48 protein-coding genes (1 of these 48 running past the window's edge) are annotated in these 57671 nt (G+C 72.7%); 17 read left to right on the top strand and 31 right to left on the bottom strand.

The features are described 5' to 3' along the window. Together ACWEN6_RS10045 and ACWEN6_RS10040 are read left to right on the top strand one after the other, a co-directional pair. A protein-coding gene (locus tag ACWEN6_RS10045; RefSeq protein ID WP_452569865.1) for an outer membrane protein assembly factor BamB family protein crosses the window boundary here: on the top strand, positions 1-928 show its final stretch. The gene continues 1532 nt to the left of window position 1, outside the view; 928 of the gene's 2460 nt are visible here — the last part of the coding sequence; its start codon lies off the left edge, out of view; the stop codon is at positions 926-928. A 5-nt stretch (positions 929-933) separates the two neighbouring features. Beyond that, complete coding sequence (locus ACWEN6_RS10040) at positions 934-1470, top strand: hypothetical protein (protein WP_452569864.1); 537 nt, start codon at positions 934-936, stop codon at positions 1468-1470. Between the two features lie 140 nt (positions 1471-1610). Here the strand turns inward: ACWEN6_RS10040 and ACWEN6_RS10035 are convergent, their stop codons facing one another. Then, positions 1611-2261, bottom strand: a complete 651-nt coding sequence (locus ACWEN6_RS10035) for a response regulator (protein ID WP_452569863.1) — start codon at positions 2259-2261, stop codon at positions 1611-1613. Then, on the bottom strand, positions 2243-3448 hold the full coding sequence (locus ACWEN6_RS10030) for a sensor histidine kinase (protein ID WP_452569862.1): 1206 nt from the start codon (positions 3446-3448) through the stop codon (positions 2243-2245). Before ACWEN6_RS10030 ends, ACWEN6_RS10035 begins: the two co-directional genes overlap by 19 nt. Before the next feature lie 199 nt (positions 3449-3647). Between ACWEN6_RS10030 and ACWEN6_RS10025 the strand changes: the two genes are divergently transcribed. Together ACWEN6_RS10025 and ACWEN6_RS10020 are read left to right on the top strand one after the other, a co-directional pair. Beyond that, positions 3648-4406: an ABC transporter ATP-binding protein gene (locus tag ACWEN6_RS10025; RefSeq protein ID WP_452569861.1), complete on the top strand. Its 759-nt coding sequence runs from the start codon at positions 3648-3650 to the stop codon at positions 4404-4406. Positions 4407-4477: 71 nt separating this feature from the next. Further along, positions 4478-6988: an FtsX-like permease family protein gene (locus tag ACWEN6_RS10020; RefSeq protein ID WP_452569860.1), complete on the top strand. Its 2511-nt coding sequence runs from the start codon at positions 4478-4480 to the stop codon at positions 6986-6988. Positions 6989-7062: 74 nt separating this feature from the next. Here the strand turns inward: ACWEN6_RS10020 and ACWEN6_RS10015 are convergent, their stop codons facing one another. The 4 genes from ACWEN6_RS10015 to ACWEN6_RS10000 all read right to left on the bottom strand — a co-directional run bounded on the left by ACWEN6_RS10015 (position 7063) and on the right by ACWEN6_RS10000 (position 12483). Continuing rightward, a complete protein-coding gene (locus ACWEN6_RS10015) occupies positions 7063-7929 on the bottom strand; it encodes an AraC family transcriptional regulator (RefSeq protein ID WP_452569859.1) in 867 nt (288 codons plus the stop codon). A 205-nt stretch (positions 7930-8134) separates the two neighbouring features. After that, positions 8135-8947, bottom strand: a complete 813-nt coding sequence (locus ACWEN6_RS10010; RefSeq protein WP_452569858.1) for a phytanoyl-CoA dioxygenase family protein — start codon at positions 8945-8947, stop codon at positions 8135-8137. Between the two features lie 237 nt (positions 8948-9184). Continuing rightward, positions 9185-11884 (bottom strand): LuxR C-terminal-related transcriptional regulator, encoded by a 2700-nt coding sequence (locus ACWEN6_RS10005; protein WP_452569857.1) that lies wholly within the window; start codon positions 11882-11884, stop codon positions 9185-9187. Continuing rightward, a complete protein-coding gene (locus ACWEN6_RS10000) occupies positions 11881-12483 on the bottom strand; it encodes a TetR/AcrR family transcriptional regulator (protein WP_452569856.1) in 603 nt (200 codons plus the stop codon). Before ACWEN6_RS10000 ends, ACWEN6_RS10005 begins: the two co-directional genes overlap by 4 nt. A 145-nt stretch (positions 12484-12628) precedes the next feature. Between ACWEN6_RS10000 and ACWEN6_RS09995 the strand changes: the two genes are divergently transcribed. After that, the gene (locus ACWEN6_RS09995) at positions 12629-14875 is read left to right on the top strand and encodes an MMPL family transporter (RefSeq protein ID WP_452569855.1); all 2247 of its coding nucleotides are present in this window, start codon (positions 12629-12631) and stop codon (positions 14873-14875) included. Here the strand turns inward: ACWEN6_RS09995 and ACWEN6_RS09990 are convergent. From ACWEN6_RS09990 to ACWEN6_RS09970, 5 genes are all read right to left on the bottom strand, one after another. Beyond that, the gene (locus tag ACWEN6_RS09990) at positions 14832-15800 is read right to left on the bottom strand and encodes a branched-chain amino acid ABC transporter permease (RefSeq protein ID WP_452569854.1); all 969 of its coding nucleotides are present in this window, start codon (positions 15798-15800) and stop codon (positions 14832-14834) included. The two genes, ACWEN6_RS09995 and ACWEN6_RS09990, sit on opposite strands and share 44 nt — an antisense overlap. Next, positions 15797-16657 carry a branched-chain amino acid ABC transporter permease gene (locus tag ACWEN6_RS09985; RefSeq protein ID WP_354835361.1) on the bottom strand — a complete coding sequence of 287 codons (861 nt, stop codon included), beginning with the start codon at positions 16655-16657 and terminating at the stop codon, positions 15797-15799. Before ACWEN6_RS09985 ends, ACWEN6_RS09990 begins: the two co-directional genes overlap by 4 nt. A 105-nt stretch (positions 16658-16762) precedes the next feature. Beyond that, positions 16763-17434: an ABC transporter ATP-binding protein gene (locus ACWEN6_RS09980; protein WP_452569853.1), complete on the bottom strand. Its 672-nt coding sequence runs from the start codon at positions 17432-17434 to the stop codon at positions 16763-16765. Between the two features lie 91 nt (positions 17435-17525). Beyond that, the gene (locus ACWEN6_RS09975; protein ID WP_452569852.1) at positions 17526-18281 is read right to left on the bottom strand and encodes an ABC transporter ATP-binding protein; all 756 of its coding nucleotides are present in this window, start codon (positions 18279-18281) and stop codon (positions 17526-17528) included. Positions 18282-18297: 16 nt separating this feature from the next. Continuing rightward, positions 18298-19500, bottom strand: a complete 1203-nt coding sequence (locus ACWEN6_RS09970; RefSeq protein WP_452569851.1) for an ABC transporter substrate-binding protein — start codon at positions 19498-19500, stop codon at positions 18298-18300. Positions 19501-20494: 994 nt separating this feature from the next. On the opposite strand from ACWEN6_RS09970, the gene ACWEN6_RS09965 reads away from it, so the two are divergent. From ACWEN6_RS09965 to ACWEN6_RS09955, 3 genes are all read left to right on the top strand, one after another. Further along, a complete protein-coding gene (locus ACWEN6_RS09965) occupies positions 20495-22333 on the top strand; it encodes a cellulose binding domain-containing protein (RefSeq protein WP_452569850.1) in 1839 nt (612 codons plus the stop codon). Positions 22334-22570: 237 nt separating this feature from the next. Further along, positions 22571-24091, top strand: coding sequence for an acyl-CoA synthetase (locus ACWEN6_RS09960; RefSeq protein WP_452569849.1), 1521 nt, complete (start codon positions 22571-22573; stop codon positions 24089-24091). Positions 24092-24207: 116 nt separating this feature from the next. Beyond that, positions 24208-25077 carry an amidohydrolase family protein gene (locus ACWEN6_RS09955; RefSeq protein ID WP_452569848.1) on the top strand — a complete coding sequence of 290 codons (870 nt, stop codon included), beginning with the start codon at positions 24208-24210 and terminating at the stop codon, positions 25075-25077. 5 nt (positions 25078-25082) lie between these two features. Here the strand turns inward: ACWEN6_RS09955 and ACWEN6_RS09950 are convergent, their stop codons facing one another. The 3 genes from ACWEN6_RS09950 to ACWEN6_RS09940 are packed head-to-tail and all read right to left on the bottom strand — an operon-like array spanning position 25083 to position 27977. Beyond that, positions 25083-25724 carry a restriction endonuclease subunit S gene (locus ACWEN6_RS09950; RefSeq protein ID WP_452569847.1) on the bottom strand — a complete coding sequence of 214 codons (642 nt, stop codon included), beginning with the start codon at positions 25722-25724 and terminating at the stop codon, positions 25083-25085. Then, positions 25718-27337 (bottom strand): N-6 DNA methylase, encoded by a 1620-nt coding sequence (locus ACWEN6_RS09945; RefSeq protein ID WP_452569846.1) that lies wholly within the window; start codon positions 27335-27337, stop codon positions 25718-25720. The genes ACWEN6_RS09950 and ACWEN6_RS09945 overlap by 7 nt, the downstream gene beginning before the upstream one ends. After that, the gene (locus ACWEN6_RS09940) at positions 27324-27977 is read right to left on the bottom strand and encodes a hypothetical protein (protein WP_452569845.1); all 654 of its coding nucleotides are present in this window, start codon (positions 27975-27977) and stop codon (positions 27324-27326) included. The genes ACWEN6_RS09945 and ACWEN6_RS09940 overlap by 14 nt, the downstream gene beginning before the upstream one ends. Positions 27978-28317: 340 nt before the next feature. Here ACWEN6_RS09940 and ACWEN6_RS09935 point away from each other — a divergent pair, with 340 nt between their 5' ends. Further along, a complete protein-coding gene (locus ACWEN6_RS09935) occupies positions 28318-28854 on the top strand; it encodes an NUDIX hydrolase family protein (protein WP_452569844.1) in 537 nt (178 codons plus the stop codon). A 57-nt stretch (positions 28855-28911) separates the two neighbouring features. Here ACWEN6_RS09935 and ACWEN6_RS09930 read toward each other — a convergent pair whose 3' ends face one another. The 3 genes from ACWEN6_RS09930 to ACWEN6_RS09920 form a co-directional block, all read right to left on the bottom strand. Next, complete coding sequence (locus ACWEN6_RS09930) at positions 28912-29379, bottom strand: hypothetical protein (protein ID WP_452569843.1); 468 nt, start codon at positions 29377-29379, stop codon at positions 28912-28914. Between the two features lie 189 nt (positions 29380-29568). Continuing rightward, a complete protein-coding gene (locus tag ACWEN6_RS09925; protein ID WP_452569842.1) occupies positions 29569-30243 on the bottom strand; it encodes a hypothetical protein in 675 nt (224 codons plus the stop codon). A 233-nt stretch (positions 30244-30476) separates the two neighbouring features. Further along, entirely contained in the window at positions 30477-31229 is a 753-nt protein-coding gene (locus ACWEN6_RS09920; RefSeq protein ID WP_452569841.1) for a CHAP domain-containing protein, read from the bottom strand. A gap of 358 nt (positions 31230-31587) precedes the next feature. On the opposite strand from ACWEN6_RS09920, the gene ACWEN6_RS09915 reads away from it, so the two are divergent. Beyond that, a complete protein-coding gene (locus ACWEN6_RS09915) occupies positions 31588-32229 on the top strand; it encodes a PaaI family thioesterase (RefSeq protein WP_452569840.1) in 642 nt (213 codons plus the stop codon). A 12-nt stretch (positions 32230-32241) separates the two neighbouring features. Here ACWEN6_RS09915 and ACWEN6_RS09910 read toward each other — a convergent pair whose 3' ends face one another. Further along, positions 32242-33420, bottom strand: coding sequence for an alpha/beta hydrolase (locus ACWEN6_RS09910; protein ID WP_452569839.1), 1179 nt, complete (start codon positions 33418-33420; stop codon positions 32242-32244). 176 nt (positions 33421-33596) lie between these two features. On the opposite strand from ACWEN6_RS09910, the gene ACWEN6_RS09905 reads away from it, so the two are divergent. After that, a complete protein-coding gene (locus ACWEN6_RS09905) occupies positions 33597-35378 on the top strand; it encodes a phosphatidylglycerol lysyltransferase domain-containing protein (protein ID WP_452569893.1) in 1782 nt (593 codons plus the stop codon). Positions 35379-36011: 633 nt separating this feature from the next. Beyond that, positions 36012-37502 carry a polyprenol phosphomannose-dependent alpha 1,6 mannosyltransferase MptB gene (gene mptB / locus ACWEN6_RS09900; RefSeq protein WP_452569838.1) on the top strand — a complete coding sequence of 497 codons (1491 nt, stop codon included), beginning with the start codon at positions 36012-36014 and terminating at the stop codon, positions 37500-37502. Here mptB and ACWEN6_RS09895 read toward each other — a convergent pair. Beyond that, a complete protein-coding gene (locus tag ACWEN6_RS09895; RefSeq protein ID WP_354835335.1) occupies positions 37492-39087 on the bottom strand; it encodes a hypothetical protein in 1596 nt (531 codons plus the stop codon). The genes mptB and ACWEN6_RS09895 overlap by 11 nt on opposite strands. 296 nt (positions 39088-39383) lie before the next feature. On the opposite strand from ACWEN6_RS09895, the gene ACWEN6_RS09890 reads away from it, so the two are divergent. Then, positions 39384-39806, top strand: coding sequence for an ATP-binding protein (locus tag ACWEN6_RS09890; protein ID WP_452569837.1), 423 nt, complete (start codon positions 39384-39386; stop codon positions 39804-39806). Here ACWEN6_RS09890 and ACWEN6_RS09885 read toward each other — a convergent pair. From ACWEN6_RS09885 to ACWEN6_RS09875, 3 genes are all read right to left on the bottom strand, one after another. Beyond that, positions 39791-40144, bottom strand: coding sequence for a VOC family protein (locus ACWEN6_RS09885; RefSeq protein WP_452569836.1), 354 nt, complete (start codon positions 40142-40144; stop codon positions 39791-39793). The two genes, ACWEN6_RS09890 and ACWEN6_RS09885, sit on opposite strands and share 16 nt — an antisense overlap. A 236-nt stretch (positions 40145-40380) precedes the next feature. Then, entirely contained in the window at positions 40381-42897 is a 2517-nt protein-coding gene (locus tag ACWEN6_RS09880) for a protein kinase domain-containing protein (protein WP_452569835.1), read from the bottom strand. A gap of 256 nt (positions 42898-43153) precedes the next feature. Beyond that, on the bottom strand, positions 43154-44371 hold the full coding sequence (locus ACWEN6_RS09875; protein WP_452569834.1) for a serine hydrolase domain-containing protein: 1218 nt from the start codon (positions 44369-44371) through the stop codon (positions 43154-43156). 215 nt (positions 44372-44586) lie between these two features. On the opposite strand from ACWEN6_RS09875, the gene ACWEN6_RS09870 reads away from it, so the two are divergent. Then, a complete protein-coding gene (locus ACWEN6_RS09870; RefSeq protein WP_452569833.1) occupies positions 44587-45240 on the top strand; it encodes a ThuA domain-containing protein in 654 nt (217 codons plus the stop codon). A 24-nt stretch (positions 45241-45264) separates the two neighbouring features. Here the strand turns inward: ACWEN6_RS09870 and ACWEN6_RS09865 are convergent, their stop codons facing one another. The 4 genes from ACWEN6_RS09865 to ACWEN6_RS09850 form a co-directional block, all read right to left on the bottom strand. Further along, the gene (locus ACWEN6_RS09865) at positions 45265-45945 is read right to left on the bottom strand and encodes a MerR family transcriptional regulator (protein WP_452569832.1); all 681 of its coding nucleotides are present in this window, start codon (positions 45943-45945) and stop codon (positions 45265-45267) included. Positions 45946-45976: 31 nt separating this feature from the next. Next, positions 45977-46798, bottom strand: a complete 822-nt coding sequence (locus tag ACWEN6_RS09860) for an SAM-dependent methyltransferase (protein WP_452569831.1) — start codon at positions 46796-46798, stop codon at positions 45977-45979. Between the two features lie 155 nt (positions 46799-46953). Further along, positions 46954-47637, bottom strand: a complete 684-nt coding sequence (locus tag ACWEN6_RS09855; RefSeq protein ID WP_452569830.1) for a DNA alkylation repair protein — start codon at positions 47635-47637, stop codon at positions 46954-46956. Next, positions 47634-48365 carry a TetR/AcrR family transcriptional regulator gene (locus ACWEN6_RS09850; RefSeq protein WP_452569829.1) on the bottom strand — a complete coding sequence of 244 codons (732 nt, stop codon included), beginning with the start codon at positions 48363-48365 and terminating at the stop codon, positions 47634-47636. The genes ACWEN6_RS09855 and ACWEN6_RS09850 overlap by 4 nt, the downstream gene beginning before the upstream one ends. Positions 48366-48652: 287 nt before the next feature. Between ACWEN6_RS09850 and ACWEN6_RS09845 the strand changes: the two genes are divergently transcribed. Then, complete coding sequence (locus tag ACWEN6_RS09845) at positions 48653-49567, top strand: SDR family oxidoreductase (protein WP_452569828.1); 915 nt, start codon at positions 48653-48655, stop codon at positions 49565-49567. 218 nt (positions 49568-49785) lie between these two features. On the opposite strand, the gene ACWEN6_RS09840 is transcribed toward ACWEN6_RS09845, so the two are convergent. Together ACWEN6_RS09840 and ACWEN6_RS09835 are read right to left on the bottom strand one after the other, a co-directional pair. Beyond that, positions 49786-50145, bottom strand: a complete 360-nt coding sequence (locus tag ACWEN6_RS09840; RefSeq protein WP_354835313.1) for a hypothetical protein — start codon at positions 50143-50145, stop codon at positions 49786-49788. Positions 50146-50271: 126 nt separating this feature from the next. Beyond that, positions 50272-51627 carry a xylan 1,4-beta-xylosidase gene (locus ACWEN6_RS09835; RefSeq protein WP_452569827.1) on the bottom strand — a complete coding sequence of 452 codons (1356 nt, stop codon included), beginning with the start codon at positions 51625-51627 and terminating at the stop codon, positions 50272-50274. A gap of 332 nt (positions 51628-51959) precedes the next feature. On the opposite strand from ACWEN6_RS09835, the gene ACWEN6_RS09830 reads away from it, so the two are divergent. After that, a complete protein-coding gene (locus tag ACWEN6_RS09830) occupies positions 51960-52670 on the top strand; it encodes a hypothetical protein (protein WP_452569826.1) in 711 nt (236 codons plus the stop codon). Between the two features lie 31 nt (positions 52671-52701). Here the strand turns inward: ACWEN6_RS09830 and ACWEN6_RS09825 are convergent, their stop codons facing one another. Genes ACWEN6_RS09825 through ACWEN6_RS09815 form a run of 3 tightly spaced genes read right to left on the bottom strand, consistent with a single transcriptional unit; the run spans position 52702 to position 56641 of the window. Continuing rightward, positions 52702-53187: a (2Fe-2S)-binding protein gene (locus tag ACWEN6_RS09825; RefSeq protein ID WP_452569825.1), complete on the bottom strand. Its 486-nt coding sequence runs from the start codon at positions 53185-53187 to the stop codon at positions 52702-52704. After that, the gene (locus ACWEN6_RS09820) at positions 53184-54194 is read right to left on the bottom strand and encodes an FAD binding domain-containing protein (RefSeq protein WP_452569824.1); all 1011 of its coding nucleotides are present in this window, start codon (positions 54192-54194) and stop codon (positions 53184-53186) included. The genes ACWEN6_RS09825 and ACWEN6_RS09820 overlap by 4 nt, the downstream gene beginning before the upstream one ends. Then, the gene (locus tag ACWEN6_RS09815; protein WP_452569823.1) at positions 54191-56641 is read right to left on the bottom strand and encodes a xanthine dehydrogenase family protein molybdopterin-binding subunit; all 2451 of its coding nucleotides are present in this window, start codon (positions 56639-56641) and stop codon (positions 54191-54193) included. Before ACWEN6_RS09815 ends, ACWEN6_RS09820 begins: the two co-directional genes overlap by 4 nt. A 119-nt stretch (positions 56642-56760) precedes the next feature. Between ACWEN6_RS09815 and ACWEN6_RS09810 the strand changes: the two genes are divergently transcribed. Beyond that, positions 56761-57609 (top strand): ATP-grasp domain-containing protein, encoded by an 849-nt coding sequence (locus tag ACWEN6_RS09810; protein ID WP_452569822.1) that lies wholly within the window; start codon positions 56761-56763, stop codon positions 57607-57609. Positions 57610-57671 lie beyond the last annotated feature (62 nt).

Raw genomic sequence — 57671 nt, 5'->3', positions numbered from 1 at the left:
CCCGCTCGCCGTCCCCGAACCGGGTCCGGTCTCGCACGAGAGCGACCCGCCGCCGGTCACGTCGCCCGGCATGCCGCCTCCCGTCGTGCTGCCCGGCACGGCGGTCACCGTACGGCCGATGGCCGGCGACCCGATCAGCGTCATCGGCTACCGGCAGGGGCGGACCACCCGCCTGCGCGACCGTTCTGGGCGGTTCACCATCCGGCTCGCCGGGCCGGCCACCGTCTCGTCCGACGGCCGCTGGGCCGTGAGCGTCGCCGGCGGCCGGCGGCTGGACATCGTCGACCGAAGCAGCGGGCGCAAACGCCGCGTCGACGCCCTGCCGAAGCTGTACGGCCCGTCCTGGTCCGACTCCGACAGACTGATCTTGACCAGGCGGGACGAGGCGCGGTTCGTCATCGTCGACCCGCTCTCCGGGCGCGTCCGCCCTGTCTGGATCGACTCTCAACGGGACGCCGTCCAGGACTCCTCCTTCCACTGGAACGCCGACGCGCGGACGGTCAGCGCCTCCTTCACCTCCTTCGAGGGAGGGTTGATCCACCACCTGCTGCGCTCGTTCGACCTCACCGGGCGGCGGACCAGCGAACTGTCCCACGTGGGAGACACGGCGGACGGAACCGGCGACCGGCTGTCGCCCGGGCGCTCTCGCTTCCTGGCCGGGTGCGCGGACCGTCCGCAGGACTTCTGCGTCCACCAGGCCGGGACCGGACGCCTGCTGGCTCACCTGGAGATCGACGGGCGGCCCGTGGCGTGGTACGACGACGAGCACCTCGTGGTGTGGCGGCGCGGCGCGCCCGGTTCACAGGCGGCCGTGGTGGACCTCTACGGCACCCCGACGAGGATCCTCGCCGAGGCCGCGAACCACGACGACACCCTGGAACTGATCTGGACCCGATCACCCTCCACCCGGGGCGGGGCGTTCAGATGAACCCGGTGACTGATGGCAGGGGCGCGGTTCACTTCGACGCCGCCTTCGTCACCGTGCACGACGCTCTCAAGCGTGACGGGGAAGCCTGGGAGGACGCGGGCACGCTCGGCGAGGTGGTGGGGGGTCAGGGCTTCACCTGGAGCCAGAAGGACGCGCAGGTCTTCGCCGCGTTCGGCTACGGCACCCGGCAAACGCCCGGCTACTGCGCCGGGCCGTCGAAGACCACCGCGCCGCAGCGGAGATACGGCGTGAACAACCAGATGGGCATCGCCTGCAAGCTGTCCGACCAGGCGATCGGCGGGCCGTTCATCCTGAAGTACGACGCCACCAAGAAGATGGGCTACGTCAAGGGAGTCGTCAGCCTGGTCGTCACCGCCGACGGCAAGCGGTACCTCTCGTCCCCCTACTTCGCGTACTGGGTCTACGTGCTCTACGCCAACGCCGGGGGGAAGATCGTCGAGCAGAGCACATCGCCTTCGGCGGCGAAAAGCCCGGCGGTGTCGGGCTCCCCGGCGACCGGCGGCTCCCGGGCTCATCGCTGATTCCCGCTCTCTCGTGATCGACATTGTCAACCGCAGTCCCCGCCGGTCGCGGTAGGGGCCGCGGTAGACGTGGCGGGGCTCCGGCGAACGTGGCGCGCGGCCTAGGTGCCCCGTCCGCTCCGGCCGCGTGCGACGAGGTGTCAGCCTCGCAGGTAGGTGAGGACGGCCAGGACGCGGCGGTGGTCGTCCTCGGCGGGCGGCAGGTCCAGCTTGGCCAGGATGCCGGCGATGTGCTTGGACACCGCCGCCTCGGTGACCACCAGCCGCCGGGCGATGGCGGCGTTCGAGCGGCCTTCGGCGATGAGCCCGAGCACCTCCCGCTCGCGGGGGGTCAGACGGGCCAGCGGGGCGCGGCGGCGGCCGAGCATCTGCCGGACGACCTCGGGATCGACGATCGTGCCGCCGGCGGCGACCCGCTCAAGGGCGTCGACGAAGTCCCTGACGTCGCCGACGCGGTCCTTGAGCAGGTAACCGATGCCCGCGCCCGTGCCCATGTCGAGGAGCTCGGCCGCGTAGGTCTGTTCGACGTACTGGCTGAGCAGCAGCACCGCCGTCCTCGGGCGGTCGGCCCGCAGGGCCAGGGCGGCGCGCACGCCCTCGTCGGTGAAGTCGGGCGGCATCCGGACGTCCATGACCACGATGTCGGGCTCGTGTTCCCGCACGGCGTCCAGCAGGGCGCCGGCGTCGCCGACCGACGCGACGACCTGGTGACCGAACCGTTCGAGCAGCCCGGCCAGCCCCTCGCGCAGCAGGACGACGTCTTCGGCGATGGCTACGCGGAGAGGGGGCACGGAATCTCCACTCGAAGCGAGGTGGGGCCGCCGGGCGGGCTGGACACGGTCATGACGCCGTCGACGACGGCGAGCCGGTCGGCGAGCCCGGACAGCCCCGACCCCGCCGCCGGGTCGGCGCCGCCGACGCCGTCGTCCTCCACCTGGAGCACCAGCGTGTCGTCCAGCAGCCTGCCGCGGACCAGGCAGTGGTTCGCCGCGCTGTGCCTGGCCACGTTCGCCAGCGCCTCGGTGGTGACGTAGTAGGCGGTCACCTCGATCGGGCCGGGCAGCCGCGCGGGCAGGGAGATGTCCACCTCGACGGGGACCGGCGACCGGCCCGCCACGTCGAGCACGGCGGCGGGCAGCCCACGATCGGTCAGCACGTGCGGATGGATGCCGCGGATCAGCTCGCGCAGCTCCGCCAGCGCTCTCTTGGCCTCCCCGTGCGCCTGGTCGATCTGGACGGCGGCCGGCGACCCCGGTGGCAGGTCGAGCAGGGCGAGCCCCAGCTTCATGGTGAGCGAGACCAGCCGCTGCTGGGCCCCGTCGTGCAGGTCGCGCTCGATGCGCCGCCGCTCGCTCTCGAACGCGTCGACGAGCCGGGCGCGCGAGCGGACGACCTCGGCGTCGTCCGGCGCGAGGACCGCGCGGACGATGCTCGCCCGGGTGCCCGCCCAGGCGGTGACGACATAGGCGGCCACGGGGAACAGCAGAAGCCCACCGGCGGCCACGAGCCAGCCGGTCAAAAGGTCGAGGGTGGGCTGCAACGGCCCCGACAGCAGCAGCAGCGGTAACCAGATCGCCTGGAACGCCACGCCCAGGTCGACGAACCACATGACCATCGCGACCGGCAGGAGGGCCATCTCACGCCAGGTGGCCTGTTCGCGCAGCCGAGTGGCGAACCAGGCGCGCACGCCCGGCCGTTCGGGGGGCCGGTGCGGGTCGGTGGCGGGGCGGAGGTCCACCAGGCCGAGCCGCGCCCGCTCGAGCCGCGCGGCGGCAAGCCCGCTCACCACGACGAGCGGCGGCAGGACGGCGCAGGCGACCGCGAGCCCGTACAGGTACGCGAGGGCGGCCAGGGCGGCGGCGGCCAGGGCGAGATAGGCGCTGGACAGCAGGTACGCCAGCGAACGCCACGGCCAGGGCGACCGCAGGAACGCCGACGGTCTGCGGGTGAGGGCCTCGAGCGCGGTCCGGGCGAGCACGTCCCGACGTTATCGGACCTGTGTGGCCCGCACAGTAGTGCTGGGTCTACCTCCGGTCCTCGCCGTAGCGCCAATGTGCCGCCGCCTCCGACCGGCTTGGCTTGGCCTCATGGAGAACGCAGAGACGGCCCGCACGGACATGAGTCGCCTGAGCACGGACCGCGCAGGAATGGCTCGCCCGGATGCGCCCAATTCAGGCATGGGGCGTGCGGGGACGGACCCCCCGGACGCCGTGCGGTTGTGGTCGGTGCGCAAGACCTACCGCACGGCCGCCCATGAGGTGACCGCGCTCGACGGGGTGACGACCGGCTTTCCCACCGGCACCTTCACGGCCGTCATGGGCCCGTCCGGCTCGGGGAAGTCCACGCTGCTGCAGTGCGCGGCGGGGCTCGACCGGCCCGACGGTGGGAAGGTCGTCATCGACGGCACCGACCTCGCCACGCTGAAAGAGACCGCTCTGACCGTGCTGCGACGCGAGCGGGTGGGGTTCGTCTTCCAGGCGTTCAACCTGGTCTCCGCGCTCACCGCGGAGCAGAACGTCTCGCTGCCTCTGCGCCTGGCGGGGCGGGCGGTCGCCTCAGCAGAGGTTCGCGCGGCGCTGGGGCGGGTCGGGATGGCCGAGCGCGCGGGCCACAGGCCGAGCCGGCTCTCCGGCGGAGAGCAGCAGCGGGTGGCCATCGCGCGCGCTCTGATCACCCGGCCGGCCGTGGTGTTCGCCGACGAGCCGACCGGCGCGCTGGACATCAAGGCATCCCGCGAGGTCCTGCGCCTGCTGCGCGGCATGGTCGACGACCAGGGGCAGACGGTGGTCATGGTGACGCACGATCCGGTCGCGGCCGCCCACGCGGACAGGGTGCTGTTCCTGGCCGATGGCCGGCTGGTGGAGGAGTTCACCGGGAACATCGACGCGGAGTCGGTCGCGGCCCGCATGACAGGTCTGGAGCGGTCGGCATGCTGAACGCGACCGCGGGCGGCGCGGGGACAGAGCGTGCGGGGAGCGGTGTGGTGGAGCGTGCGGGAGGCGGCGCGGTGACAGAGCGTGTGGGAAGCGGTGTGGTGGAGCGTGCGGGAGGCGGCGTGGTGGGGGGTGCTGGTGGCGGCGGGTCGCGGCGTTCGGGCGGTGGCGCGTGGCTGGGCGTCGCCGGGGTGCGTGAGCGCTGGACCACCTTCGCCGGCACGTTCGTGACGCTCTTCCTGGCGGTGGCGATCCTGTCGGTGACCTCCCAGGCGTTCTTCTCGGCGGGGCCCCGGCTCCCGGCCCGGCTCGCGGGCGCCGCCGTCCTGGTGGCGGTGCCGGCGATCGAGCGGCAGGAAGGGAACTTCACGCCCGACCGGCCCTGGTCGCCCGAGACGGCCGCGGCGCTCACCGAGCGGCTCGGCGGCATCCCCGGCGTGGCGCGGGCCATACCCGACAAATCCTTCTACGCGCAGGCCGTCATCGCGGGCGAACCGGTCGAGGCCCACCAGGGGTACGCCTGGTCCGCCGCGGCGCTGGCCCCCTACCGTCTGGCGTCCGGCACGGCGCCGCGGGGCCCGGGGCAGGTCGTGCTCGACCGGGCGCTCGGCCTCGCCCCGGGAGCCCGGGTCACCGTGCTGACCGCGAGAGGACCCGCGGTCCACACGGTCTCGGGCACCGTCGACGCGCCGGGCGTGTACCTGAGCGACGCCGAAGCGGAGACCCTCGCCGGCGGGGTGCGGACGATCGGGCTGGTCACCGCGCCGGACGCGGACCTCGCCGCGGTCGAGGCCGCCGCGCGGGCGGTCACGGGCGGCGACGGCCGGGTGTTCGCCGGCGAGGCGCGGGCCGCGCTGGAGCCCTTGGACGACGCGCGGATCCGCTGGATCGGTATGCAGGTGCTCACCGCCATGGCGGTCATGGGGGCGTTCGTCTCGATCTTCGTGGTGGCCTCGACGTTCGCGTTCGGCGTGGCGCAGCGGCGGCACGAGTTCGGGCTGCTGCGGGCCGTCGGGGCGACCCCCCGCCAGGTCCGCGCGATGGTGTACGGCGAGGCGCTCGTGGTCGGGGTCGCCGCCGCGGCGGCGGGGGCCGCGCTCGGCGCCCTGCTCGCTCCGGTCTTCGGAGACCTGCTGGTGGAGGCCGGCTTCGAACCGCGGGGGTTCGCGGTGGAACCGCGGCCGGCCCCGCTCGCCGGCTCGTTCGCGGTCGGTGTGATCGTCGCCCTGCTCGGCGTGGGGTCGGCCTCGCGGCGTGCCGCCCGGGTGCGCCCGCTGGAAGCGCTTCGCGAGGCCGGGGTGGACGAGCGGCCGATGCCGCGCGGCCGGTGGATCGCCGGCCTGCTGTTCTGCGCCGGCGGCCTGGCCGGCGCGGTGCTCACCGCGAGCACCGGCGGCGGCGGTTTGGTGACCTCCGGCCTCTTCACCGCGATGGCGCTCATCATCGGCCTCGCCCTGCTCGGTCCGGCCGTCGTCCCTGTGGTGGTGCGGGCGCTCACCTGGCCGCTCGGACGGCTGCGCGGCGCGGCGGGAATGCTGGTGCGGGAGAGCGCGCTGGCCGCGGTCAGGCGCACCGCCTCGACGGCGACGCCCGTACTGGTCACGGTGGGGTTCGCCGTGCTGATCACCGGAATGGTGCAGACGACGGCGGGCGCGTTCGTGTCCGCGCGGACCACCTCCTTCCCGGTGAAGGCGATGGTGGTCGCGGACGGCGTGCCCGGCCTTTCCGACGCGGCGGTCTCCGCGGCCGGCGCGACGTCCATACTGACCACGGCCCTGTACAGGCGGGACGGCGACGCCGCGCCCACCGCGGGCGTCACCCCCGAGCTGGTCGCGCGGGGATGGGGAAGGCTCCGCGTGCTGTCGGGGTCGCTCGACGGTTTCGGCGAGCGGGGGGACGGCATCGCCGTCGCGTCGTGGGTGGCGGACAAGTGGGGCTGGACGCCTGGCCGCACGGTGCGAGCGGCCTTCGAGGACGGCATCGACGTGCCGCTACGGGTGATCGCGGTGGTCGAGGGCGGACCGGGCGGCGTGCTGGTGCCGCGGGACCTGGTCAGGACGCATGACCGGTCGGTGCTCGCCGACGAGGCGTTCGTCCTGGGCGAGAGCGCGGGGCCGCCGCCGTCCGGGTTCGGCGCCCGGGTGGTCGACCTCGCGACCTATCGGGCCCTGGCCGACACCGAGGACGACCGGCTCGTGTGGATCTTCACCGTCTTCCTGGTCGTCGTGTCGGCGGGCTACACGGCCGTCGCGATCGCCAACACGCTGATGATGGCGGCGGCCGGCCGGCTCCGCGACATGACCGTGCTGCGCCTGTCCGGCGCGACGACCCGGCAGGTGCTCGGGACGGTGGCCGCCGAGTCGGCGCTCGTGGTCATCCTCGGGACGGTGCTGGGCCTGGCGGTGGCGCTCCCCGCGCTACTCGGGATGCGCGCGGGGTTGGAGGAGGCCATGGCGACTCCGGTCGCGCTCGTCCTGCCGGGGCCGTTGCTGCTGGGCGTGGTGGGCGCGTGCCTGACCATCGCGGTGGGCGCCGCCACCCTCACCACCTGGCCCGCCCTACGCGCGGGCCGGGCGGCGAGATGACCGGCCGACGCCGCCCACTGCCGTGAGGACGGCGGGAAGCGGCGTCACGCCCCGATGCGCCCGGCGGGCTCTGTTCAGCCGTGCTCGGGCTCCACCGGGAGCCACAGTTCGGCGTCGGCCTCGGTCTTCTCCGGCGACAGGCGGATGCGCACGATCTCGGGGCCGGTGCGGGTGCGGTACGGGTTCGACGGGAACCACTCGGTGAACACATCCCGCCACAGCTCCTGGATGGCCCGCGGCGCCGGCCCGGAGGTGGTGAAGACCGCCCAGGCGCCGGCCGGTACGGCCAGCGTGGTCGTGCCCTCCGGAGCGGCCCCGGAGGTGATCACGCCCTGGTAGTAGTCGAGGTCGGTGCCCTCGGCGCGGCTGGGATCCAGGTCGTCGCAGACCGCGACGATGCCGTGCGGCTCCTGGTCCGACAGTTTCTCCAGGCGCTCCAGGGTCCGCGGGTCGATCGCGCGGACGAAGTCGATGATGGCCTGGTTCGGCCCCGCATGCACCAGCGGCACCCGGGTCTTGAGCCCGACGACGGTGAAGTCCGGCTTGTCCACAACGCGGTATCGCATGCTGCTGCTACCTTCGATGGTGAGACGGAAGGCCATCCGGGACTGGGAGCTGAGCGCGGCGCGGGTACGCCGGGCCTCGCCCGGCCCGATGCCGTGCATGGCGCGAAACGCCCGCGCGAACGCCTCCCCGGAGCCGTAGCCATAGCGCACCGCGATCTCCAGCAGCGTCTCACGCCCCGCGAGTACTTCGGCGCCCGCGAGGGTGAGCCGGCGGCGCCGGATGTACTCCGACAGCGGCATGCCCGCGAGCGCGGAGAACATCCGGCGCAGGTGGTACTCCGAGGTGGCCGCGACGCGTGCCAGCTCCTCCACCTCGACGGCCTGGTCGAGATGGCGTTCGATGTGCTCCATGGCCTGGTTCAGCCGCTCCAGCACGCCGGGCCCCCTTCCTCTTGACGACCACCACACTAGGCAGTGCCCGACCACGCGGGACCCGACATCGGCGGCGCCGCCTGCTTCGGCCGCCGGTGCTCGGGGAGTGGTGAGACCTGCTCTGCAGTGCGCCGGACGTGCCGCTGCCGGGGACCCGGGGACCCGGAGACTTGTTCTCCGCCTGGTCACAGGAGCGGGTGAAGGGTGTCTACCCGGCGCCGCGGCCGGCGCCGTCCCCGTCCGGACCGGGGGTGTGCTGTCCCAGGCCCCGGCGGATCGCGATCTCCACGGGTGAGTACGCGCCGTCGGCCCGCTCCAGTTCGTACGGCGCGGCCGGCATCAGCGGCGGCTGGGCCATGAAGCGCGGACACACCCCGTGGTGCGGTTGCGCGGCGTGCACCAGGAACGGATGGCACAGGAAGACGTCACCCGGGGACCCGGTGGCGAGGGCGAGTGGCCGGTGGTCGGACGCCGCCACCAGATCGGGTGCGAGGGCCAGCCCGCTGGCCCCGTCCTCTCCGTGCTTCTCCAGCACCTTGGGCACGTCGAGGTGTGAGCCGACCCGGATCCGGGTGGGGGCGTCCTGCTCACCGACCTCGCTGAACAGGAACAACATCAGCAGCGCCCGGCCCCGGGAGCGCAGGTTGGTGAAGTACCAGCTCTCGCCCTCCGGCAGATAGCTCCCCTCGATGTGCCAGCCCGCGTCGTCCGGTTCCTCCTCGTGCGGGAAGCGCAGCGGGAAGGTGCCCAGCGAGTAGCGCGGTTGCCAGCGTCCCGCGCCGACGAGCAGGTCGTAGGCGCGGTGCAGGGACGGGGAGTTGGGTGCGGCGGCGAACGGGCCCTGCGCCATGTCGCCCACCCAGTGGACGGGCCGCGTCCACGTCGCCGGGTCGCCCGGATCGCAGCCCGTCTCCCGCCACAGCAGCCGGGCGCAGTGGTCGGCCACGCGCGGCGCGACGGCGCCCTCCAGCTTCACGAAGCCGTCGCGGAGGAAGCGGGATACCAACGCCGTGTCACTCATGTCACTGATGTCATTCATGTCATCCATGTCGTGCATGCCCCCCATCGTGCGGGGACACCGGCCCCGAGCGCCCGACATTCTCCGCACCGCCTTTGTCGGGTGAACACCGAGCCCCTTCCGGCTCCGGTCGCCATGCGAGACCGAGACCCGAGGCTTCCATGAGGACCCTGATCTCCGGATGTGGGGGTGGGGCCGCGGGTCCAGGGTGGGGTCAGTCCGGGTCCGGGTTCGGGTGGGTCAGACCTCGCCGCGTTCGTGGGCGAGGGCGAGTTCGACGCGGGAGCGCAGGCCGGTCTTGGCGTACACGCGGGAGAGGTACACCTCGACGGTCTTGCGGCTGTAGTGCAGCTCGTCGGCGATCTGCGGGTTGGACATGCCCTCGGCGACCAGTTCGACCACGCGCCGCTCGACGGGCGTGAGCCCGGTGGAAGGGGAGGGGACCAGCCCGGCCTGCCGCATCGCGCGGGCGGCGCGGTCGCGCCAGGGGGCGGCGCCGAGGTCGGTGAAGATGGCGTGCGCCCTGACCAGGTGGGAGCCGTCGGCGAGCGCGCCGAGGACCAGCCGGGCCTTGCCCTCCTCGAAGCGCAGGCCGTCCGCCCGCGCGGTCTCCAGCGCGGCCTCGGCGGCGGCGGCGTCCCCGAAGACCATGGCGCCGGCCAGCTCGGCGGACATCCGCGCCCGCGGGGTGCCGGTGCGGGCGGTCTCGGCGAGCGCGGTCGCCGCGGCGCGGGCCGCGTCCAGCTCGCCGGCGGTGGCGTGCATGTTGACGCGGATGGCGAACTCGCGGTGCCGGACGTCGGGCGGCCCGGAGGCGGCCTGGTCCAGCAGGCGGGCGGCGGTGCCCCGGTCGCCGAGCCCGAGAGCGCGCCGGGCCTTGAACACGGCGCGCAGCGAGAGCTGGAGCACGCAGTTGGGCGGCGGGTCGGCGAGCAGCCGCCCGGCCTCGTCATAGCGTCCCTGGTCCAGCAGGATGTCCACCTCGATGTTGCGCAGCAGGGCGACGTTCTCCCACAGCCCGGCCTCGGTGAGGGCGACCGCGTCGGAGCGGATGTCGCGCAGGGCGTGCTCCCATTCGCCGCCGAGCCGGCGGACGACGGCCATGGTGCGCGCATGCTGCCCGGCGATGTTGTGCCAGCCGAGCCCCCGGTAGATCTGCTCGGCCTGCGACAGCAGGTCCAGCGCCCGCGTGCGCGCGCCGGCGCTGGCCAGGATGTGCGCGGCCGACTCCAGCCCGGCCAGCCGGCCGGCCGGCGGCAGCGCGGCCGAGGCCGACAGCAGCGCGTCGAGGGCGCGTTCGGTCTCCTCCCACCGCGCCTTGATGATCGCGTCCCCGGCCAGCGCGCTGAGGGCGATCACCAGGTCCTGCGCCGGGCATCCCGGAAGCGCCCGCCACGCGGCCTCGGCGAGGCCGGCCGAGGGAAGGCCGAGCTGGGTGCTGATGACCGCCTGCTGGGCCAGCAGGGCGGTCGGGTCGTCGGCGTGGGGAAGCCGCTCGGCGGCGATGGACACCGCGACCTCGTACCGGCCCATGGCGTGCGCGGCGTTGACCATCGTCTGCGCGGTGCGGGTGTGCCGGCGCCCGGGGGCGAGCACGGCCAGGGCGGCCTGGCCGGCGCCCAGGGCGTCGGCCGGCCGTGAGCCCTTCCAGTACGACAGGGCCTGCCGGGACAGCAGCACGCCGCGCTCCTCGGCGGGGGCCAGTTCGGCGGCCCTGCCGTACCAGTGGGCGGCCGACAGCGGCGCCGTCCAGCGGGTCAGTTCGGCGGCGCGCAGCATGGCGGTGAGCGCCTCGGCGCTGCTGCCGCCCTCGGCGACGTGGGTGGCCCACTCGAGCACCCGCCGGGTGCCGCTCAGACCCTGCCGGTGGAGCAGTTCGGCGATGCGGGCGTGGACGCGCCGCCGCTCGGCCGGCCCGAGGTCGGCGTACAGGGCCTCGGCGACCAGCGGGTGGGTGAACTCGTAGGCGCCCTCGCGGGTGGGCTCGACCAGGCCGTCCCGCACCAAGCCGTCGAAGGCGCGCTCGGCGTCGGCCGCGTCCAGGCCGGCGACCTCGGCCAGCGCGGGCAGGTCGGTCGTGGAGGCGGGCCGGGTGCGGCGCAGCGCGGCCAGCACCCGGGCCAGGCCGCGGCCTCCCTGGTCGCGCTGGAACAGCCGGCTGAGGATGGCGCCGCGGCGGTCCCCGGGGAAGGCGGACTGAACGGCGCCGCCCTGCACCAGGGTGAGCACCGCCTCGCGGGCGAACCACGGGTTGCCGCGGCTCTCGGCGTGCACGCGGCGCACGGTCGCCTCGCTCGGCACCCGGCCGAGCAGGCCGCTCACCAGCGCGGCGACCTCCTCCAGCGACAGCGGGCTGAGCCTGACCACCAGGTCGGCGTCCATGGCGGGCAGCCGGCGGGCGGTGCCGGCGACGGCCAGGCCGCGCACGCGGCGGGGCAGGTAGGACAGCGCGCCCACGGTGTCGGCGTCGGCCAGGTGCAGGTCGTCGATGGCGAGGAAGGTGCGGCCGGGCAGCGACTCCAGCAGGTTGGCGGTGCGCACGGCCGGGGCGGCGCCGGTGACGCCGAGCGCGGCCTGGTCGATGGCGTCCAGCAGTTCCTTGAGCGGTTCGCGCGCGGCCGGTTCGGCGTGCAACGGCCCGAGGGCGTCGGCGAGGGAGGCGTAGGCCAGGCCGCTGCCGAAGTCGCGGGCCTGGCCGTGCAGGACGCGGTAGCCCATGGTCGTGGCCAGGGCCTCGGTCTCGGCCAGCAGGTGGGACTTGCCGATGCCCGCCTCGCCCTGGATCAGCACGGTCAGCGGCGGGCGCAGCAGCGCCGTCTCCAGTCCCCGCAGGATGGCGGGGCGATCGGCGGGAGGGTCGGCTCCGGCGTCGGGCCACCTGAGCGGTGCCTCCGGGCCGGCGGGCGGAGGGGTGTCCTCGTGGTGGCCTGTCACCGTCACCCGGCCTGGTCGTGCGATGTGGCGGACCCGGGCGACTCGACGGCTCCCGGCGGCAGGGACGCGTCGTGGACGGCGAGCGCGGCGGTGAGGACCAGGTCGCGCACGGTCTTCTCGGGCAGGTCCATCGTCTTGACCACCGCCAGTTGCAGCGAGCCCATGACCGCCCACGCCCGCACCCGGGCGGCGTCATCGGGGGAGGGCCCGGCGAGCCGGGCGTGGATCTCGTCGCGGAAGGCCCGGATGGCCTCGCGGGGCGAGCCGGGGGTGGCCTGGTCGGCTCCGCCGATGTCCTCCATGAGCAGGCCGATGACGGCGCGGTACCGCACGACGAACGCGGTGAGCGGCTCGATGAAGGCGCGGGGATCGCCGCCGTGGTCGCCGTCGAGCAGCGCGACGAGGTCGTCGGCCGCGGGGGCGATGAGTTCGGCGGCCAGGCGGTCCTTGGGGTGGAAATGGTAGGCCACGGCCGTCTTGGTCAGGCCGACGCGAGCGGCGATGTCGGACAGCGAGGTGGCGGCGTAGCCGCGCTCGGCGAACAGCTGGCGTGCGGCGGCGAGGATGCGGGTGCGCGTTTCACCACCGCGGTCGATTGTGGTCATCGTCTCACTTCTCAGCTCGGTCGGGCGTCCAACGATATTCCCGCCTAAGCTCTTTGACGTACGTCCTGCACGGCCGTACAGAAGGATGTTTCCGGCGTGTTTCCGAATCCACCAATACTGTCTGGGACGGTCACCGATGGCTAGCATGCTCGGCCGATTGGGCGGTTGGTGCGCGAGACACGGCCGCCTCGTGCTGGCCGCCTGGATCCTGCTCGCCGCGGCGCTGACCGCGGGCACGCTGGTGTTCGGACGACCGGTCAGCAACAACGTCTCCATCCCCGGCACCGACGCCCAGCAGGCGCACGACCTGATGCGCCAGGGCTTCGGCCCCGGGTACGACCCCGGCGGCACCTTCCAGGTCGTCCTGTACTCCAAGGACAAGCCTCTCATCGACGCCGGACGCAAGCGCGCCGTCGAGCGCGCCATGGCGCTGGTGCGCGACGTGCCGCACGTGGTCCAGGTGGACACGCCGTACCGGGTCGGCGGCCTGTCCCGCAACCTGGTCATCGGCGTCATCACCGTCCGGCTCTCCGGCAACGACCCCGGCGACCTGGCAGCGACCTCGCGGAGCATCTCGGCGGCCGTCGAGCCGGTGCGCGCGGCGGGCGTGGAGGCCGTCCTGGCCGACAACGGCACCCCCGCCGACAAGGAGATCAAGACCGGGAGCAGCGAGATCATCGGGGTGGCCTGCGCCCTGCTGGTGCTGCTGCTGGCGTTCGGCACGCTGGTCGCCGCGCTCGTGCCCGTCTTCACCGCCCTCATCAGCCTGGGCGTCGGGCTCGGCGTCATCGGCCTGCTCGGCCACCTGGTGGACGTGCCCAAGCAGGCGTCGGTCATGGCGTCCATGATCGGGCTCGGCGTGGGCATCGACTACGCCCTGTTCCTGCTGTCGCGGCACCGCAAGCTGCTGGCCGACGGGGTGCCGGTGCAGGAGTCGGTCCGCCGGACGGCCCAGGGCGCGGGCGGGGCGGTCTTCTTCGCCGGCGGCACGGTCGTCATCGCGCTCACCGCGCTCATGCTCGGCGGCTTCCCGCTGCTGCGCACGCTCGGCTGGATCACCGGCATCTCCGTCGTCTGCGCCGTGCTCACCTCCCTCACCCTGGTGCCCGCGCTGCTCGGCCTGCTCGGTCACCGGATCAACGCGCTGCGCGTCCCGTTCGTCGGCCCGCGGCGGGACGCGGCGCACTCGGCGGCGAGCGGCTGGGCGGGCCTTGGCACCTGGGTCGCCGGACGCCCGTGGCGGGTGCTCGTGGTGGCGATCGCCGTGCTCGGCGCCCTGGCCGCCCCCGCCCTGGCGCTGAAGCTCGGCCCGCTCGACGACGGCTACGCCGACCGGGGGCAGGACGCCCGCCGGGCCTACGAGCTGATGGAGACCGGGTTCGGGCCGGGGAGCAACGGCCCGCTGATCGTGGTCGGCGAGCTGGACGCCGCGGTCGCCGCCGGCGACCCGCCCGCCCCGGCCGTCAAGCGCGTCGGCGACCGCCTGGCCGACGTCCCGGGCGTCACCTACGTCTCGCCCGCGAAGGTCAACGTGTCGGGCCGGTCGGTGCTGTTCCAGGTGGTCACCCGGTACGCGCCCAGCGACCCGCGCGCCGGCGACGTCGTACGGGACATGCGCGCCCTCGGCATCCCCGGGGCGCGGCTGCACGTCGGCGGCGAGGTCGCCGGCATGGCGGACGCCAGTGACCGCATCGCCGAGCGCACCCCCTCGGTCATCGGCGTCGTCGTGCTGCTCAGCGCCCTGCTCCTGCTGCTCGCCTTCCGGGCGCCGCTGGTGGCCATCAAGGCGGCGCTGATGAACCTCATCTCGCTCGGCGCGGCGTTCGGCGCGCTGGCCATCGTGTTCTCCTACGGGCTCGGCAGCGGCCTGGTCGGCCTGGACCCGCCGGTCTCGGCCGAGGGCTCCTACCTGTCGACGCTGTTCTTCACCGTGCCCATCGACTCCTACGTGCCGCTGATGCTGTTCGCGGTGCTGTTCGGGCTGTCCATGGACTACGAGGTCTTCCTGCTGACCTCGGTGCGCCAGGCCTACCAGCGCCACGGCGACAACCGGCGCGCGGTCGCCGAGGGGCTCGGGGCGACCGGCCGCGTCATCACCTCGGCCGCGCTGATCATGGTGGTGGTGTTCGTCGCCTTCATCGCCTACCCCGACCCGCTGGTGAAGGTGTTCGGCGTGGGTCTCGCGGTGGCCATCGCCGTGGACGCCACGGTCATCCGCGGGCTGCTCGTGCCGGCCACCATGGTGCTGCTGGGCCGGCTCAACTGGTGGTGCCCGGCCTGGCTGGACCGGATCCTTCCCGACCTGTCGGTCGCCGGCCACGGCGAGGACGACGACGAGGAGCCTCAGGTCACCGCCCACTCTGAGAAGGCCCTCGCCGGAGCCGGGAGGTGAGGGCCGGCACCAGCCCTTGCGGCAGGAACAGCACGACCACGATGAGCACCAGCGCGTAGACCGCGTAGGACAGCACGCCGGGGGCGTAGCTCGGCATCCCGGGCGCCGTCCCGACCACGTTGAGCGCCTGCACGAGCAGGGTGATCGCGGTCGCGCCCACCACCGCGCCCCAGACGGTGCCGAGCCCGCCGACCACGGCCATGACGATGTACTCGATCGACAGCAGCACCGGGAACGAGGAGGGCGCGACGTACCCGGCGTAGAAGGCGTAGATGCCGCCGGCCAGCCCGGCGAACGCGGCCGACAGGGCGAAGACCACCAGCTTGTAGCGGCCGACCGGCACGCCCGAGGACGCCGCCGCGGTCTCGCTCGTGGCCAGGGCGCGCAGGGCGCGGCCCGGCCGCGAGGCGATGACGTTGCGGGTCACCAGCATCACCAGCGCGACGCCGGCCCAGGTGAGGTAGGCGTAGCCGACGGCGCCGCCCAGCTCGAACGGGCCGGCGCCGAGTTGAGGGATGCCCTGCAGCCCGATGTCGCCGCCGGTGAACGACAGCCGGCCCGCCAGCGACAGCAGGATCAGCTGCATGGCCAGGGTGGCGAACGCCAGATGGTGCCCGCGCAGCCGCAGCAGCGGCAGCCCCACCACGACCGCGAACGCCGCCGCGACCAGCGGGGCGGCCAGCAGTCCCACCAGCGGCGGGCCGCCGCGCACGGCCAGGATGCCGGCCGTGTAGCCGCCCACCGCGTAGAACGCGCCCTGCCCGAGCGACACCTGGCCGGCGTAGCCCATCAGCAGCGAGACGCCGACCGTGACCATCGCGGCCAGGCCGAGGAAGATGTACACCGTCAGGGCGCTGTCGTCCAGGACCGCCGGCAGCGCCAGCGTGAGGGCGGCGACGGCCAGACCGGGCACCTGGCGGGTCATACGGTCTCCCCGAGGACGGTGGGGCGCCGCGCCGACTGCAGCACCATGATCACGAGCATCAGGCCGAGGGCGATCTCCGTCTGGTAGGCGCCGTAGCCGTACCCGGCGGCCAGTGACTCCGCGACGCCCAGCAGCAGCGCGCCCACCAGAGCGAGCCCCGGACGGGTCAGGGCGCCGAACACGGCGGCGGCGAAGCCGTTCACGATGAGCGCGACGTCGGTGTCGAACGAGATGGGCCGCAGCGGGGTCACCAGCACCCCGGCCACCCCGCCGAGCAGCCCGCCGAGGGCGAAGGCCAGCAGCCCCATCTTCCGGACATCGATGCCGATCACCCGGGCGGCGTAGGGGTTGGAGGCGCACGCGCTCAGCGCCTTGCCCAGATAGGTGCGGCCGAAGAAACCGGCCAGCGCGGCGATGGTCACGGCGGTGGCGGCGATGACGAGCAGGTGCTGCCTCTGGACGCCGACCCCGGCGATCGTGAGCGAGCCCGGCAGGCCGGGGAACGAGCGCGGCTGGTCGCCCCACACGACGATCTCGACGGCGTAGGCCAGCACCCCGGCGCCGAGCGTGATGATCAGCGATGACTGGGGCGTGGTGCCGCGCCTGCCGATCGCGAGCACGCCGGTCAGCAGCCCGGCCAGGGTGGCGATCAGGACGGCGCCGGCCTCGCCGAGCCCGTGCGGCACGCCGGCGCCGAGCAGCCACGAGCCGCTCAGCCCCGCGACCACGGCGAACATGCCTTGGGCGAAGTTCACCACGCCGGTCACCCGGTGGACGGCGACCAGGCCGCTGGCGACCAGGGCGAACCCGCAGCCGACGGCCAGGCCGTTGACCAGGTAGGTCAGGAACTCTCTCACGTCATGGCCCTCCCGGCCGGGGTACGCCGCTCACACTGCCCACCGCTCCCGGGACCCCTCGGGGCTCCATGGGCGGCGCCGGCCCGGTCGCCGGGGCGGTGGCGGTCACGACCGGGGCTCCTCGACGGAGCCGCCGAGATAGGCGCGGGCGACGCGGGGATCCTCGGCCAGCTCGGCGCACGACCCCTCGGCCACGACGCGGCCCGCCTCCAGCACGTAGGCCCGCTCGCAGACGCCGAAGGCCAGCCGGGCGTTCTGCTCGATGAGCAGCACGGTGAGCCCCCGCTCCCGGTTGAGCTCCACCAGGTGGGCGGCCAGGTCGCGGGTGGCGATGGGGGCGAGCCCGAGCGACAGCTCGTCCACCACCAGGACCTCCGGCAGGGACATCAGGGCCCTGCCGAAGGCCACCATCTGCTGCTCGCCGCCGGACAGCACGCCCGCGCGGCGCCGGCGCAGCCCGGCCAGCGCGGGCAGTATCTCGAAGACCGGGGAGGGGTCGCGCGTTCCCGCGCGCCAGCCGCCCAGCACCAGGTTGTCCTCCACCGTGAGGTCGGGGAACAGCTGGCGGCCCTCGGGGATGTGCGCGAGCCGGCCGGTGACCTCGACCGTCCCCGCGGCGGGGGTGAGGATGCCCGACAGCGTGTCGGCCAAGGTGGACTTGCCGGCGCCGTTCGGGCCGAGCAAAGCGACCATTTCGCCGCGCCGCACCGAGAGCCGGACGTGGTCGAGCGCGGTCGCCGCACCGTACGTGACGACCAGGTCCCTGACCTCGATCATGCCGCCGCCTCGGGACGCCCCGCGAGGCGTCTTCCCCGCGAACCGGCGGGGCGTGGGCCGCGCGGGGGCCCCGGAGAACGTTCGCTCGGGGTCATGAGGCGTCTCCCAGGTAGGCCGAGACCACGTGCGGGTCCGCGCGCACCTCGCCGGGCGTGCCTTCGGCGATCACCCGGCCCAGGTCGAGCACGGTGATCCGGTCGGCGAGCCGGGTGACGAACGCGACGTCGTGCTCGATCAGCATGATCGTCAGCCCGCCGGCCCGCAACTCCTCGATCAGCACGGCCAGCGCCTCGCGTTCGGCGGCCCGCAGCCCCGAGGCCGGCTCGTCCAGCAGCAGCAGGCTCGGCCGCGCGCACAGGGCGCGGGCGACCTGCATGGACCGCTGCTGCCCGAGGGGCAGCAGGCCCGCCTGACTCTCGGCCCACGCGCCCAGGCCGACCCGGTCGAGGGCCTCGTCGGCGCGCCGCGCGATCTCACGCTCGTCGCGGCGGTGGCGTGGCAGGCGCAGCGCGGCGGCGGCGAAACCGGTGCGCCCGCGGGTGTGCGCGCCCACCATGACGTTCTCGCGCACCGTCATGCCGCGGAACACGCGAGCGCCCTGGAAGACGATGGACATCCCGAGCCCGGCGCGCCGGTGCGGCGGCAGCCGGTCCAGCGGGGCCGAACGCAGCGCGATGGCGCCGTGGTCGGCGGGCAGGTGGCCGGTGATCAGGTTGAACAGCGTCGACTTGCCGGCGCCGTTCGGGCCGATGATGCCGCGCACCTCGCCCTCGGCGATGTCGAGGCTGACGTCGCGGACGGCGTAGACGCCCCCGAAGGAACGCGAGACGCCGTCGACGGTGAGCATGCCCGGCACGTCGCCCCTACTCGGCGGTGACGGTCGTGGCGAGCTGCTCGGCCGCCCACTTGGTCGGCACGAACTGCCCGTTCTTCACCGTGTTGACGGAGATGTAGTCGGGTTTCAGCCCTGAGTGGTCGGTCGCGGAGTAGCGGAACCGCCCGTTGGGGGTGACCAGGTCCATGTTCTCCAGTGCCTGGCGCACCTTCTCCTTGTCGGTGGTGCCCGCCTTCCTGATCGCCTCGAACAGCAGCAGGCTCGCGCTGTAGCCGTCCTGGGCGAACTGCGGCGGCGGGTAGCCGTACTTCTGCTTGAACGGGGTGGCCATCTGGTCGATGACCTGCTTCTGCTTGCTGTCGGGCAGGTGGTCGCCGATGACGCCGATGGCGCTCTGCACGGTCATGCCCTCGGCGGCCGAGCCCATCGGCTCCAGCCACAGCTTGCTGGCCTGCGCGGCGGTGAGGAACAGCGGCACCTTCAGCCCCGAGGCGGCGTACTGTTTGCCGACGGTGACCCCCGGGGCGCCCGACCCCCAGAACACCAGGGCCTGTGCCCCGGAGTCGCGGACGTGCGTGAAGATCGCGCTGAAGTCGGAGGTGGTGGTCTCGTACGGCTCGTCGGCGACGACGCTCACCCCGTACTTGGGCGCCAGCGCCACCATCGCCTTGTGGCCGGCGACGGAGTAGGCGCTCTTGGTGTCGTGCGCCACCGCGATCTTGGTGATCTTCTCCGACTGGATGTACTGCAGGTACCGCTCGGCGTACATGTTCGACAATGCGGGGGTGACGAAGACGTAGGACTTGATCGGCTCGACCTGCTCCTGGGCGGGGGCCAGCGACAGCTGGGGGATCTTCGCGCGCTCGGTCAGCGGCTCGACGGCGAGCGCGGAGTTGGAGAAGACCGGGCCGATCAGCGCGTCGATCTGCCCCTTGATCTGGTTGAACGCGACGATGCCCTGGTCGGGTGCGGTCTTGTCGTCCCGCTCGACCAACTCGACCTTGCGCCCGAGCAGGCCGCCCTGGGCGTTGACCTGCTCGACGGCGAGTTCGACCGCCTTCTTGTCCTCGCTGCCGAGGGGGGTGTAGTTGCCGGTCAGAGAGACGATGAGGCCGACGCGGATGGGCTCCGCGGCCCCGCCGGAGGATCCGCCGCCGGACCCGCCGCCCGAGCCGCCGCACGCGGACGCGGCCAGCATGAGGAAGGTGATCGTCGGAACGAGCTTGCGCACGTGCGCCTCCTGGAGGTCATGTCGCGGCAACAGGCTCTCGCGCGTGCCTCCACCGCGCACCGGCACGGCCCGGCGCACAGGAGGAACGAAGAGATCAAACCCCCGATCGCAAGAATTTAGGCATGGCGTTTTTCGGCTGTCAATACAAAGCCCCACATCCTGAAAACCCCTTGTCGAGGCGGAGTCCGCCGCAGGCGCCCGGCGGGCGCGGCCGTGGCATCCATGACACGCCGGCCTGAGAAGACGCGGCGACGGGGGCAGGGAAGGGGAGGTTCAGGCCGTTCTCGGCGGTGAAGGGGCGAGGACGCGGCGGTCTGGCCATGCGAATGGCCGGCCCTGCCGGGCCGGCTTGGGAAAGCCGTACGAAACGCGTCAGAGCGCACTCGGACGTTTCCGGAGCCGTGCCGGTGCCCGTCCGGTGCCGCCCTGCTCACATCGCCATGGTAGGCGCCGAAACTATCGAGCCGGACGGAAACATCCTGGCCGGTGACCGGTCCGCCGCCGCCGGGGTGACGGGGGAGCGGGTGACGTCCGGGTCGATCAGCTGAACGTTTCACCGGCCGCCGGACGGCGTCCGGTGCGCGTGAGCCGCACCGCCCAGTTGGGAGCGGTGAGGTGTCGGACGAGGTGAGCGCGCCGGTGTCCGGGCGGTTGACACGGCCGCGCTCCGTCGGATTGGCTCCGGCCACGGTGAGCTGCCGCCCTCGGTGGAAGGGGAACCTGCCTCCTGCTCGATGTTAGCGCTAACATTCCGGGTTGCCGTGCCTTGCCTCATCCGCATGGACCGTCCGACCTAGCCCGCCGCGCCGGCTCCTCGCTTGAGCGGAGCGGATTCTCTTCGCCGCGCGCCGTGAACGTGTCGTCCCCTGACCTTCATCCCTGGCGGATGGCAGGCCCGGTGACCGTCACGACCACCACGGCAGCGCCCTGCGGCGGAGGTCGGGGCGACCGCCCAGGCCCTGGAACCCGTCTGAGATGAATGATTGGAGAGTCCGTGATACGGATCGTCGTAGCGACCGCTCTATTAGGTACGTCACTGGTGGCCGTACAGGCCGCGGCTCCCGCCGCCGCCGCCGGTGTCATCACCGTGTCGGATGGCGTCCAGCGCCAGCAGATCGACGGTTTCGGCGTCTCGACGGCGTTCCGGCGGGGGGAACTGCTCCGCGACCTCACGCCGGCGCAGCAGAACGACATCTTCCGCCTGTGGTTCGACCGCACCACCGGGGCGGGGCTCAGCATCCTGCGTCTGGGCATCGGCGCGTCACCGCTGGGAAGCCCGTACGACAAGATGATCTCCATCCAACCCCAGAATCCGGGTGGTCCGGACGCGCCGCCGAAGTACGTGTGGGACGGTGACGACGGCGCCCAGGTCTGGGTGGCCAAGGCCGCCCAGTCGTACGGTGTGAAGCGGTTCTACGCCGACGCCTGGAGCGCGCCCGGGTACATGAAGGACAACGGGAGCCAGGACAACGGCGGCACCCTCAAGTCGGAGTGGCGAGCGGCCTACGCCCGTTATCTGATGCAGTACACGAAGTTCTACGCGCAAGAAGGCATCAAGATCACGGATCTGGGGTTCACCAACGAACCCGACTTCACGGCGAGCTATGAGTCGATGCGCTTCACCCCCGCCCAGGCGGCCGCGGTCGTCAAGGTCCTCGGCCCGATCGCCGGGGACGTGAAACTCGTCTGCTGCGACTCCTACGGGTGGGACCAGGGCAAGTCCTACACCAGCGCCATCGAGGCCGACTCCGAGGCCCGGCGCTGGATCTCGACGTACTCGGCTCACTCCTACGCCAGCTCGCCCACCAGCGCGCAACCCGCGAGCAAGCCCGTCTGGATGTCGGAATGGGCTCCTTCGGCGACCAGCTGGAACGAGAGCTGGGACAACGGCGGCGTCGACGGTTTCACCGTCGCCCAGCACATCCACCAGTCGCTCACCAGCGGCAACGCGAGCGGTTACCTCTTCTGGCTGGGGGGATCGAAGGGGAACACCGCGGCGCTGTTCCAGATAGACACGGCCGCGAAGACCTATCGCGTGTCCAAGCGATATTGGGCGATGGCCGCCTACAGCCGGTTCATCCGGCCGGGCGCCGTCCGGCTCGACGCGTCGACCACCAATTCCGGCCTGAAGGTGTCGGCCTATCGCAACTCCGACGGCACGAAGGTCGTCGAGGTTCTCAACACCGGCACCACGGCCGTGACCTGGCAGGGCGTGGAGGGGAACGCCACCGCCTACGTCACCGACAACGCCAACTCTCTCACCCCCACCTCGACGGCGGGCGGAACCGTCACCCTCAGGCCCCGCGCACTCACCACCGTCGTGATCGGCGGCCCCGGCCCGACGCCGACTCCGACCCCGACCCCGACTCCGACCCCCACGCCGACCCCGACTCCGACCCCCACGCCGACCCCGACTCCCACGCCGACCCCGACTCCCACGCCGACCCCGACGCCGACGCCGACGCCGACCCCGACTCCCACGCCGACCCCGACGCCGACTCCCACGCCTACGCCGACCCCGACGCCGACGCCGGTGCCGGGCGGTTGCACGGCGACGATCACGACGGTGAACTCCTGGGGCGGCGGCTTCCAGTCGGCGGTCACGGTGCGGGCCGGCGACGGCGCGATCAATGGGTGGACGGTGAGCTGGAGCTGGCCGGGATCCCAGTCGATCAGTCAGTTGTGGGGAGGCCTGCGCTCCGGTTCCGGCGCCGACGTCTCGGTGGGCAACGAGAGCTGGAACGGCAAGCTCGCCGCCGGAGCCACCACCGACTTCGGCTTCACCGCCAACGGCACGGCCGCCACCCCCGCACTGACCTGCAGCGCGTCCTGAACGTTCACGGCGCGATGAGCCCTCCCCATCGGGAGGGACGCGAGAAGGAGACGACGTAAGAAGGAAGGGACGTGAGGAACAGGGACGCCACCCCGCCGGCAGGCGGGGGGCGTCGCTGTGCGTATGAGCCGCCCGCGGCCTGATGTGCTCGGCGAACCGCGTTCTGTCCAAGATCGGATTGTCCTGTTTGTTGTAAATTCGAGCGGAGATCACACCCGACCGTCAGGGAGCGGCGCCATGCGGAACGAGGGGTTGGGGTCGTGGCCGGCGCGGCGGGCGCGCATGACTCCGGCGAAGGTCGCGCTGCGCCACGACGGGCGGTCGTGGACCTACGGCGAACTGCGCGAGCGCGTCGACCGGCTGGCCGGCGCCCTGCGGTCGCTGGGCGTGCGGCACGGCGACCGGGTCGCCTACCTCGGGCCCAACCATCCCGCCTTCGTCGAGACCTTCTTCGCGGCCGGCGCCGCCGGTGCGGTGTTCGTCCCGCTGAACACGCGGCTGACCGCGCCGGAGCTGTCCTACATCGTGGCCGACGCCGGGGTGGCCGTGCTGGTGTGCGGCCCCGGTCAGGAAGAGGCCGGCGCCGCGCTGCCGGTGGCCCGCCGGGTGGCGGTGGCGGGGGAGTACGAGGAGCTGCTGGCCGCCGCCGGCCCCGCGCCGGCCGACGAGCCGGTGGGCCTGGACGAGCCCTGCCTGATCATGTACACCTCCGGCACGACCGGGCGGCCCAAGGGCGCGACGCTGAGCCACGGGAACCTCGTCTGGAACACCTTCAACCTGCTCGTGGACGTCGAGCTGACCCATGACGAGGTGACGCTGATCAGCGCGCCGCTGTTCCACATCGCCGCGCTCGCCCAGACGCTCGTGCCCACCGTGCTCAAGGGCGGCACGGCCGTCCTGGTCCCGTCGTTCGACGTCGACCAGACCTTCGACCTGGTCGAGCGCGAGCGGATCACGCTCATGTTCGGCGTCCCGGCCATGTTCGCCTTCCTCGCCCAGTCGCCCAGGTGGCAGGGCGCCGACCTGTCCAGCCTGCGCAACCTGCTGTGCGGCGGCGCGCCGGTGCCCGAGCCGCTCATCCGCACCTACCAGGAGCGCGGGCTGACCTTCCTGCAGGGGTACGGGATGACCGAGACCTCGCCGGGCGCGCTGTTCCTGGCGGCGGAGCAGTCGGTGCGCAAGGCGGGCACGGCCGGCGTGCCGTGCTTCTTCTCCGACGTCCGCCTGGTGCGCGCCGACGGCGAGCGGGCGGCGCCCGGCGAGCCGGGCGAGGTGGTCGTGCGGGGGCCGAACGTCATGACGGGATACTGGGGGCGTCCGGAGGACACCGCCGCGGTGGTGTCCCCGGAAGGGTGGTTCCATTCGGGCGACATCGCCGTCGCCGACGAGGACGGCTACGTCCGCATCGTCGACCGGGTCAAGGACATGATCATCTCCGGCGGTGAGAACATCTACCCCGCCGAGGTCGAGAGCGTCCTGTACGGGCACCCCGCCGTCGCCGAGTGCGCGGTCATCGGGGTGCCCGACGACCGGTGGGGCGAGGTGGGCAAGGCCCTGGTCGTCCTGCGGCCCGGCGCCGTGGCCGCGCCCGCCGACCTGCTGGCCCACCTGTCCGGGCGGCTCGCGTCCTACAAGATCCCCAAACACGTGGAGCTGCTGCCCGTCCTGCCGCGCAACGGCGCCGGCAAGGTGCTCAAGGCCCGGCTCCGCGCGCTGTACGGGTCGGCCGGCGGCCTCGCGCGAGAGGCGCCCGAATGAGCCCCGCGGACCGCGTCCGGATGACCCGCGCGGACCGCGCCCGAGCGAGCCGAGCGCGAGGTTCCCGGACCGATCACGCGCGACCAGCCCTGACCGACCACGGGGGAGACGCCTGAATGAACATCGACAGCCTCGTCGCGATCGACGTGCACACCCATGCCGAGGTCTCCGAGCACGGCGCCGAGTCGCTCTCGGGAGAGCTGAAGGCCGGCGCGGACGACTACTTCAAGCTGGCCGGGCAGCACCGGCCGACCGTGCGCGAGATGGCCGCCTACTACCGGGAGCGCGACATGGCGGCCGTGGTGTTCACCGTGGACGCCGAGACCGCGACCGGGCACCCTCCGGTGCCCAACGAGGAGATCGCCCAGGCGTGCGCCGACAACGCCGACGTGCTGATCCCGTTCGCCGGTCTCGACCCGTGGAAGGGCAGGGCCGCGGTCCGCCAGGCCCGGCGGCTGGTCGAGGAGTACGGCGTGCGCGGATTCAAGTTCCACCCGAACCTTCAGGCGTTCTTCCCCAACGACCGGATGGCCTACGGCCTGTACGAGGTGCTGGAGGAACTGCGGGTGCCCGCGCTGTTCCACACCGGCCAGACCGGCATCGGCGCCGGGGTGCGCGGCGGCGGGGGAGTGCGGCTGAAGTACTCCGACCCGATGTTCGTGGACGACGTCGCCGTCGACTTCCCCGACCTGCCGATCATCCTGGCCCATCCGTCCTTCCCCTGGCAGGACGAGGCCCTGGCCGTGGCCACGCACAAGCCGCAGGTGTACATCGACCTGTCCGGCTGGTCGCCCAAGTACTTCCCGCCGCAGCTCGTGCAGTACGCCAACACGCTGCTGAAGGACAAGGTGCTGTTCGGCTCGGACTTTCCGCTCATCTCCCCGGACCGGTGGCTGGCCGACTTCGACAAGCTGCCGATCAAGGTCGAGGTCCGTCCCAAGATCCTCAAACTGAACGCCGCCCGCCTGCTCGGCCTGGACACCTGAACGGCTCAGCCCTCTCCAGAACGATGCAGCGCCGCGCCGATCTCCCCCACTCCAGAGATCAGGAGCGGCAGCAATGTATCGCGCAGTTCCGCGGTCACCTGGCGAATGCGCTCATGTACCGCGATCTTCTCATCGAGCGCACCGAGCACATCACCGATGCGCTTTTGCGTCTCAAGTGGGGCGATCGCGACGGGAAGCATGCCCATCGACCTAGTGCTGATGCTGGGAACAGCGGTGCCGGAGGCGTTGCGTGCGAGCCAACCTCGTACGGCCGGGTGGCTGAGATAGTGGTTGAGGTAGCTGGGGTGCAGACGATCGTCCGGCCGGAGCCTGATGATGCCGGAACCGAACACCCACCCCTCGTGCTCATCGGTCACAAGAGCGTTGCGACCGAGGGCGCCCGTGCGGACGCAGATGACGTCACCGGCGGTCAGCCGGTAAGCGGAGAGTCTGGCAACGGCCTGTTCGCTCATACGATCGACCGTCCCTGTGATGCGGCCGTCCGCCAAGTTCCTCGGCTTCACGACGGCCACAGAACCATCCTGAGCGTCGGGAGGAGTGCTCGGCCCCGCCCTCAATACGCAGACATCCGCCAGCGACATCTCCGCCCAGCCGTCGGGCAACTCACCGATCAGACCCATCACCATCCGAGCCTCCTCAACTCCTGCTCGGCCTTCGCGTCCAGCTCTGCTGCGTTCCGCTGAAGTTCGTGCAGCTCCCGTCGCAGCTCGCCGACTCTCGTGATGCTCTCGCGGGACGAAGCCCATGTCCGCGCCGCATATCTGCGAGGGTTGAGGTTGTGGTCCTGCCGGTCGATCTCCTGGCGCGACATCACGGTCACACCGATACCGGGGTGGTCGAGCGGTGGGCGTCCAGCCCGATGCCCTTCGACGACGTGGACCAGCGTCTCGAAGTCTTCTTCGGTGAGTTCGCGACGAGTGCGGTGGGTCATCCGCCCGGAGTCGTACGCGTCGATGAGGAGGATGTCCTTCGGCGACTCACCCGGATGGGTCAGCAGCCACACGGTGACCGCGACCCCTGTATGGGGGAAGAGAAGCGGCGGCAGAGCGACCAGACCTTCGACGCAGCCGGCTTCGACCAGCTTGGCGCGGATCCTGCGCTCGCTCGGATTCTCGGAGAACGATGCGTTGTTCGGCATGACGACGGTCGCGCGGCCTCCGGGCGCGAGCATTTCGACCGCGTGCTGGAGCCAGGCGTAGTTCGCGTTGTGCGCCGGAGGCGGCCCGAACATGAAGCGCCGCGCGGACTCCTCAGCGCCCCAATCACCGATGTTGAACGGGGGGTTGGTGATGACGTATCCGGCGCGGCCGTGGGCGTGAGGTCTGTCGAACAAGGCTTGGCGGGGTTGGGTCGCGACGTCGGCCTCCACGCCGTGTACGAGCGCGTTCATGGTGGACAGCGCACTCGAGAGCGGGTCCAGTGCGTCACCGCGGACCGCGGTCGGCCACACACCGGTCACCTCATGGACACGCGCCGCCGCGGCGACCAGCAGATCGCCGGATCCGCACGCGGGGTCGTAGATCTCCGAGGGCGAGTTGGGCGCGGTGAGGCCGACCAGGATGCGTACGACCGAGGCAGGGGTGTAGAACTGCTCGCCCCGCTTGCCCTCCCTTTCGGCGAACCGCTCCTGGACCTGGCGGAAGGTCGCCGAGTCGCCGAGTCGGCCGGCCGCTTCTTCGATGACTCCGGCCATCTTGGCGAGGTCACGCGAGGATGCCCTGCGGGTGCCAAGGTCAGGTAGCAACAAGCCAGGCCGGTCCAACGCCCATAGTGCCTTCTGTGTGTCCTTCAGGTCGCCGCGGAGCGCGGCGGACCATCCTGCGTCGCGACGGGCACGAATGCATATCAGCGCGAATACCAGGATGAGGTCGCGTACAGATCCCTTTGAGCCGGTGAGTGCGATCAGTTTGTCCATGTGCGGCGCAACGTCCTGTGCCGCGACGGCTGAGGCGGCATCCTGCGAAGGCGTTGCGTGTCCCGCCACACCTTTCGCGTTCTTGTCGAAACGTTCACCGTAGGTGGTGCCCGCCGTCTCATCCTCCTGGAGGACGTTGGCCGGGATGGTGCGACGGGCTAGCCAGGCAGCGACCGCGTCCGTCGCGAAGTACTCGTTCTTTCCCAGGGCGATCGGCCGGGGGAAGTCCTCGTGGCGGCGTTCCCAGTTGCTCACGGCCGGTCGCCGCACGCCGGCCAGTCGTGCGATGTCCGACCGTGATACGTGGCCGTCAGGGATGTCCATCGCCGGTCTCCGGCTTCGGGCGTCGGGCGAGTATCTCCGGAACCCGATCGAAGTCCCGCAGCCATCTCACGATGCCCGGGTGCAGATAGCCCAGCAGACGATAGATTTTTGCATGATCGGCTGCCAGATGGCGATGGTGGATAGGTTCATGGTGCATGATCCTGTTTCGGAAGAGCACCATGGACTGCAGGTTGTCGCGCAGTGGCTCCCGGCTACCCGAGTAGTACGGGAAAGCCCGATGCAGCGTCGGCACCCAGAAGTGGCGGTCGTAGGCACGGGTGAGGAGCGACACCCAGAACCCGAACGACAACTCCGCCACCATGTCGTCGGCGGTGGGGAAGCGTGCGCCATTACGTGCGTCTTCGTAGGCTTTTTCAACCCTCTTGGCGTGATCCGCGCGCAGCGGCGCGACTCGCCACCAGTCTCCCCGGCCATACCTCGCGCTGAGTCGGTCATGCTCGGCGTTGCGCAAGCCGATCTCCAGGCAGTGCAAGGGGCCATAGAAGGCTTCTGACACCTCGATGTTCCAGCGATACAGGCGCGAGGCCGTGACGGAGTCGCCCTGCGTAACGTCCAGATAGGGCTTGAGCCGCGGCAGGGAGAACGTCCCGCTGAACCACTGAGGCGGTTCCGAAGCCATGCTGCATCTAACTCTCTCGTGAGTATCGACTGTTACGCGGCGGCGAGCATGGGTACACTGGCGTCGTAAGCCCCGGGTCCGCCTCTGCATCGCATGCCGCCCGGGGCACGGCTTTTTCCAGCCCTGGTCGGGTGAGATGCTCCCTGGCCCGGCGGTTCTCCGCAGATCGTCGGCTTCCGGCAGCGTAGCCCGTACGGCAGGGTGCGGCAAGCGTATTGCCATACGGAGAAGTGTTAACTGCTGCTCTTCTTGGTCTCTTGCGGCACATTTCAGGATTGTGGGGGCCGGTCATCCGAATGGCGGGATCCGGTGCGGCTGGGCGGGGAAGTACGATCAAGAGATGACCGAGAAGACCGAAACCGCACCTGGGTGGCTTGCTCCGGAGGAGCTGGAGTCGGTGCGGGGGCGGATGCCGATCCTCTACGTCGACGCGGTGCCCGTGCGGGTCGACGACACCGGCGTGGTCACCCACGTCGGCCTGCTGCTGCGCATCTCCGCGGACGGGACGGTCAGCCGGGCCCTGGTCTCCGGGCGGGTGCTGCACCACGAGCGGGTCCGCGACGCCCTGCTGCGCCACCTGGAGAAGGACCTCGGGCCGGTGGCGCTGCCGCGCATCCCCTCCTCGCCGCAACCGTTCACCATCGCCGAGTACTTCCCGACGCCCGGCGTCACGCCCTACCACGACCCTCGGCAGCACGCGGTGTCGCTGGCCTACATCGTCCCGGTGGCCGGTGACTGCCGGCCCCGTCAAGATGCCCTGAACCTGGTCTGGTTCACCCCCGAGGAGGCCGCCTCGCCGATGGTGCAGCAGGAGATGCCCGGAGGCCAGGGTGTGCTGCTCAAACAGGCCCTCGCCCACGTCGGCCGGATCTCCTGACCTGGCTCCCGACGCGGGAGCCGTGCGGGCCGGCCATCGCCCGCACGGGGTGGCCGGTCACTCGTTCGTCTCGACGCCGATCCAGTTGACGTACCAGCCCTTGCCCTTGGCGTCGGCGGCCGTCATCGGGTGGCTGTCCCACCAGCGGACGTAGACGCGAAACCCGAGCGCCGTCGGCATGTAGACGGCGTTGACGCCGGTCAGCGCCCAATGGTCCTCAAAGCCGCCCATCGAGAAGGTGTAGACCGGCGTGCCGACGAAGTGGCCTGAGGTGGTGTCGACGTTCAGGTACAGGCCGTTGGGGCCGTAGGGCACCCAGCCCTGCCCCGGGACGGTCCGGCCCGCCCCAATGCGCACCCCGGACTTCTCGGCGACCGGCGTCTCCTCGGCCGGCGTCTGCTTCGCCACGGCGGCGGGCCCGCCGGGCGGCGCCTGTTCGGCGTACGCGCCCGCGCCGGTCGCCAGTGCGGTGCCGGTGGAGAGGGCAGCGGACAAGGCGGCGGCAGTGATGATCTTGGGGAACATGCTTCTCCTTCAATCCTGCGAACAGGGCCTCTGCGGGTGGACCGGCGGCGTGCGCCCTCGCGGACGGACGTCACCGCTGGTCAGGCGGCCGCAAACGGTGATCGTCACCGATGGTAATGAGGTCGGGGCACTGGGTGCCCGAACTTCGCCCCGCGACACGACCGCTGGGCGGCCCGGATCAGCCCTGGATCAGGGAGCGCGGTGGTGAGAGCGGCGTTGCCAGAGCAGGAGGGCGACGCCGAGGGCCGCCAGTGCCGCGAAGGCCACGGCGGCGACGAGCAAGGCCGGGACGCGTGAGTTCGTCTCGGCCATGACGGGCGCGGCGGTGCCGCCCGGCAGGGGGAAGGTGACGGTGGCCCGGGCCGTCCGCTCGGTCGGGCCGCTGCGCAGGGTGACGCGGGCCACCCAGGGGCCGTCGGGTACCCGTCTGTTCAGCGTCACCGTGATCGCGCGGGAATCCCCGGGCGCCAGGATGGTGCCGCCCTTGACGGGGAACGGGCCGGCCGTCATGGCGCTCGCCACGCTGGTGAGCTTGAGCGTGCCGCTGAGGTCCAGCGCCCGGCCGCCGGTGTTGTGCACCTGGGCGTACAGCGCGGGCTCGCCGGTGATCGACCGCTGCGCGGTGATGGTGTCGATGGTGAAGTCCGAGGGCGGCGGGTCACCCCGCCCGACCGGCCGGTGGGCGGCGGGCGGCCCGTCCTCCCGGCGGATCCGTATGCGCCCGGAGCCCGGGTGGGCGGGGTCGCGGCGGACAGCGGCGGGGGACGGCAGGGGGGCGGCCGACCAGGCGGTGGACGGCGGCAGGGTGGTCAGGGTGAGCACCCCGACCACCAGCGATCCCAGGATGAGGAGACGGCGCGGCACGGTTCGGGTGGTCCGCCGTCAGGCCGCCGGCCGGGCGACGGCGCCGGGCGCGGGGACGAACGGTGTTCTGCGCAACAGGATCTCCCAACGCGAAACCGGGGCGGTCGGCCGGGAGGAGTGGCGAGCCCGCCGCTTCACGATCAAGGCTCACGCGCACGGTAACACGGGTGCGCGCGGTTGGCCGCGGAGCGTGGTCAACCGGCGCTAAAGACCATCAAAGAAGATGGCACCTGCTACTTCCGGGGCCGGGGGCGGAGGGCGCGGGGGGAGGCGGGCCGGCGCGCGGAGGCGGCGAGGCGGACGGCCGCCCGCCGTGTCTTCAGGCACACGATCAGGGCCAGGACGGCGATGAGCACGGGGAGCACCAGGGCGCCGGCGCCGGCGGCGGGCTGCCCGGCGGCGCCGCCCGCCGCGCCGGGCACACCCACCATGGCGGCCGGCATCGGGAACTCCGCCGCGGTGTTCTTCAGGGCGGGGGTGGCGACCGGGGAGGGCTTGCCGGCCAGCACCCGCGCGTCCTGCTGGGCCTTGACCTTGTCGGGGTAGCCGTAGCCGGCGACGTAGGTCTGGTCCCTGACCTTGGCCTTGGCGTACTGCCCGTCGATGTTGCCCTCGATGGTGTGGATGGTGTCGCCGTCCACCGAGGTGACGATGCCGACGTGGTCGATGTTGTCGATGACGTGCGAACCGCCCCAGTCGAAGAACACGACCGCGCCGGGCTTGGGTGTGGTGCCCCACGCCCCCTGGTCGGCGAACCATTCGGCGTGGGCGGGGGTGTAGGCGAACTGGCCGAACCACTTCTCGTAGCCGAGCCGGTGCGCCGCCCACGACAGGAACATGTCGCACCAGGGCTGCGCCGAGTAGTCGGAGTCGAACTCGATGTTCTTGCCGTACCAGTCTCCGTACTTGGTGTACCCGCCCGCTTGTTCGCTGTAGCCGAGCTGGGTCCGGAGCAGGTCGATGAGCTTCTGCAGTTCAGGCGACATAGGAAGTGGGAGCCCTTCCGCTTTGGTGCGACCGGCGCTGGGGACGCCGGTGTCGAACAGGTGGTGGACCGGCGCTGGGGACGCCGGTGTCGGTCGAGTGCGGGGCCGGCGCGGGGGCGCCGGTCATGTCCGTGTGGCAGGACGTTAGCCAGGAAAAGCGCAGGTCAAAAGAGGGTCAACAGCGGCCGTGGTGGCGGCGCGCGAGGCGGTCGGCGCACCGGAAACCCCGTGCCCGCCGGGCTTCGCGACCGCGGACGGGTTCGCGGCGGATCATTCCTCGAACGGGATTTCTTTCCCTAAACTTGACTAAAACGGTCAGAACCGAACGCCGTTTTGGTCCCCGGCTTACAATCGGCCCATGATGCCCGAGCTCGCCACGTCCCAGGAGTCCGACGGCGAGGCCCGCCTCGCGGCTCTCGCCGTGCTCGCCCAGCAGGTCCGCGACCTCGCCGACGCCGTAACGCTGACCGAGGTGCCGCAGGCCGAGCTGACCGCCGTGACCGCCGAGCTGGTGGCGCTGACCGAACGGCTCGGCGCGGCGCGGCGTGAGACCCCGCTGCCGCCCGAGTTCGGGCCCGGCGGCCGGTACCGCCACCTCGGCAACGCCGTCGTCGGCGACTGCAACCCGCACGCGCTCCCGCTGGTCGTCGAGCCGGACGCGGGCGGGGGCGTCCGGGCCGACCTCGCCTTCCGTCCCTCCCATGAGGGCCCGCCCGGCTTCGTGCACGGCGGCGTGAGCGCCATGGTGCTGGACCACCTGCTCGGATCGGCCGTCGCCGCCGCCGGGAAGGCGGCCATGACCGGCACCCTCAGCCTGAGGTACCGACGCCCGGTGCCCTACGACGCGCCGCTGGTCGCCACCGCGGCCGTCTCGCGCGGCGAGGGCCGCAAGACCTGGGCCGAGGGCCTGATCGCCCTGCCGGACGGCACGGCGCTGGTGGAGGCCACCGGCCTGTTCATCACGCCCTCCCAGTGGGTGGGCGTCGAGACCCGCTCCTGACCGGCGGCCCGATCAGGAGCGGGGTGTCGGGGTGGCGCCGCCGTGGCCTTCGGCCGGAATGTGCAGCTGCTGGGCCAGCCAGGGGAGCGCCTGCGGCAGCTCGCGGTTCCAGGTGTTGAAGTTGTGCCCGCCGCTCGGCAGGATCAGCGAGGAGGCCCGCATCGGCGGGCGGACGGCCGCAAGGAAGTCCAGCGTCGGCCGGTAGTTCGACTCGCCCAGCTCGCTGGTGGTCACCAGCGCCGTGATCGGCGGAGGCGGCAGGTTGGCCAGGCGCCACATCAGGTCGTTCTCGTTCTGCAGCCTGCGGTCGCCGCCGAACAGGTCGCCCGTCGTGGCGTCGGTCGGCGCCCGGAAATAGCCCGACAGGGACGCCACGGCGGAGTACGCCTCGGGATGGCGCATGCTGATCTTCAGCGCGCAGAATCCGCCGGTGGAGGTGCCCATGATGCCCCAGCTCGCGGCGTCGGTGCCCACGCGGAACGCGCCGGCCATGGACTCGCGCACGTCCTGGGCGAAGTACGTCTCGACCTTCGGCCCGCCGGGCACGTCCATGCACTCGGTGTCGCGCGGCGGCGCGACCGTCGGCCGCATGAGCACCAGCACGGTGGGCGCCATCTCGTGCCGCTCGATGGCCATGGCCGCGACGGCGGGCATGTTCATGCGGGTGAGCAGGTTGCGTGCGTCCCCCGGGTAGCCGGTCAGAGCCACGATCACCGGGAAGCGGGTGTGGACGTGCTTCTTCTCGAAGTACTGCGGCGGAAGGTAGACGTACGCGGGGGCGCTCAGGCCGGAGGCGCCGCCGGAGATCACGACCTGCTCCAGCCGCCCGCCGGGGTGGCCCTTGTGCCCTTCGATGGGCGGCACCCGCGCGGTGCGCACGACCTGCACGCCGCCGATCTGGCGCCCGGCCTGCCCAGGATCGCCCGCGTCGCTGACGATGGGCGCGGCGACGCCGTCGTCGGCGCCGAGCAGGTCGCTCCAACTGCCGTAGAAGCCGAAGTAGTTGTTCAGGGCGAGCGCGAGGGCGACGAGGATGAGGACCTGGTTCCCCAGGAGCACCGCGACGCGCCCGATGACGGCCGGCCAGGTGCGGACGCTCAGGCGCGGCCATACCCACCAGACCGACGTGACCAGACCCGCGACGGCGAGCAGGCACATCAGAAGCTCCAGCTTCAGCGCTGTGAGTCCCAATCTTTATCTCCCCCGGTCCTGGTCCCGCCGCCCACGTCTTTTATGGTGGTGCCCAAGTGAAAGTCACCCAACCGAAATAAGGCCAAGGTAAGCATGTATCACCTCTCAGACACTCGAAGCACGGACCCCACCCTCTAGTGTGTCGTGATGTGAACGAACGGACACGCCTTTCGCGAATGCTCTTCTCGCGGTCGTGGGTTCCGGCCGCGGCGGGATATGCCGCACTTTTCATCGGAATACTCGATATCGTCCGCGGCGTCATCCCCCATTTCCGCCGCAGTCGCGTGATCCTCATCGCCGACGTGTTCCCCGGAACGGCCACCACTCTGGCGGCGGCGGCCTCGCTCCTGGTGGGCGTGCTGCTGGTCATGCTCGCCCACGCGCTGCGCCGCCGGAAGGTGCGGGCCTGGCGCGCGGTGATCCTGCTCCTCCCTCTCGGCGCCGTGGTCGAGGCGCTGCGCTGGCGGCACTCCACCACCGCCGCCATCAGCCTCGGGCTGTTCGTCGTGCTCCTGCTCAATCGCGGTGAGTTCCATGCCTTGCCCGATCCGCGCTCACGCTGGCGCGCGCTGTGGAACTTCCTGGCCCTCGGCGTCCTCGACCTCGGCATCGGCTGGGTGGTCGTGAGCGTTCACCCGGCCACCATCGTCGGCGACCCCTCCGCCGGCGAGCGCGTCCAGCACGTCCTGCTCGGCCTGGTGGGCATGCAGGGGCCGGTCGAGTACTCCCTCGACGGTACCGCCGACCTGGTGTACCACTCACTGGCCGGCCTCGGCGCGCTCACCGCGATCACCACCCTCTACCTCGCCCTGCGTCCCGAACGGCCGGTGGCGGCGCTGAGCGGCGAGGACGAGCGGCGGGTCCGCGCGCTGCTCGACCGGCACGGCCGCCACGACTCCCTCGGCTACTTCGCGCTGCGGCGCGACAAGAGCGTGGTGTTCTCGCCGTCCGGCAAGGCGGTGATCGCCTACCGCGTGGTCTCCGGGGTCATGCTGGCCAGCGGCGACCCCATCGGCGACCCCGAGGCGTGGCCCGGGGCGATCCGGCGGTTCATGGAGGAGGTCCGGCGGCACGCCTGGGTCCCCGCCGTCATCGGGTGCAGCGAGACGGGCGGCGAGATCTGGACCAGGGAGGCCGGGCTGTGCGCCCTGGAGATCGGCGACGAGGCGATCGTGGACGTGGCCGGGTTCAGCCTGGAAGGGCGCGCGATGCGCAACGTCCGCCAGATGGTCAACCGCACCGAGCGGGCCGGGTACACCTGCGTGGTCAGGCGGGTGGGCGACCTCAGCGAGCAGGAACGGGAGCAGATCCGCGCCGCGGCCGGGTCCTGGCGGGGCACCGAGAGCGAGCGCGGGTTCTCCATGGCCCTCGGCCGGTTCGGCGACCCGGCCGACGACGCGTGCGTCGTGGTCACCGCGCACAAGCCCGGCGAGGACGGCAAGGTCTCGCCCGGCGGCGACATCCGCGCCGTGCTGCACTTCGTCCCCTGGGGCCGGGCCGGCATCTCCCTGGACCTGATGCGACGCGACCGCGACGCCGACCCCGGCCTCAACGAGCTGCTGATCGTCAAGACCCTGCAGGCCGCGCCGTCCCTCGGCGTGACCCGGGTCTCGCTCAACTTCGCCATGTTCCGCTCGGCGCTGGCCAGGGGCGAGCGGCTCGGCGCGGGGCCGGTGATGCGGGCCTGGCGCGGAGTCCTGGTCTTCCTGTCGCGCTGGTTCCAGATCGAGTCGCTGTACAGGTTCAACGCCAAGTTCCGGCCCTTCTGGGAGCCGCGGTTCCTGGTGTACCCGACGGCGCGCGACCTGCCCCGCATCGGCCTGTCCGCGCTGCAGGCCGAGGCATTCCTGACCGTGGGCCGCCTGTCCCTCCCCTTCCGCGGCCGTCGCCGCCCGGGCCCTGGCTCCTCCCCGTCGGGCTCCACCCCCTCGGAAGGGCCGTTGCCGGTCTCCCCGTAGTAAGTCCACCATTTCGGAGGATTTCGGTGGTCGCGGAGAAACCGCGCCGGCGTGTCATGCCGAAACCATCCGGTGCGCGTCAGATGTCGTCGGATGGACGGCGCGCCGGTGTCGTTCTCCTGACCTCGCGATGGCGCGCGTGAATCGCGCGAGCGGTGATTCCCATGGCTTTCACTTGGGCTCGACGGTCATTTCCCGTTATGCCGGATCGACCGCCGTTAGCTGTCGCGGAAGCGTGATGGTGTACGTCCACGGATAAGCGGCGCCGAGCCGATATATCCGGCTATCTGCGCCCTATCGGAAAGCATGGTTGATAGGGGATATGTGACGCCATGTCCCCTTAGGGATGGCCACCAGGGCGGCGGACGGGTCGTCCTGGCGCCGCGCGGCGTTGGGTGGGGCGATCTACCCTTAAGGTAGGCATCTTGCGAAATAGCGCGCCAAGCCGCCGGTGATCCGGCTGCTTCCGTGACGCCGGCGATGCCGGAGTGTCGCGGGGGGAGCGATCATGGGGCAGGAGAGGCGCCGGCGCCGGTACGCGGCCCGGACGCCGCGGCGGCGCGACCACCGTGGTAGCTACCCTGGGAGGGCCGGCCGGTGCCGACGACGGTTCCCGCTGTTGCGCGACCATCGATGACGGGCCGGGAGCCCGGCGCCGCGCCCCCACGGCGCGCCCGCCTGGCCGGAGGCGCGGGGCTCGTCCTGCTCGGCCTCGCCATCGCCGCCATGGCGGCCATCGCCCTGCTCGGCCCGTCCGCGGCGGTGCCCGACGTCGGCGGCGACGGCCCGCCGTGGTCCCTGCGGGCCGCCCCCTCCGACGCCCTGGTGCTCTGGCTGTGCTGGACGGCCCTCATCGCGGGCGGCCTGGGCCTGGCCGTCGCGCTCGGGGCCCTGCGCCGTGGATGGCGCCCCCCGCGCGGAGTGCTGCCCCTCGGCACGGTCACGGCCGTCGCCGTCCTGGCCGTCCTGCCGCCCGCCGGCTCCACGGACGTGCTGAACTACGCGGTCTACGGGCGCATCGCCGAACTCGGCCACGACCCGTACGTGACGACACCCGCGTGGCTGTACGAGATCGCCGACCCGGTCGGCCGGTACGCCCCGCTCGCCTGGCGGCACGCCCCCTCGGTGTACGGGCCGCTGGCCACCTGGGCGCAGACGGCCGCGTCCGTCGCCGGCGGCGGCACGATGGCGGGCACGGTGCTGGCGCTCAAGGTGGGCACCGCCCTGGCGTTCCTGCTGTCGGCGCTCGCGCTGGACCGGCTGGCCGGGCGCGACCGCGAGCGGCGGATCCGCGTCCACCTGCTGTGGAGCCTCAACCCGCTGATGCTCTGGCATGTCGTGCTCGGCGGGCACGTGGACGGCCTCGGCGTGGTGTTCCTGCTGGGGGCCCTGCTGGCCGTGCGGCGGGCCGGCGCGGCCGCCGGCCTGGTGGCGGGCGCGCTGCTCGGCGCCGCCGCCGCCGTCAAAGCCCCGTTCGTCCTGGCCGGCGCCGGCCTCGCCTGGGCGTCCCGCAGGTCGCTCGCCACCCTCGGGTGCCTGGCGATGGGCGCCGGCGCGGCCCTGGTCGCCGCCTACGCGACCCAGGGACCCGAGGCGCTGGGCAACCTGATGGGCAAGATCGGGGCGCACTCGCTGGCCGACCCGTGGCGGGTGGTCACCGACGCGCTGGGCCTGGGCATGCAGGCGTCCCTGCTGGAGGGGCAGCTCGCCCTCGGCGCCGCGCTCCTCATCGGGGTGCTGCTGTGCTGGGGGCTTCCCGCCGGACCGCCCGGGCTGGACGCCGCGCGTCCCGCGCTGGCGTGGTGCCTGTGCTGGCTGCTCACCTCGCCGGTGCAGCATCCGTGGTACGACGCGCTGCTGTTCCCGCTGCTCGCCCTGATGCCGGCCGGCCGCCTGGACGGCCTGCTGGTGACCCGAAGCGTCCTGACCAGCCTGATCTACCTGCCCGGCGCCGCGAGGATCATGACCCCCACGCCGTTCACCCAGTGGGTCGCCGAGACCTACCGGCCGTGGGTCGCCCCGCTGGCCGCGGACCTGATCATCATCTGCGTCCTCGCGCTGGCCCTGGCGGGCCGGGCGCGCCCCGGGGTGTGGGCCGGGGCCGGCGGACCGGTCAGGCGATGAGCCGGACGGCGTGCAGCCGCTCGTCCAGAGCGGCCACGCTGCGGGTGCGGTGCCAGGGGCTGAGCTTCTCGCGCGTCTCGACGACCGAGCGCACCAGGCGGGGAGAGGTGTTGCGCCCCGCCAGGCGGGCCGCCTCGGCCAGGTGCTCGCACGCCACGTCGATGTCCCGCAGGTCCATGTGCGCCTGCGCGGTCTTCAGCCGAAGGTAGGCGGCGTTGCGGACGAACGCCGGGTCGATGCCGGAGGCGGCGGTGGCGGCCACCTGGAGCGCCTGCGACGGGTCGCCGGTGTCGAGCAGGCAGCCCGCCTTGGTGGACAGGTACTGGCCCTGGCCGAAGAAGGTGACCAGCCGCGCGCCCGGGTCGTCGGCCGCGGCGCCGTGCAGCTCGCGCTGAGCCTGGTCCAGCGACCGCAGGCAGCGCGTGTGGTCCTTGCGCCGCTCGCCCCGGGCCGAGCGGCGCACCACGGCGGCGTGGGCGCGGGCGCCGACGTCGCAGGCATAGGCGGTCAGCAGCCGGCTGCCCGCCCGCTGCCCCCACGCGAAGGCCCCGAGCGCGTGTTCGACGCCCAGGCGCGGGTCGCCGCGCCAGGTGGCGAGCTGGCTCCAGTTGGCCAGCACCATGCTGCACATGGCGTCGTCGTCGGCCTGGTGGGCGGCGTCGCGGGCCCGCGCGTAGTGGCGGTCGGCCCCGCGGAAGTCGTTGAGGTTGAACAGCATCCACGCGGTGCAGCGGCGGATGTCGGCGAGCAGGGACAACGTCTTGGCGCGCATGTGCTCCGGCACCCCCGCCGACAGCAGCGAGACGACCAGTTGCTGCTGGGCGAGCACCGTGGCCAGCGCGGCGTGCGGGCCGAGCGTGTCCTCCTGGCGCATGGAATGGCGCAGCACCGCCTGGATGTGGCCGAGCGTCACCTCGTCCACGCGGCTCGGGTCGGCTCCCGCCATGGCGAGGCGCCGGGATTCGTCCTCGTCGGGCCGTTCGAGGTGCGGCGAGGCGTACGCCGAGGTCGCGGCCGCGCCGATCAGCGCGAGAGCGTCACGTCGGTTCATCTGTGTTGCCCAATCGGTGAAGGCGTGGACGAGCCGCTCGTACTCCCGTTCACGCAGGTCTTCTTGAGACGCCGGCCCGCGTGGAGACAGGGGCGCGAGCAGGCCCTGGATGTCGGCGAAGGCCAGGCCGGCCGGGCTCGGCGGAGACGGGAAGTGCCGCACGCGGGCGACCTGCGCGTTCTGGTCGGACGCCGTGTGGTCCTCCCCGTCGATCAGGTCGCACGCCCGGCACCCGTAGACCCGCGCCAGCCGGTTCAGCCCCGCCACCGGGGGCTCGTTGCCGCTGGCGCTCGGCCACGCCTCCCACGAGCCGAGCTTGCGCACGCTGAACGGCTCCGACGGCCACAGCGCCTTCCACTCCTCGACCACGCGCTCCTGCGTGTAGCGGTGCGCCTCGCGGAACGCCTGGCGGGAGTTGAGCCGGTAGCGGCGCTGGAACTCCCGCGCGATCTCGGTCCAGGTGGACCCCCGCTCGCGAAGCTCGGCGCTGAGGCGGTCCATCTCCTCTTTGAGGCTGCGTGGCTTACGTGGCATCGCGTACCCTCCGACCCCCGTGGATGCGTATCGCCGACACCGACAGTAGCCAAAGCCGTCTGGTGACTACGCACGGTCGCCGGTAATCGGCGACCAGGCCGCCGGTTTCTGCGACGACCGGCCGCACGCGCGCCGAATCAGGGGCTCCCGCCTACAGACACACCCCGCCACGACGCCTGTTGGCGGCCATGCCGTCCACCGGAAGGTAAAGGTCCGCCCCGTTACCCGGATCGGGGGATCCGTGCGGGGGCCGTCACGCGGCCGATGCACCCCGAGCGAAAGGCCAGGGATCAGAGATGATCGGCATTCCGTCCTGTCCCCGCGAAATCCGCTGGGAGCTGCGCGCCGAGCCGGGCGTCACGGCCGAGTGCCGTGCGGTCGTCCGCGAGAGGCTCGCCGAGTGGGACCTGCACGACCTGATCGACGACGTGGCGATCGTCGTCACCGAACTGGTCGCCAACGCCCTCGTGCACGGCGCCGCTCCCGTGCGGCTCGCGCTGGGAACGGCCCCGGACACCGTGACGGGCTCGGTCGCCGACGGAGGGGCCGGATGGCCGCGCCTGCGCCAGGCCGGCGCCGAGTCCGAGCACGGCCGGGGGCTGCGCATCGTCGCCGCGCTCACCGACGCGTGGGGCGTGGTACCGCTGCCGGCCGGTCCCGGCAAGACCATCTGGTTCACCCGCACCCGCGTCCGCGCGGAGGGTCACAGAGGGGAGTAGAGCACCAGGACGTTGCCGGACGGGTCGCGCAGCACGGCCCTGCTCTCGTGCGGGCCGGCCTCCGGGCCGCTGACCAGCTCGGCGCCCGCGGCCGTCAGCTCGGCCACCGTTCCGGCGAGGTCGCCGACCTTGTAGGACGGCGCGGTGGCGGCGCCGGCCACCTGCTCGGCCGGGGCGGCCAGCGCGATGGTGACGCCCCCCGCGTCCAGCGCGGCGAAACGGTCGCCGTCCCTGAACCTGACCGTCAGCCCGAGCACCTCGCCGTAGAAGGTCAGAGCCTTGTCCAGGTCGTCCACCGGGATCAGGACGTTGCCGAGCTTCTGCACGCGCGCGCTCACAGTGCCTCCACCGGGTAGGTCGTCTCGGACGAGAGTCTGCCCGACGGGCGGCCCGCCGCGCACCCGGCCCCGTGCGCACTCCGCCCCGTGCGCACGCCCCGTGCGCACATGGCGTGCGGACCTGGTCGTGAGCGGACCCGGTCATGCGCGCCCGGTCATGCGCGCCCGGTCAGGCGCGCCTGTGCGTGCGCGTCCGGTCAGGCGCGCTCGCGGCGGGCGGCCCGCGGGAGGGTCGCTCAGGTCAGGACGGGACCGTCGCCGGAGTCGCCGGACGGCTCGTCCCGCGGTTCGGGCGAGGGCGGCGGATCCTTCGGCGGGTCCTTGTCCGGAGGCTCCTCGGTCGGCGGGTCGGACTTGGTGGGCTCCGGCGTGGGCTCGGCGCACGGCCGGCCCCTGCGCGTGCGCGCGGCCGAGTCGCTCGCCGTCCCGAGCGCGGAGGCGACGGTCACGGTGACCTTCCTGACGTCCACGTAGCCGCACCTGGGGTCGGCGAACCGCACCGTGAACACCCGGTCGTACACCGAGTCGCCCGACAGGGTCGCCCGGCGGGCGGCGGTGCGGGTGACCGTGCGCTCCCCGGCCGTGACGGTCTGCTGGAAGCTCGCCGACAGCCGCACCGGGTCGGGGGTCGAGCTCCTCACCCGCACCCTGAGCGTGCCGCCGTCCCAGGAGGTGATCGAGACCGTCGGCGGCGCGCACTTGGGCCCGTCGACGCCCACCTCCTTGAACTGGGCGCCGTTCGCCGCGGCGGGCGTGGTGGTGACCCGGACGCCGAAGTACGCCGTCTCGCCGCAGGCCACCTCGCCCAGGTCGCCGGAGAGCGAGAGCGCGTAGGAGGTGTCGCCGGACAGGGTGCGGCTCGCCTGGTCGACGACCTTGGCCGCGCCTTCGCCCTGCCTGCGGGTGAACGCGGCGGCCAGGCGCACCTCGCCCGTCCCTCCCGTGCGCACGCCCACGCGGGCCGTCTTGCCGTTCCAGCGGACCGAGACGTCGTCGACCGTGGGCGGCGGGCACGGGTCGCCCTTGACCGGGACCGTGCGGCTGCGAGAGCCGCCCGCGGCGCCCGGCGTGGTGGAGACGGTGACCTGCCGGTAGACCGTCTTGCCGCAGGCCGGCGCGGCGAACCCGGCCGTGGCCTGGCGGGTGTAGAACGTGGAGCCGGTGAGCGTGAACGTCTGCGTGACCGGGGCGGCCGGGGCGGCCAGGGCGCCGCCGGAGGAGCGCTCGGTGAAGCGGACGCTCAGCGTGACGGTCTGCGCCGTGGAAGTGCGCACCCGCACGGTCGCGGTACGCCCGTCGAACGCCGCCACCGCCAGCTCCCGCACCGACAACCGCATGGGCGTGGGCGTCGGTGTGGGGGTGGGGCTCGGTGTCGGGGTGGGCGTGGGTGTGGGCGTGGAGGTGGGGGTGGGGGACGGAGTCGGGGACGGAGTCGGGGTCGGCGTCCGGGTGGGAGTGCGAGTGTGCGTCGGAGTCGGCCTGTGGGTCGGCCTGTGGGTCGTCCCGGGAGTGCCCCGTGGCGTGGCGGGCGGGTCGACCTGCGCCGGAGCCGGAGAGGTGTGGGTCGCGTGCGACGGGGACGGCGAGGACTCCGGAGGGTCGGTCGGGTCGTCCGGGCTCGAGGTCACCGGCGCCTTCGCCAGCGCCTTCGACGGCTCGCCCGCCGGGACCTGCGCGACGGCCCGCGCGGTCGGGGAGGTGGTCAGCGCCACGTCCCGCACCGGCGTGCCACCGCGGTTGGCGGCCAGCACCGCGATCACGACGCCCACCGCCACGACGCCGGCGCCGACCAGCACGCGCCCCGGATGACGCACCCGGCTCAGAGGGCGCAGCGGCCCGCGCAGCACGGTGGAGGCCAGGCTGGTGCTCGCCTGCGGACCGGGCTCGGACAACGGGAAGCCGAAGGCCAGCAGTGCGACAAGCTCGGCCAGGTGGCGGCGCCCGCGCTCCTCCCACTCGGGGCCGTAGGCCGCGACCGCCGCCGACTCCAGCTCGCCGACGAACGCCCGCGCGGTCGAGGGACGGTCGGCGGGGTTCTTGGCCAGACCCCGGGTCACCAGCCCGCGCACCGAGCCGGGCACCGCCTCGGCGGGGATCGCGGCCGACTGGTGCTGACGCATCAGAGCGGCAGGGTGGTCGGCGCGGTACGGCCTCTGGCCGGTCAGGCACTCGAAGAACACGCAGGTGGCGGCGTAGACGTCGGTCGCGGGGCCGGCGGGGGAGCCGTTCCACTGCTCGGGGGCCATGTAGGGCGGGGTGCCGGAGGGCAGGCCCGGCCGCCCGGCCGGGGTCGCGATGCCGAAGTCGGCCAGCTTGCTGAACCCGTCGGCCTGGACCAGGACGTTCTCGGGCTTGTAGTCGCGGTGCACGATGCCCGCGGCGTGGGCCGCCGACAGGCCGAGGAGTGAGCCCTTCAGGACGACCAGCGCGGCCTCCGGGCTGGTGGTCCCGTGCTCGTGGAGGATCTTGCGCAGCGGGACGCCGTTCACCAGCTCCATGACGATGGCGGCGCCCAGCGGGCTCTCGACGTACTCGTAGAACCGCACGATGTTCGGGTCGCCGATCTCGACCATCGTGCGCGCCTCTTCGCGGAACGCGGCCAGGAAGCGCGGGTCGGATCTCAGCTCGTCACTGAGGTACTTGATCGCCACGTAGGCGCCGGTGCCGTTGTAGACGGCCAGGACCACCCGGCCGCTGCCACCGGAGCCGAGCACGCGTTCTTCGCGGTATCCCGGAACGGACCAGGCGTCCATCTTGTCCCCTCGGAGTGGTGATGCTCCTGACTCCCCAGACGAAGGTCTCATCCGATACGCCGGTTGTCACGGATTTGGTAGATCACCACGGTGACGATTCAATTACGGAAGGTATGCCCGTTAAGCATATGTCAAGCTCAGCGCCCCTTTTCCAGGAAACCCACCTCCTGCGTGCTCGACCGGGCAAAGCCCTCCGAGGGGCAGGGCGCAGGACTCAGGGCTCAGGGCTCAGGGCTCGCGGCTCAGGGCTCGGGGGTCAGGGAAGGGAGTCGTACACGGCCTCGAGCAGGCGGTAGCCGCGCATGCTCCCCGCCACCGCGTTCGCCATCCGGTTCATCGTGTACGCCACGGCCAGCCCGTATCGGTGGTCCCCCAGGCCGACGAAGCCGCCGAGGCCCGGGTGGCCGAACGCCGTCGCGGCGCCCTTGCCCGGGGTGAAGAACATCGTCGCGGGGCGCATGAAGCCCAGGCCGAACGCGCTGTCCAGGAACATCACCCGGTCAGGGCCGCTGACCCTCGGCCGCAGTGCGTCCTGGAGGGTGTCCGGCCGGACGATCTCGCCCGCGAGCAGGTCGCGGTAGAACCCGGCGAGGCCGCGCGCCGTGGTGATCAGTCCCATGGCCGGCCACCCGGCCCGCATGATCGCCGGGTTGTTGGCCCCGCCCTTCACCTTGCCGGGGCTGGGGTTGCCCATCGCCCGGTTCATCACGCTGCCCTTGTCCAGCGCGGCCCGCGCCATCTCCCACATGGGGTCACCGGGCCCCCGTCCCGGCAGCTCGGCCGCGGCGCGCACCGCCTCGGTCCCGTCGGACCCCGTCGCGCCGCCGGGGGTCCTGCGCTCGCCGGCCGAGAGGCGGGCGGCGCGGGTGATCACGTCGGGGGGAGCGCCCAGCCACAGGTCCAGCCCGCGCGGGCCGGCGATCTCCGCGGCGACGAACTCTCCCACGCTCTTGCCGGTGACCCGGCGGACCACCTCGCCGACCAGGAACCCGTAGGTGAGGGCGTGGTAGCCGTGGGCGGTGCCCGGCTCCCACATCGGCCGCTGCGCGGCGAGCCGCGCGGCGATCGCCGGCTGGTCCCCGAACTCCTCCGCCGGGACGTCCTCCTCGATCACCGGGAGCCCGGACTGGTGGGTGAGCAGGTGCTCGACCGTCACCCGTTCCTTGCCGCCGGCCGCGAACTCCGGCCACACCTCCGCGACCGGTGCGCTCAGGTCCACCTCGCCCCGCTCGGCGAGCATCAGCGCCACGGCGGCGGTGACGGCCTTGGTGCACGAGTAGGTGAGGGCAGGGGTGTCCCGCTCCCAGGGACGCCCGGTGTGCCGGTCGGCCACGCCGTCCCACAGGTCCACCACCGGCTCGCCGTCGAGGTGGACGGCGAACGCGGCGCCGAGCTCCTCGCCCTTCGCGAAGTGGTTCTCGAAGACCTCCCGGACACGGGCGAACCGTGGATCGCAGTGGCCCTGGGCACCCATCACAGACCTCCGATGGCGGTGGCTCGCTCGGTCGCCGCGCCCGGCGACGTCTCACCCAGAACGACGCTCGGTCGGCATCCCCCCAACTTACTGGCGCCCGATCCCCGCCGTACCCGCCGTCCCCGCGCCGTCCGCTCTCCTGCCCGTCCCCCTGACCCGTGCGATCCCGATCGGGCCGGTGGCGTGGTGGCGGCGTCCGTGATGGGGTTGGGTCCGTGGCGACGAACGTGATCCTCTCCGGCGGGCCGGCGCACGACTTCCCGGCGACGTCCGCGGCGCTGGCGGAGGTCCTGGCCGAGGCCGGGGTGCGGTCGCTGGTCACCGACGACATCGCCGGGACGCTCGCGGCGGGCCCCCGCCCCGACCTGGTCACCGTGAACGCGCTGCGCCGCCTGGAGGACGACGGCTGGTCGCGGAGCCTCGGGGTCGCTCCGTTCCGGCTGCCCCGCGCCGCCCGCGCGGCGGTGCTCGCCCATCTCGACCGGGGCGGGGGAGTCCTCGCCGTACACGCGGCCTCGATCTGCTTCGACGACTGGCCCGCCTGGCGCGGGCTGGTCGGGGCGGCCTGGGTCTGGGGCGCCTCCCATCACCCGCCCCTCGGCCCCGCGGAGGTGAAGGTCCACGGCGGCCACCCGATCGTCGAGGGGCTTGCGGACTTCGAGCTGGTCGACGAGATCTACAGCGACCTTGAGGTGTCGCCCGGCGTCCGGCCGCTGGCCTCGTCGCTCGGGCAGCCGCTGGTGTGGGCCCGTGAGGTGCGCGGGGGGCGGCTGGTGTACGACGCGCTCGGCCATGACGTGCGGTCATACGAGAGCCCGTCCCACCGCGCCCTCCTCCTGCGCGCCGCCCGCTGGCTGCTCGGCGACTGAGGCCGCACGGGGGCCCTGTCCGTCCTATCCCGCTCGTTTCGGCCTGGAGGTGCGCCGGACGGGCGGCGCGGGCCGGACTTCGAGGAGGCGGGCGGACTCCGACTCGTGGGCCAGCCTCCTGAGCACGTCGAAGACCTTGCCGTACAGCACGGTGCCGATCACCAGGGATTCGACGGCCGTCTCGCGGGGACCGTCCATGGGGACCTTGCCGATCTCGCGCTCGGCGACCAGGCGCATGATCACATCGGCGTAGTGGCGCAGGTCGTCCTCGCCGGCGGGCCTGCCGAACTGGGCGAGCCGCACGAGCACCTGCGCCAGCTCGTCCCGGGTGGGCGCGTCGGGGGTGATCCGCCAGCCGAGGTCGTCGATCAGCCGGTCGACCCGCTCGCGGGCGGCGCGCTGCTCCTGGTCGCCGGGGTCGGACGCGGCCGGGGAGGCCAGGGCGTAGTGCGCCGTGCCGAGCATCCGGTGGATCGGGGTGCTCTCGTCCTCCACCGCCGCCACGATCTTGGCGATCGAGGCGACCGGCAGCCGGCCGACCTCCAGCAGGGCGCGGATCAGCCGCAGCCTGCGCAGATGAGCCTGTCCGTATTCGGCCCTGGTCGCGCCGGTCTGCTCGCCCTGCGGGAGCAGGCCCTCGCGCAGGTAGTACTTGATCGTGGGGATCGGCACCCCCGAGGCGGCGCTGAGCTGGGAGATCCGCATGCGGGCATCGTACCCATGCTGGATAGTCCGACTATCTGAGGGTGCGGTGGCGGGGGACCAGCCCCACGCCGCCGAGACCGCCGGCCGCGGACTCGTCCTCCAGCAGGTCGTGCTCGGGACGCCATGACCCCACGTGCACCAGACCGGGCTCCACCAGGTCCAGCCCGGAGAAGTACCGCTCGATCGTCTCGCGGTCGCGGATCTTCAGCGGCCGCGAGGTCCGCGCGTAGACCGCCTCGGCCCTGGCGATGTTCGGGCCGGCCTGGTGGCCCCGGAACCCGTGCGAGAGCACCAGCGCGCCGCCGGGCGGCAGCGTGCTCCGCAGGTGCGCCACGATGCTCGCGGCCTCCTCGTCGTCCTCGACGAAGTGCATGATCGCGCAGAGGATCACGGCGAAGGGCCGGTCGAAGTCGATGGCGGCCAGGACGGCGGGGTGCTCGGTGATCGCCTTCGGGTCGCGCAGGTCGCCCTCGACGACGGTGGTCTGCGGGTTGTCGGCGAGCAGCGCGCGGGCGTGGACCAGCACGATGGGGTCGTTGTCGACGTATACGACGCGCGAGCGCGGGGCCCGGGCCTGGGCCACCTGGTGGACGTTCTCGCGGGTGGGCAGGCCGGCGCCGATGTCGATGAACTGGTCGATGCCGAGGCCGGCGAGGTGGCGCACGGCCCTGCCGAGGAAGGCGCGGTTCTCGCGGGCGACGTGCCGGGCGTTCGGCAGCAGCTTGATGATCTGCTCGGCCGCCGCACGGTCGGCGGCGAAGTTGTCCTTGCCGCCGAGGTAGTAGTCGTACATCCGCGCCACGCTGGGTGTCGTGGGATCGATCCCGGCCGGAGCCTTCTCGTGCTCGCTCACCCACGCCCCCTCGCCTCGCCCGTTCCGGTGACAGGTCACCATGAACATCGCCCTCGGCTCGAATATAGACGAAGCCGCCGACGATATTGATCATGTAACCATTTTTCGCCTGAATTGCGGACGTGTCGTCACAAGATCGTGAGTGACCTGCGAGGTCAGGTGGCCGGGAGGTTTTTCAGCGCCTCGCGGCGGCTGAGGCCGGTGAGACCCTTGTGGCGGACATAGCGGACGACCTCCTCTGGATCGGTCTTGGCGTACTCGCGCAGGGCCCAGCCGATCGCCTTCCGGGCGAAGAAGTCGGTGTCGGCCAGACTCGGCTCGATGCAGGCGTACAGCAGCCCGGCGTCGGTGCGGTCCTTGAAGCCGTTCTGGCACAGGATGGCCGTGCGGCGCCGCCACAGGTCGCCGTCCCGGGCCCATTCGAGCATGAGCGGGCGCATCGTGTCGGGGAAGGCCCGCAGAAGCGCGCCCACCCGGTGGATCGCCAGGTCGTCGACGTAGTCCCACCAGGCTCCGGTGACGATCATCTCCTCGTACATCGGCACGGTGTAGAGCGTCTGGAAGGGCTTGTAGTAGCGGAAGGCGCACAGCTCGATGGCGGCGTACCGCTCTTCGCGGTACTCGGCGTCGCGCCACATGGCCAGCACGGTCTTGCGCCACTCGGGCGCGGCGTCGATGCGGTGCTCGGCCAGCACCCTGCGCAGCGCCGCCCGCCGTGGCGCCGCCTGGACGCCGAGGAAGGGCATGACCGACTTCATGTACGCCTGCATGGCGGGAGCCTTGGCCGGGTCGGCGACGTCGGTCAGCGCCGTGCGCACGGCCTTGTGCAGAGGCGTCATGCTTTCTGGCTCGTGCGCTCGCCCGTGGCCAGACCGTCGAACAGGACGGTGATGTAGTGCTCGGCGAGGTGGGTGGTGTTGAGCCGTCCGCCCGGGCGGAACCAGCGCACGGCCACCCAGATGCTGTCGCGGATCATCCGGTAGGTGATCTTGGGATCGACGTCGGACCGCAGCTGGCCCGCCGACTGGCCGCGCTTGATCTGCCCGATCCACATGCGCTCGACCTCGTCCTCGGCCCTGATGAGGTAGTCGAAGCGGTCGCCGGGCAGCGAGCGCAGGTAGTTCCAGTCGTTCTGCATCACGGTGATGGCGGCCCGGTGCGGCTCGAGGGTGCCGAAGCCGATGCGCACCATCTCCGACAGCATGGTGCGGGGGTCGCCGTCCCCGGCGAGGATCTCGCGGTAGCGCCCGATAAGGTCCTTCAGGAACGTCGACAGGACCTCGTCGACGATCGACTCCTTGGAGTCGAAGTGGTGGTAGAGGCTGCCGGAGAGGATGCCCGCCTCGTCGGCGATCTGCCGCACGGTGGTCGCCTGGAATCCCTTGCGGGCGAAGAGCTCGGCGGCGAGCTTGACGAGGTGCTCGCGGCGCTCGGAGGCGGAGCCGGAGGTGGCCGCGCGCCGGGGGGAGCCCTGGCGCCTGGGCGCCGTGGCGTCGCCGCGCGGAGCGATTTCGCTGGTCGCACCCGTCGCCGCCGGCGCGCCGCCGGAGTTCTTGCGCGTGTTCACGTCCTCCATTATGGGCCTCCATGCAATCGCTTGTTCACCTGACGACCGGCACGAGTCACCTGCTCACCTTACGTTCCCGGACTGACCAAGCGCTTGCTATACATCCGGTCGGACGATCTTCACCACCGTCGCGGAACCGGCCTCGCCGCACGGCCGGAGGCGCCTTCCACCTGGGGTGGCCCGCCCCGACGATCAGTGGCGCCCCACTGTGACGATCGCCTCAAATACACATAAATCCGAAGAGATGGGGAAAAGAGCGGTGGTCTAACAGAAAAGGGAACGGTGAAGTGAGCGGTCTCTGCGAGGGACGGGTCGTCGTGGTGACAGGTGCCGGCCGGGGCATCGGTCGCGCCCATGCCATGGAGTTCGCGCGCCAGGGCGCCAAGGTCGTGGTCAACGACCTCGGCACCGGCCCGCAGGGGGCGGGGCGCTCGGGAGACCCGGCGCGTGCCGTCGTGGAGGAGATCACCGGTCTCGGCGGCGAGGCCGTCGCCAACTACGACGACATCGCCGACTGGGACGGTGCGGGCAGGCTGGTCAAGACGGCCGTCAGCGCCTTCGGCGGGCTCGACGTGCTGGTCAACAACGCGGGCTTCCTGCGCGACCGGATGATCGTGTCCATGACCGAGCAGGAGTGGGACGACGTCGTCCGGGTCCACCTCAAGGGCCACTTCCTGCCGCTGCGGCACGCGGCCGCGTACTGGAGGGAGCAGGCCAAGGCCGGTCGGCCCGTGGACGCTCGCGTCATCAACACCTCATCGGGGGCCGGTCTGCTCGGCAGCGTCGGCCAGGCCAACTACGCCGCCGCCAAGGCCGGCATCGTGGCCCTCACCCACACCGCCGCCGCCGAGCTCGCGCGCTACGGCGTCACGGTCAACGCCGTCGCGCCGTCCGCGCGCACCCGCATGACCGAGCAGGTCTTCTCCGCGATGATGGCGCCGCCGGAGGTCGGGTTCGACATCATGGACCCCGCCAACGTGGCTCCCCTGGTGGTGTGGCTGGGCTCGGCGGAGGCGTCGGGGGTCACCGGGCGGGTGTTCGAGATCGAGGGCGGCATGATCTCCATCGCCACCGGCTGGCACCACGGGCCCGGCGTCGACAAGGGCGAGCGGTGGAACGTGGGGGAGATCGGCGACGCCGTCGCCAAGCTGCTGGCCGACGCCCCCATCCCCGACCCGGTGTACGGCATCTCCCCCCGCTGACGACCGGAGCCCGGCTCCGCCGGCGTGCGGGCGTTCGGACATCGGCCGTGAGCCGCGGCATCCGGGCATGCCAGCAGGGCGCCGCAGACGTCCGGGGGCTCCGGCCCCGCGCCGCAGACGTCCGGGGGCTCCGGCCGGGCGCCGCAGACGTCCGGGAGCTCCGGCCGGGCGCCGCCGCCGTGACGGCGCCCGATGACGGCGCCCGATGACGGGCCCCGTCACAAGAAGGCGTAGCACTCCACCTCGGCCCGGCGGTAGGTGAGGCCCTTGCTCACGGAGTCCTGCACGCACCGCTGTTCGCGCGGGCCGAGCTTGAGCGTGCCGCACACGGTGACGCCGGAGTAGGTGCGGCAGTCGAGGCCGGTGGCCCGCTCGCCGACGCGGTACTTGCGCCGGACCTCCGCACGGCAGTCGCTCTGGGCCTGCGCCGTGTTGGCGTACCGGCATTGACGGGTCAGAATCCGATATTGGTCCGCACTTACCGACTGCCTGCCATCCTGGTCAGGCGGCCCCCCGGCCGCGACGGTGCCGAACATCGTCGTCGTGGCGAGCACGACGGCCGTGGTGATTCGTCTCATGACTCCCCCCCGTCATGAGTTACTTACCCGCAGTGCCCCCTTCCGAAGAACCCTCCCGCCGATCGGCCTGCGCGAACCCGGGCCGGGGCGTTCCCGCCGGGCGAAGCGGGGAAGGTCCCGGGCGGGCTAGCGATCGCTCCACTTGATCTCGTAGGGCCGCAGGTCGACCCGCTCGCCGTCCACGGTCGCGCTCAGCCGCCGGTCGGTGGTGTTGACCATCACCAGCCGCCGCGGCTGCGCCAGCACACGCACCCGGGGGTCGGAGGAGGTCACCCGCTCCAGATCGGCCCCGGCGGGGAAGGAGGTGGCGAAGTCGCCGATCAGCTTGCCGGTCGGCTCCAGGGCGCCCGTGCCCGGGTCCCACATGCAGCCCCGGCAGGCCCCCGACTTGGCCTGCGGGTTCCAGTACAGCGCGGTGGCGGCCCCGCTCTCGGCGAACTCCATCATCGACACGGCCTGCACGGCGAGCCGCATCGGCTCGGCCCACGTGGTGCCGTCCTCGGGGACGAAGTACCACTCCGACCACCAGACGGGCAGGTCGCCGGTCCTGTCGCGCAGCCAGGCGGTCACCGCGCCGAACTTGTCCAGCGCCCCGAACGCGTCGGGCAGCAGTTCGTGGGCGTCGGTCAGCGAAGCCCCGTCGACCACGACGAAGTCGGCGCCCTTCTTGTGCTCGAACCAGTAGTCGAAGGCGTCCAGCACGTTCTGGTTGACGACGCCCCACGAGCCCCGCAGCGCGGACTTCCCTGTCCTGTTGCTGTCGAAGCCGATGTACGGGCCGCCGATCCGGGCGTCGGGACGCACCGCCTTCACCGCGTCGTAGACCTTGTTGTAGAGCTCGGTGTAGCCCTTGATGTCGGCCGGCTTGGAGTGGTCCGGCCAGAAGCCCTTGAGCTCGTTCCACACCATGAAGTACTTGACGTCGGTGTACCTCTTGGCGACGGCCGCCGACAGCTTGGCGAAGTCGTCGAAGTGCTCGGGGTAGGGGGCGTCCTCCAGGTGCTCGGCCCAGGCCGACTCCTCGGTCGGGCCCTCGGGGCCGCCCTTCATCCAGTCGGGGGCGCAGCACAGCGTGATGATCGGCGCGCCGCCGGAGCGCAGCATGAAGTCGGTCCGGCTGTCGAGGTCCTCCCAGAAGAACTCCTCCGGCCGCGGCTCGGGGTTGAGCGCCCCGAAGCCCATGATGTGCTGGTTCTGCGCCATCGGCGTCCGCGCGAGCGTGCCGCTCACGTCCTGCTCGAACCGCTCGGTGACGTTGTTGGCACTCACCCCTGTGTGGGTGAACCCCCAGCGGGGCCAGGCGGGGTCCACCGGCGGCGGCTTGCGGATCGACGCCCCGCCCGCCTCGGACGACGGGGCCGCGGTCCCCGGCGACCCGACGGCGGACCGGCGCTCCACAGGGGCCGCCCGGCCGGCGTCCGCGCCGGAGGAGCACCCCGCCATGACCAGCGCCGCCACGACCCCCGCGGCCGCGACGATCACCCGGCCTGATCGCCGCCCTGTCGATCCTCCGCCACCCGCTGACACCTGATCACCCGATCCTCACCGTTCCGTCTCCTCCAGAGCGTTCCACGACCACCCCAAAAGCGACGAATCACACCTCCCGATTCACAGACAAGCGTTATGGCCCACCCGCCGGGACACGCCCCCGCCCGCCGGCCGGGTGCTCCTCGCGTCAACCGCCGCCTTGACGGGCGGAGGTCATCCCTGGGGTGGGGGTGAATACGGTCCGTGGGCTGATGCCGTAAGGGTGGAGATGGGGAAGGCTGGGCGGCGTGGTGGTGGACGGCGGGCTTCGGCGGTGGAGGGGTGCGGTGCGTCGGCGGCGGAGATGGGCTCTGGGCGGGGTGGTCGCGCTGGTCGTCGCAGGTGTTCTGGGGGTGGCGGTGGCGTTCCCCTCGGTGGCGGCGGTCGCCTGCCCGGGCTGCTACGGGCTGGAGGACCTCGGGGACGGCGTGTACGCCGAGCCGGCGACGCCCGCGGTTCGCGGGGAGCGACTGCTCGGAGTCGTCCGGGAGGCCGAGCGGAGGGTCGCGAACTTCTACGGGGGCCGCAAGAGCAGTCCCCGCGTGCTGGCGTGCGTGACCGACGGGTGCTACCGCCGCATCGGCGGGGGAGGGGAGCGCGGGGTCGCGGTGCTGAACCGGGCGGTCATGCTCTCTCCTCGCGGCCTGGACGTGGTCATCGCCTCCCACGAGCTGTCGCACGTCGAGCTGCGCGCCCGGCTGGACGGAGGCGACGTGCCGCAGTGGTTCAACGAGGGGCTCGCCGTCCTGGTCTCCGGGGACGCCCGCTACCTGGCGCCGGCCGGGTCGCCCGACCGTTGCCTGGTGGCCTCGGACAAGGCCCTCCCCGCGGAGCTGGGGCGCTGGCGGGAGGCGGCCGGCGGTGACGGGCACCTGTACGCCGAGGCGGCGTGCCGCGTGAGCCGGTGGGTCACCGCGAACGGCGGCTCCCGCGCCGTCCTGTCCCTGATCGACCGCCTCAACGCGGGCGAGCAGTTCGACACCGTCTTCCGGCCCTGACGGTCACGTCGTCCACCGGCCTTGACGGGGGTCAGGCCGGTGGTGTGGCGGGCGGCCGGCCGGCCGCCCGCAGGACGGCGCGGTGGATAGGGGTGTAGCCGGTGCACCGGCAGAGGTTGGAGCCGAGCAGGGCCGCCAGCCGCTCCGGATCGTCGGCGAGGGCCGGGTCGGACTCCAGCGCCCCGGCGGCCAGCATCAGCCACCCGGGCGTGCAGAAACCGCACTGAAGGGCGTGTTCGGCGGAGAACGCCTCCTGGAGCGGGTGCGGACGGCCGTCCGGAGACGCGAGCCCTTCGACGGTGCGGATCGGCCGCCGGTCGCACTGCACGGCCAGCAGCAGGCACGACCGGACGGCCTCGCCGTCCAGCAGCACCGTGCACGCCCCGCAGACACCCAGCTCACAGCCCAGGTGTGTCCCGGTCAGGTGGCAGTCATCCCGCAGGACGTCGGCGAGGACGCGCCGGGGTTCGACGTCCAGCGGGTAGTCCCGCCCGTTCACCACCAGCGTGATCCTCATCGCGGGTCACCTCCGGGCAGGTCGTCGGCGGCGTGCGCCCATCCGTCCGCCGACGCCTCGTACAGGGCGCGGGCCACCAGGACGGCGATGGCGTGCCGGCGGTACTCGACATCGGCGTACGGCTCGGGGACGGGGTCGGCGTCGTCCTGGGCCGCGATGCGGGCCGCCCGGGCGAACGGACCGTACGCGGGCGGCCGCGGGTCCGCGACGGCTTCGGTCCGCGTGGATGGCGGCTGGTCCGGGAGGGCCTCGGTCCGCGTGGGCCGCGGCCGGCCGTGGCCGGGCGGGAGGGCCTCGGCGCCGATCAGGGAGCGTTCGGCGGCGTACGCGCGCAGCGGCCGGTCCGCGCAGTTGGCCAGGGCGATCCTCGCCTCGGCGATCACGCCGTCGCGCACGGTGAGCGCCACCGCCACCGCGACCTGGGCGAAGCAGAACTGCGTGCGCCGATGCTCGGCGAAGGCGACCCCCGTGCCGCCGGGGAGCAGCGGGAGCCGCACGGAGGTGATCAGCTCGTCCGGGGCGCGGGCGGTCGCGTGCGGCCCGCGGAAGTAGTCCCGGGCCGCGACCACCCGCGCCCCGGACGGGCCGCGCAGCTCGATGCCGGCGTCCAGCGCGAGGGCGACGGCGCACCACTCGGAGGCCGGATGCGCCCAGGCCAGGCTGCCGGCCATGGTGCCGCGGGCGCGGATGGGCGGGTGGGCGACGTTGACGACGGCGCGCGAGAGCAGGCGTCCGAGCGGGCCGGGCGCGACCAGCGGGGACTCGAAGTCGCGGTGCCGGGCCAGAGCCCCGGCCAGCAGCGCGCCGCGCTCCACCCGCACGTCGGCGAGCTCGTCGATGCCGTTGATGTCGACCACCACGTCAGGGCTGGTCCGGCGCAGGCGCATGTCCAGGATCAGGCTCTGACCGCCCGCCAGCACCTCGGCGCGCCTGCCGGGGACGGCGAGCGCGTTCACGGCCTCGGCGACCGTGCCGGGCGCCAGGTAGTCGAAGGAGGGGGGTTTCATCGCCCCCGCCCCGTCCGGTCCGCGCCGTGCCTCGACCGGTCCGCGCCGCCGCTCGTGCCGTGTGTGCCGTGGCCCGATCCCTGTGCGGCGTAGTCGGCCCCGCCGGGTTCCCGGGCCGCCGCCGGGCGCCGGGCGTTCTCCGAGGCGCGCGCGGCGCGCCAGACGACGTCGGGCGTGAGCGGCATCTGGAGCAGGCCGGGGTCGGCGAGGCGCAGGGCGTCGGCGACGGCGTTGACGATCGCGGGCGGCGTCCCGATGCACCCTGACTCGCCCGCCCCCTTGGCGCCGAGCGGCGTGACCGGGGTCGGGGTGGTGGTGGCCGCGATGTCGACGGGAGGCACCTCGGCGAAGGTCGGCAGCAGGTAGTCCAGCAGCCCGTTCGGCAGGACGGGCACGCCGGCGTCGTCGAAGGGCACCCCCTCGTACAGGGCCTGTCCGATGCCCTGCACGGCCGATCCGAGCGCCTGCCCGTGGACCGCGACCGGGTTGATCGCCACCCCGCAGTCGTCCACCGCGACGAGCCGCAGCACGCGCACGGTGCCCAGGTCCACGTCGACCTCGACCACCGCCGCGTGGGTGCCGAACGGGAAGGCCATGGCCCCTTCGAACCGGTCGTCCACGCGGAGCGGCCCGGTCTCCTTCACCAGCTCGCCCAGATCGGCGACGGCCGGCGGATCGCTCTCGGCCCGCAGGGTGCCCCGGGACCAGCTCACCTTGTGCACCGGCAGCTCCCACAGGGCCGCCGCCCGCTGCCTGGCCTGGTCGATGAGGGTCCTGGCGGCCCGCTGGAGCGCCGCGCCGGCGATCTGGGCCGACCGGCTGGCGAACGAGCCGACGCCCTCGGGCACCTCGCCGGTGTCCCCCTCGATGAGCCGGACGCGCGCCGGGTCGAGGCCTAGGGTGTCGGCGACCAGGGAGCTGAACGTGGTCTCGTGGCTCTGCCCGCCGGCGGCGCTGCCGCATCGGGCGACCACCGTGCCGTCCGGGCACGCCTCGACGCCGCCGAACTCGTGCAGGCCGCCGGGTTCGCCGCCGGAGCGCTCGACGTAGCAGGCGAGCCCGATGCCCAGCGGGAGGGCGGCCGGGTCGGCCCTGCGCCGGTCACGCTCCCGCAGCCACCGCTCGTAGCCGAGGGTCTCCAGCGCGAGGTCCAGGGCGGCGGCGTAGTTCCCGCTGTCGTAGCGCCGGCCGGTCGGGGTGTCGTACGGGAAGCGCTCGGGCGGGATGAAGTTGCGCCGCCGCAGCTCGGCGGGGTCCAGGCCGAGGCGGCGGGCCAGCTCGTCCATGGTCCGCTCCAGCGCGGAGGCCGCCTCCGGGCGCCCGGCGCCGCGGTAGGGGTAGGTCATCATCGTGTTGGTGAGCACCGAGCGGACGGTGGCGTGCACCCGGGGCGTCAGGTAGGGGCCCGTCGCCATCCGTGCCGTCTGCGTCGGCAGCGCCGCGCCGAGGTGCGGGTAGGCCCCGACGTCGGCGTCGATCGCCAGCTCGTAGGCCAGCAGGCGCCCGTCGGCGCCGGCGGCCAGCCGCACCCGCTGGTCCTGCCCGCGGCCCCGGGTGGCGGCCAGCAGCGACTCCATGCGGTCCTCGATCCACCGGACGGGCCGGCCGAGCGCCACGGCGAGCGTGGCGGTCACGACGTACTCGGGGAAGATGGCGCTCTTGGAGCCGAACGCGCCGCCGCTGTCGGGGACGATGACGCGGATGCGGCCGGGGGGCCACCCGAGGACCTCCGCCAGCTCCCGGCGCAGCCGGTGCGGCATCTGGTGCGAGCACCACACGGTCAGCGCGTCCCCTCGGGGCACGGCGAGGAAGGCCCTGCACTCCATCGGCGAGGGCAGCAGCACCTGCTGGCGGTAGCGGGCCTCGACGACCACGGCCGCGCTCCGCCACACCTCCTCGTCGATGGGATGGCCGGCCTCGAACTCGAAGGCGACGTTGCTCATGCCCTCGAACAGGGTGACCGTCCCGTCCAGGGCGGCGGCCGTGGTGACGGCGGCCGGGAGCGGGTCGATCACGACGCCGACCGCCGCGGCGCCGTCCTCGGCCTGGTAGCGGTCCTCGGCGACGACCACGGCGATCGCCTCGCCGGGGTAGCGAACCCGGTCGGTGGCCAGCGTCGGCCATTCGCGTCCGGCGACGGCCTCACGGGTGGACAGGCTGGCCAGCAGCACGGGCGGGATGGGCGGCAGGTCCGGCAGGTCGGCGGCGGTCTGCGCGCACGCGGGCAGGCCGGTGAGGTGGACCGCCGACCAGGCGCCGACGACGCCCGGCACCGACGCGGCCGGGGAACAGTCCACCGAGCGCAGCCTGCCGTGCGCGACGGGGCTCCTGACGAAGACCGCCGACAGGCAGCCGGGCACGTCGATGTCGGCGACGAAGCGGCCCTGTCCGGTGAGCAGCCGCTCGTCCTCCCGCCTGGTGTACGCGAACGACACACGAGCCTCCACGAACATCCTCGTCGGCCGTTGACAAAGCCCGGCTCACCGCACACCTCCTCGGTCGCAAATAGTCGGCATGTCCGTACGATGCTCAAGCCCGGGATTCGTGAAGTATGGGATGGAGTGTCGTGAGATTCGCTTATGTCACGTATGACGGGCCGGATGACGACCGGGAGGTCCTGCTGGCCGCCTGGCGGCGGGCCGGCGCGGAGGGGGCCGCGGTCCGATGGGACGACCCGGCCGCCGACTGGGACTCCTTCGACGCCGCCGTCGTGCGCTCCCCCTGGGACTACATCCTGCGCCGGGACCAGTTCGTCGAGTGGGCCCACAAGGTGGAGAGCGGCACCCGGCTGTTCAACCCGGCCTCGGTGATCGAGCGGAACACCGACAAGACCTACCTGCGCGATCTCGACGTGCCCACCGTGCCGACGCACTGGATCCACCCGGGCGAGCAGGTGACGCTGCCCCGTCAGGCCGAGTACGCCGAGTACGCGGAAAACGCGGAAAACGCGGAGTATGTGGTCAAGCCGGCCATCTCCGCCGGAGCCCGCGACACGATGCGCACCGCCGACCGCGCCACGGCCGAGGCCCACGCCCGGGCGCTCGTCGCGGCCGGTCGCGTCGCGATGGTCCAGCCGTACCTGGACATGGTGGAGACCGAGGGCGAGACCTCCATGATCTACATCGGCGGCCGGTTCAGCCACGCCCGGCGCCGTAACGCGATGCTCGCGGACGTCGTGCCCGCCGACCACCGGGCCGTCCCCGTCCGCGACCCCGGCCCGGACCAGTTCGCCCTGGCCGAGCGGGTCCTCGCCGAAGTGGGCGAGGACCTGCTGTACGCGCGCGTCGACCTGGTCCGCCTCCCCGGCGGCGCCCCGGCGCTGATCGAACTCGAGCTCACCGAGCCCTACCTGTACCTCAGCACCACCCCCGGCGCCGCCGACCGCCTCACCACAGCCCTCCTGACCCGCCTCTGACCCATCCCAACACGCGACTCGAACGGCGCGAAGGCCGTGTTCTACTTCGAGCAAGGACCCGA

The sequence above is a fragment of the Sphaerisporangium sp. NPDC004334 genome, assembly GCF_053602655.1.
Note: the sequence above shows the minus strand (reverse complement) of the source record. Positions and strands in the feature narration are given on the sequence as shown.

Coding starts and splice junctions, on each gene's coding strand:
- ACWEN6_RS09945 (WP_452569846.1), bottom strand. CDS start 27,337: ATGGACATCCCTGACGGCCACGTATCACGGTCGGACATCGCACGACTG.
- ACWEN6_RS09865 (WP_452569832.1), bottom strand. CDS start 45,945: ATGCGGATCTCCCAGCTCAGCGCCGCCTCGGGGGTGCCGATCCCCACG.
- ACWEN6_RS09920 (WP_452569841.1), bottom strand. CDS start 31,229: ATGTCGCCTGAACTGCAGAAGCTCATCGACCTGCTCCGGACCCAGCTC.
- ACWEN6_RS10010 (WP_452569858.1), bottom strand. CDS start 8,947: ATGAGTGACACGGCGTTGGTATCCCGCTTCCTCCGCGACGGCTTCGTG.
- ACWEN6_RS09955 (WP_452569848.1), top strand. CDS start 24,208: ATGAACATCGACAGCCTCGTCGCGATCGACGTGCACACCCATGCCGAG.
- ACWEN6_RS09840 (WP_354835313.1), bottom strand. CDS start 50,145: ATGAGACGAATCACCACGGCCGTCGTGCTCGCCACGACGACGATGTTC.
- ACWEN6_RS09995 (WP_452569855.1), top strand. CDS start 12,629: ATGCTCGGCCGATTGGGCGGTTGGTGCGCGAGACACGGCCGCCTCGTG.
- ACWEN6_RS09825 (WP_452569825.1), bottom strand. CDS start 53,187: ATGAGGATCACGCTGGTGGTGAACGGGCGGGACTACCCGCTGGACGTC.
- ACWEN6_RS09915 (WP_452569840.1), top strand. CDS start 31,588: ATGATGCCCGAGCTCGCCACGTCCCAGGAGTCCGACGGCGAGGCCCGC.
- ACWEN6_RS09820 (WP_452569824.1), bottom strand. CDS start 54,194: ATGAAACCCCCCTCCTTCGACTACCTGGCGCCCGGCACGGTCGCCGAG.
- ACWEN6_RS09980 (WP_452569853.1), bottom strand. CDS start 17,434: ATGATCGAGGTCAGGGACCTGGTCGTCACGTACGGTGCGGCGACCGCG.
- ACWEN6_RS09990 (WP_452569854.1), bottom strand. CDS start 15,800: ATGACCCGCCAGGTGCCCGGTCTGGCCGTCGCCGCCCTCACGCTGGCG.
- ACWEN6_RS09890 (WP_452569837.1), top strand. CDS start 39,384: ATGATCGGCATTCCGTCCTGTCCCCGCGAAATCCGCTGGGAGCTGCGC.
- ACWEN6_RS09855 (WP_452569830.1), bottom strand. CDS start 47,637: ATGACGCCTCTGCACAAGGCCGTGCGCACGGCGCTGACCGACGTCGCC.
- ACWEN6_RS09880 (WP_452569835.1), bottom strand. CDS start 42,897: ATGGACGCCTGGTCCGTTCCGGGATACCGCGAAGAACGCGTGCTCGGC.
- ACWEN6_RS09895 (WP_354835335.1), bottom strand. CDS start 39,087: ATGCCACGTAAGCCACGCAGCCTCAAAGAGGAGATGGACCGCCTCAGC.
- mptB (WP_452569838.1), top strand. CDS start 36,012: ATGACGGGCCGGGAGCCCGGCGCCGCGCCCCCACGGCGCGCCCGCCTG.
- ACWEN6_RS10000 (WP_452569856.1), bottom strand. CDS start 12,483: ATGACCACAATCGACCGCGGTGGTGAAACGCGCACCCGCATCCTCGCC.
- ACWEN6_RS09940 (WP_452569845.1), bottom strand. CDS start 27,977: ATGGCTTCGGAACCGCCTCAGTGGTTCAGCGGGACGTTCTCCCTGCCG.
- ACWEN6_RS09975 (WP_452569852.1), bottom strand. CDS start 18,281: ATGCTCACCGTCGACGGCGTCTCGCGTTCCTTCGGGGGCGTCTACGCC.
- ACWEN6_RS09930 (WP_452569843.1), bottom strand. CDS start 29,379: ATGTTCCCCAAGATCATCACTGCCGCCGCCTTGTCCGCTGCCCTCTCC.
- ACWEN6_RS09875 (WP_452569834.1), bottom strand. CDS start 44,371: ATGGGTGCCCAGGGCCACTGCGATCCACGGTTCGCCCGTGTCCGGGAG.
- ACWEN6_RS09935 (WP_452569844.1), top strand. CDS start 28,318: ATGACCGAGAAGACCGAAACCGCACCTGGGTGGCTTGCTCCGGAGGAG.
- ACWEN6_RS09905 (WP_452569893.1), top strand. CDS start 33,597: ATGCTCTTCTCGCGGTCGTGGGTTCCGGCCGCGGCGGGATATGCCGCA.
- ACWEN6_RS09960 (WP_452569849.1), top strand. CDS start 22,571: ATGCGGAACGAGGGGTTGGGGTCGTGGCCGGCGCGGCGGGCGCGCATG.
- ACWEN6_RS09950 (WP_452569847.1), bottom strand. CDS start 25,724: ATGGTGATGGGTCTGATCGGTGAGTTGCCCGACGGCTGGGCGGAGATG.
- ACWEN6_RS10025 (WP_452569861.1), top strand. CDS start 3,648: ATGGGGCGTGCGGGGACGGACCCCCCGGACGCCGTGCGGTTGTGGTCG.